This is a genomic window from Pseudomonas baetica, assembly GCF_002813455.1.
GTDB lineage: Bacteria > Pseudomonadota > Gammaproteobacteria > Pseudomonadales > Pseudomonadaceae > Aquipseudomonas > Aquipseudomonas baetica.
The window spans coordinates 6,646,682-6,703,596 of sequence record NZ_PHHE01000001.1; the positions used below are offsets into that span (position 1 = coordinate 6,646,682).

Below are 56,915 nucleotides of genomic sequence, written 5' to 3' on the forward strand. Positions count from 1 at the left end.
GGTGTTGGCGGGTCAAGGGATTGCCATTTTCATCTTCGGGCTGCACGCCGGCGATCAGCAGGTCGTCATAAGCCTTTTCGATGTCCGGTGTTGTGTAGCAGTGACGGTAAATCATGCCTTCGCCGACGGTATCGAGCAGCGTCTTCAAGTTGCCTTCAAGCGGTTGCACCAGCATGAAACGCTCTTGCCCGATCATCGCGACCGCATAGCGCACATGCAGGCCGCCGCGTTGCCATATCTGGGTTTTGGAGATGTTGGCGTTGAGGATCTGTGCGTAGTAGACACATGCGTCCTCGAGATGGTTGACCAGCACATCGACGTGACTGAACTTCAGATCCATTGAATGCCTCCCGCCGATGCGGTGTCCGGATTAATCAGCGGTTGCCGGGCTCTCGGTCGATGCTGCCGCCTCTGCCTCCAGTTTGGCCCGCTCGGCCTTACTGATGTACTTCGGCTTTTTCGGCGCCAGTTTTGCGTTGGCCTTTTTGGCTTTTTCCTTGAACAACTGCTGCAGTTTTTTCTGGCGGTTCATGTTTTTTACTCAATGTGTTCGTGCTGGAGGGGGCTGGGTTTCAGGCCAATAGCTTAGGTATTGATAGCGGGTTTCTCGGCGCCTTGGCCGCAGTAATACGAATTGTGCGCATGGTAGGCGTGAATCGGGGCGATGGCCAGAATTCAACGTGTGACGGGGCGTCCACTCTCGGAACGTTGCCGGTTGGGCAGGCCAGCGCCTTTCCCCACCATTGTGAAGCCGCCCCAGGTTCGATGTAGAACCCCGGCAAACCGAGGACGATCATCGCCTTCGGCTTTGACGCTTCATGCCAGACGCATACCCATCTCGACGGCCCGTTCCTCGAAACCAAACTCTGCGTACATGCGCGCCGCGCGTTCATTGAACGGCCAGACCGTCAGCCGCAAGTCCTGTGCATCATGTTCAATCGCCCAGTCTCTGACGCGCTGAATCAGCGCGCGACCAATGCCTTTGCCGGAAAACCGTTCCGCCACACACACCGATCCGATGCGAACGACTTTTTGCGGCTGCATCAGTGGTGGCTTGCTCGACGACAGGGTAGCGGTGATGAACGCGGCAGCCTTTTCGTTGACGTGCGCAATGAAGGCGACCTGATCCGGCTTGTCGAAAACCCCTGACCAGTGCGGCAGGTCGCGGGAAAAGTCTTCGGTGGCGGCGGCGTAGATGTCGGGGCGAGCAGCGTGGTGCACCACGTTGAGCAATTGGCCCAGCTCGCACAGGGTCAGTGCATCGGCGGCGGTGGCGACTCGATAAGTGATGGTTTCTTCCATGATGATGTTTTCCTTGAATGTGTTGAGGGGCCGCGAGACGGCGCGAGGCAATCTGGAACCGTCAGGTTCAGCTGACTGGCCGCTCACCCAAACGCTCGACCAGCCTTACAAGATAACCGTCTGGATCCTGGACGATGAATTCGCGTTGACCCACTTCTACCTTGTCCGCCCGATACCAGGTGTCCTGGCATGTTCGGTAAAGTGAAAACCCTGCTTCGCCAAGCCTGCGAATGACGGGGGCGACGGCCTCAACGTCAATCTGCAGGTTGATACCTCTGCCAAAAGGTTTGTCCAGCGCAGCGGTCAGCCATTGATTGGCGTGCGGATCAATCTGTTCCAGCATGACTTGAGCTCCATTGAGGTTCAGGTAGGCAAAGCCCTCTTCGCGACGTTGGTAAGCAATGTTGAATCCCAGGCAAGACACCCAGAAGGCCAGGCTCTCATCCAGTTGGCTAACCATTAATTCGGGTACCAGTTTGTTGCGTTCGAACATGAAGTGTCTTCCGTTACGGGGGGAGTCCGTTATCTGAGTCTTTCAGTTGAATGTCACGGCGCACGCCAGATCCGCAGTCGAGACATTAAGTCCGCGCCAATGACCACGATGCGCTTGTCTGCTGTATGTCCCATAGCAACCTCCTTGTTGTCGAGCGGGTGACGGTACTACAGGTGGGCGCGGGTTTGCTCGCGGATGCGGTGGGTCAGTTAATGCAGAGGCCGGACGTGCGGGCCTCTTCGCGAGCAAGCTCGCTGCCACAGGGGTATTGCGCTGGTTGCGAAATCAGCGCAAAAAAACGCCCGGCATTTGGCCGGGCGTTGGATGCAGTCAGACATTTATGCCGCCATGTCCTTCTTGTAGCTGGCCTTCATGGCTTCCCTTTCAGCGCCCAGCTCATCGAGCTTTGCTTTGCCCAAGAGCTTTTTCGCCTGAGGAAACACTTCCGTTTCTTCCTCTTCGATGTGATGTTCCAGCAGTTCCTTGACCACTTTCACCCGACCGGCAAATTCAGGTGTGCCGGGGTCGGTCATTTTCAGATCCGGCAGTACCAGTGAGTCGACGGTGCGGTGTTATTCCTTTAGCGGCCGGGATGCGACGCGGTGTTCTGGCTAATGTGTTTGGGGCCGGCAATTGCCCAGGCGATCAGCCCGAACAACGGCACAAACACAATCAGCACAATCCACACCCCCTTATTGTTCGATTTCCCCTCGCTCTTACGCACCCGATTGATGGCCCACAGTTCGATCAGTAGAAGAACTGCCGCCAGTACGATCCACACGGTTTCGATATGCATTGGCTACCTCCTGATGGTCTTTCAGTTAGGTGGCGTGCGCCGTCGCGGGTTCATTTATTTTTCTCCAGCGCGTTGAGCGGCTGTGCCAGATCCAGCGCGATAAGGCCGCGCACCCGCCGACACGAGCCCATGCTCGTTTTGCCGCAGTGGTGTGTCGAAAACATCACGCGCGTGGGGCGGCACCTCGAGAGAGGCGAACTGGCTGCTCAGCCAGCTGTAGAGTTGAGACACCGCAGGGGAGATCTGCTTGCGGTGCGGACAGACCATGCTCAGCGGCGAGGCATTGCCCGGATAGTCCGCGAGCAACACTAACAGACGCCCGGCGGCCACGTCGGCGCTGACATCCAGCCACGATTTGCAGGCGATACCTTCGCCCTCCAGCGCCCAGCGCCGAACCACATCGGCATCGTCGCTGAACAACGGGCCGCAGACGTGGATCGTTTGTCCGCCGAGGGTCCACTTATCGAACACCCGACCATTTTGCAGATAAAGCAAGCAGGGATGGTTGAGCAGTTGCTCCGGGGTTTGCGGTTGCCCGCAGCGCTCGACATATTCTGGCGAGGCAACCAGAACACGCCGGTTCCAGGGGGCCAGCGGCAGCGCGACATAGTTGGCGTCTTCGTTCAAACCGTAACGGATGGCGACATCCACCGGATCGCGAAACAGGTCGGCGACCTGATCGGACAGCGCAAAACGCAAGGTGAGCTCAGGGTGTTGGCGGCGGAATTGCGACAGCCACGGCAACAGCACATTGCGCCCCAGATCGGACGGTGCGGTGACTTGCAGCACGCCCTTGAGCGTAGCATTTTCACCGCGCAGGTTTTCCTTGCCCAGTTTCAACGCCTCCAGCACCGCGTGGGCGGTCGGCAGGTACTGCTCACCCTCGGCGGTCAGGCGCAGGCTGCGCGTGGTGCGCGCGAACAGACGCACGTCCAGCTCACGTTCCAGGCGCTTGATCGCGGCAGCGACCTGGCCCGGCAATAAATCGGCTTCCAGCGCAGCGGCGGTAAAACTGCCCAGCGCGGCACTGCGAATAAACATGCCCAGATCATCGACGCGAATCAATCTTCACTCCTAGGGTGAAAGTGTTGGCGGATTCTGCGGGTTTTTCTTTGCTCTCGTGAGCTCGAAAATGTTTGCAAGTGTGTGCGTCAGTTCTTCAAACAGCGAGCTTCAATGAAAACTTTCACCTTCACCCCCCACAGACTATCGAATGATGACGTTGACGCTACCCGACCCAAGCCCGGCCCAAGGCAACTGTTGATTGAAGTTCACGCGACTGCAGTCAGCCCTGGCGCGAGCGACATGCCGGTGGCGGCGCTGCTCCAAGAGCCGAATATTCTCGGCTGGGGAGCGGCCGGTGTGGTTCGTGAAGTCGGCCCGGAGGCGACGCTGTTTCAGCCGGGCGATGACGTGTTTTATTGCTATCACGGCAGCATCGGCGACACCGGCGGCCCCAGCCCGATGCACTCGGTGGATGAACGAGCGGTCGGGCACAAGCCGCGAACCTTGAGTGCAGCGCGTGCGGCGGCATTGTCTTTACCTTCTGTCACCGCCTGGGAATTGCTCTTTGAGCGTCTGGGTGTTGCGCAGGATTCGGGGGCGGGCGAGTGCCTGTTGATCACCGGGGCGGACACTGATGTGGGGTCGATGCTGGTGCAACTGGCCCGGCAGTTGACCCGGCTGACGGTGATCGCGTGCGCCAGCACTCACGCGGTGGATTCGGTTCGGCAGTGGGGCGCGCACCATGCGCTTGATCACGCCGCGATAGCTGATCAGTTGCAGGCCCTCACCATCGCCGAGGTCAGCTACGTCGCCAGTCTGATTGATACCCAACAGCACTTTGCGCAGTTGATCGACGTGCTGCGCGCGCAAGGGCGTCTGGCCGTGAACGACGAACCACAACATCTCGACGGGATGCACCTCAAGCGCAAGTCCTTGTCGCTGCATTGGCAAATGCCATTTACCCGTTCGTTGTTCGAATCCGCCGACCTGATCAATCAGTATCAGTTGCTCAACCGTGTCTCTACGCTCGTGGATCAAGGCGTTTTGCAAACCTGTGTGAGCACGTCGGCGGACGCTGGCGCGGCGGACAGTATGCAACGCGCCGCTGCACTGCTTGAACGTCTCAAGGCCAAAGGCAAACCTTAGTGGAAGGCTGATTTTCATTTTTTTGATGAAAGTGTTGGCGCGTTTTGCGGGTTTTTCTTTGGTTAAGGGCAGTCGAAGATGGCTGCAAGTGAACGCATCAACCCTCACACAGCGAGTTTCCATGAAAGCCATCACCTTTACCCAACACGCCTTGCCTATTGAAGATCCACAAGCGTTGTTCGACACCGACATCCCGCGTCCGACGCCCGGCCCGCGCGATCTGCTGGTCGAAGTTCACGCGGTTTCAGTCAACCCGGTGGATACCAAGGCACGCGCCGGCACTTTCACTAAAGAACCGAAAATCCTCGGTTGGGATGCGGCAGGTATCGTCCGCGAAGTCGGCTCTGAAGTAACACTGTTTCAACCCGGCGATGAAGTGTTCTATGCCGGCTCGATTGCCCGCACCGGCAGCTACAGCGAATTGCATCTGGTCGATGAGCGAATTGTCGGGCACAAGCCGCGCTCATTGAGTGCTGCTCATGCGGCTGCGTTGCCGCTGACATCGATCACCGCCTGGGAATTGCTGTTTGACCGGCTCGGTGTCGTTGAAGGCACGGGGGAGGGCAAGTGCCTGTTGATTACCGGTGCGGCGGGTGGCGTCGGTTCGATGCTGGTGCAACTGGCGCGGCAATTGACCCGGCTCACGGTCATTGGCACCGCGTCGCGCCAGGAAACCGCTGACTGGGTCAAGCAACTGGGGGCGCATCACGTCATCGATCACAGCCAGCCGCTGCTTGCTCAGTTGCAGGCGATCGGCATTGCCGAGGTCGACTATGTCGCCAGCCTGACCCACACCGAGCAGCACTTTTTACAACTGATCGAGGTGCTGAAACCGCAGGGGCGTCTGGGCGTGATCGACGATCCCGACAGCCTCGATGTGATGCCGCTCAAGCGCAAGTCGTTGTCGCTGCATTGGGAGCTGATGTTTACCCGTTCGCTGTACGAAACCGCCGACATGATCGAACAGCATCACTTGCTCAACCGGGTCTCCGACCTGATTGATCTGGGCGTTTTGCAAACCACCGTTGGCGAGCACTTCGGCGCGATCAACGCTGCCAACATGCGGCGCGCCCATGCGCTGGTCGAGAGCGGCAAGGCCCGGGGCAAGATCGTTCTCGAAGGTTTCTGAACACCGCCATCTGTACAGTCAGACGGGCCACCAGAAGGGCGCGTCAGGAGCACGTTATGCGTATGAAAAAACTTTCCGCCACGATTGCCATGGTCACGGCTGCCGCATTGGCCATGCCGTTTGCGCATGCCGTCAATGCCGTCGCATTGCCGGCCAATGCACCCGCCGATCGGCCTTTCGGCAAGCTTGAACAAGTGCATGCGTTCTACGACGCGATGCCAACCGGGGTGACGGTCAGCGAGACCGGGCGAATCTTCGTCAACTACCCGCGCTGGGGCGACGATGTACCCTTCGCCGTGGGCGAGATCCGCGACGGCAAGGTGGTCGCCTATCCAAATGCGGCAATCAACCGGGAAAACCCCAATGACCCCAGCGATGGGCTGATCAGCGTGCAAAGCGTGGTGGCCGATGGTCAGGGCCGTGTCTGGCTGCTCGACACGGCAGCCCCGGGTTTCGCCGATCCGAAACCGCGCGGCGCCAAGCTGGTGGCGGTGGACCTTGCCAGCAACACGGTCGTCAAGCGTCTGGTGTTCCCGGAGAACGTCATGTTGCCCAGCACCTACGTCAACGACATGCGTTTTGATTTTCGCACCGGCGAGCAAGGCACTGTTTATCTCACCGACTCATCGTTGCGCGGTCCGGGGGCGATCATCGTCGTGGACATCGCCAGCGGTCGCGCCATGCGCCGCTTGAGCGGAGTACCGTCAACATCGGTTGATCCGTCCTTCGTACCTGTTGTGGAAGGCCTTCCAGTGATGGTCAAGGGCGCCGACGGCAAACAAAAACCGCTCGGTGTGGCGTCCGACGGCATCGCCTTGTCGGCGGACGGCAAGACACTGTATTTCACGCCGTTGTCCAGCCGCCACCTGTACTCGGTACCGACCGCATTGCTGCGTGATTCCAGCGTCAGCGAGCAACAACTGGCCGCTGCCGTGCAGAATCTGGGCGAGAAAGGCGCATCGGACGGCATGGAGGCGGACGCCAGCGGCGCACTTTATGCTGGCGACTACGAGCACAACTCGATCCGTAAACGCCTGCCGGACGGCCAATGGCAAACCATCGTGCACGATCCACGCCTGCTCTGGCCCGACACGTTGTCCATCGGTCCTGACGGCTATCTGTATTTCACCGCCAACCAGTTGCACCGCCAGGCGGCGTTTCGCGGTGGCCAGGATCAGCGGCAAAAACCCTACAGCCTGATGCGTCTGAAAATCGACGCGGCGCCTGCACCTACCCGGTAATACCTGTTCGAATTTTCTGGAGAATTGATGATGAATGCATCCACTGAAGTGTTGGTTTCGATTGCCGTCCTCAAGGCCAAAGCGGGCAAGGAGCAAGCCTTGAAGGAGGGCTTGCTGGCGCTGGTCGAGCCGACCCGGGCCGAGCCGGGCAATCTCGACTATGTGTTGTTCGAACTGCGTGACGAACGCGGCACGTTCTATATGCGCGAGGCGTTCAAGAATCAGGCGGCACTGGATGCGCATTTCGCCATGCCGTACTTCCAGCGCTTCGCAGCCACGGCGGATGACCTGCTTGCCGAGCCGTTGCAATTGATCTTCCTTGAGCAAGTCTCGAACTGACAGCGCTACAACACTCAGTCGTCCTTCCAACCTTTCAGGGTGTTCTGCAATGAAAGATTCCGCGCAACGGCCAGGCCAGACAACGTCGCTTCATGAAGACAGCGATGCCATTGAAACTCTTGAGTGGCTCGACGCCCTGGCCAGCGTTGCGCAGGTCGCTGGCAGGCGCCGCGTCAGGTACTTGCTGCAACGGCTGGCCGAGCAGGCCAATCGCTTGGGCGTGCAGGGCGGCGCGGGTGCGTACTCGCTCTATCAGAACACCATCGCGCTGGAGCAGCAGCCGGACTATCCCGGCGATCTGGTGATGGAGGAACGCCTCACCTCGATCATCCGCTGGAATGCCTTGGCGATGGTGGCCAAGGCCAACAAGGCTTATGGCGAGTTGGGCGGTCACATCGCCAGTTTTGCTTCGGCAGCCGAGATTTTCGAGGTCGGCTTCAATCATTTCTTTCGTGCTGACAGTGAGCAGGGACGCGGTGATCTGGTGTACTTCCAGGCGCATTCGGCGCCCGGCGTCTATGCGCGGGCCTTCCTCGAAGGCCGCTTGCAGCAGACGCAACTGGAGCGCTATCGGCAGGAGGTCGACGGTGGCGGCTTGTGCTCGTACCCGCACCCTTGGCTGATGCCGGACTTCTGGCAGTTTCCCACCGGCTCAATGGGCATCGGGCCGATCAATGCCATCTACCAGGCACGGTTTCTGCGCTATCTGCAACATCGCGGCATTGCCGCGACGGCGGGTCGGCATGTCTGGGGCGTATTTGGTGACGGCGAGATGGACGAGCCGGAGTCGATTGCCGCGCTGTCGCTCGCCTCGCGGGAAAGCCTCGATAACGTCACCTTCGTGATCAACTGCAACTTGCAGCGTCTCGATGGCCCGGTACGGGGCAACGGGCAAATCGTTCAGGAGCTGGAATCGCTGTTCAGCGGTGCCGGCTGGAACGTGATCAAAGTGCTGTGGGGCTCTGACTGGGATCGGTTGTTCGCCCGCGACGAAGGCCACGCGCTGCTGCGCCATTTCGCGGCCATGGTCGACGGCGAGTATCAGAACCTCGGCGCCAATGATGGCGCGTACAACCTCAGTCACTTCTTCAATCAAGACCCGCAATTGCAAGCGCTGGTTGCGGATATGACGCCGCAGCAGATCGACGCGCTGCGCCGGGGCGGCCATGATTTTCGCAAACTGCACGCAGCGTTCGAAGCGGCGAAGAATCACGAGGGCAGGCCGACCGTGATTCTGGCGAAAACCAAAAAGGGTTTCGGCATGGGCCAGATTGGCGAGTCGCGCAACACCTCACACCAGCAGAAAAAGCTTGATGTCGAGGCACTCAAGGCCTTTCGTGATCGCTTTGCCTTGCCGCTGGACGATCAGGCCGTGGAGGAAATGCGCTTCTATCGGCCTGCCGACGACAGCCCCGAGTTGCGTTACCTGCAGCAACAGCGACGTGCGCTGGGCGGTTATCTGCCCAAGCGCAACAGCGTGGCAGCGGTAATCCCGGTGCCGCCGCTCGACAGTTATGCGCGGTTTGCGCTGGCCCCGGACGAGCGGGAAAACTCCACCACAATGGCGGTTGTGCGCCTGTTCACCCACCTGATCAAGGACAAACAACTGGGGCCGCGCATCGTGCCGATCGTTGCCGATGAGGCGCGCACTTTCGGCATGGCCAACCTGTTCCGGCAGATCGGCATCTACTCGTCGGTGGGGCAACTGTACGAGCCGGAAGACGCCGGCGCGCTGCTTTATTACAAGGAATCCATCGACGGCCAGTTGCTGGAGGAGGGCATCACCGAAGCCGGCGCCATGTCCTCGTGGATCGCTGCGGCCACCTCGTACAGCGTCAATGGCGAGCCGATGCTGCCGTTCTACATCTACTACTCGATGTTCGGCTTCCAGCGCGTCGGTGATCTGATCTGGGCGGCGGCTGATCAGCGCGCCAGAGGTTTTCTCATCGGCGCCACGTCAGGCCGCACGACGCTGGCTGGCGAAGGCTTGCAACATCAGGACGGTTCCAGCCAATTGATGGCCGCCACCGTGCCCAACTGCCGCGCCTATGACCCGGCATTCGCCAGCGAAGCGGCGGTGATCATCGATCATGGCAGCCGGCGCATGCTGGAGCAGCAAGAGGACGAGTTCTATTACCTGACCGTGACCAACGAAAACTACGTGCAGGCGCCGCTGGAACCCGATCAATACGAACAGGTGATTCGCGGCATGCGCCTGTATGCCCGTCACGGCGACAAGGTCCCGGCCGTGCGCCTGCTAGGTTCCGGAGCGATTCTGCGCGAAGTGATCGCCGCCGCGCAGATGCTGGACGAAGAGTGGCAGGTCAGCAGCGAAGTCTGGAGCGTCACAAGCTTTTCCGAGTTGGCGCGAGAGGCGCGCGAGGTGCAGCGTCAACAGGTGTTCGGGGGGGACGTCCATCAGCAAAGCCATCTGACACGTTGCCTGCCCGGCGGCGCGCCAATTGTGGCGGCCAGCGATTACGTGCGCGCTTATGCGCAACTGATCGCACCTTACTTGCAGGCGCCTTACCTTGCCCTGGGCACCGATGGCTTCGGGCGCAGCGACACGCGTTCGGCGTTGCGCCGGTTCTTTGAGGTGGATCGCTATCACATCGTGCTGGCTGCGTTGGCGGCGGTAGATCCGCAGGCGCATGCTGTGGCGCGGTCGCGATACGGCATCGAGGCGAGCGTGCAGGCACCGTGGAATTGTTGATTGGCTTGCTCGCGCTCCGGCCAATATTCTTCACGCCGTCATGTGTGTCGGATATTGGCTGAGGACAGATCATCAGCGGCTATTGGCTGATGAGCGTTTCGGGGCTGCCCATGACCACGGAGTGGGTGCTTACCTCGCTGATCATCGTCCTTTGCGCAGGTTCGCTTTGGCTGCCGGTGTTGGTTTTGCACAAGCGTTTGTAGGTGATGGCGTCGAGCGCGGGGGAGGTAGGGACGGCGCTCGATGCGCAATACCGTGCGGTTTACCGGATGTGGTTCTGGCTGGGTGCATGCGGGCAAAGAGGCGATGGTCACGCTTGGAGTCAATGTGTACGTCTCATCCGTACGACAGAAAGCCGGGAATAAGCCCTAATGCCAGTCAGTTAAGCTGACTGGCATTTTTGTTTTTGATCGGATACTTCGGCGATTTGAGCCTGATTGCCCGAGGATAAATGCGCTCCTCGCGTCGATGTGGCAGGACATAATGCGGGGCTGAGGCATGCAACTCTGCGAGATATTTGGGGATGTTCCCCGAACGATCCGCAGAAACGCCGTTGATAAACCCCAAGATCGCCCAAGTGCACGCGGTGAAGCTCAGTTCGCATGGATGGATGCCTGGACAATGGCGGCTCATCTCCACCATCTGATAACGCAACAGGTTGTAGCCCAACAACACGCCCCACAGTTCCTGCTCAATCATTTCGGGCGTCTTGCTGCGCAGCGTATAGCTGCTGTTCAGCAGGGTCTGCTTCATTTCTCTAAACCCTAACTCGATCTCCCATCGCTGGCTGTAGAGATCGACGATTTCGTCGGACGGGAAGCGTAATGAGTCGGCCATCGACGTCAGTATCTGACAAACCTTGCCCTTGACGGTTTTGCTCAGAAGCCGCGCAGTCAGGCGCTCCGGCAATCCAGGCCATTGCTTGCGGGCCTGCGGCGAAGTACTCAACGAGACCACAGCATCGTGGCGCCCCAAACGCTGAAGCACTTCGTACTGCGAGCCTTTTTTCAGCGGCATCAACCAATGTCGCTCGATGCCTGCTTGCTGCCATTGATGCAGCAACCCCAAGGAATAAAAGCCGCGATCGAACAGCGTCAGCGAGTGATCGGGGGTGGTTTCGATCAGTTGCTCCGCCAGTTTCATCTCGTTGCTGCGATAGCCGTCAAACGCGCTGCCAATCAGTAAGTGACTGGTCAATTCCATTTGGCAAACCATGCGCACCTGAGGAAAACCAGTATCGCCATGCTGGTTGCTGGCGGAGTCGTAACGCGCACGGTTTTCCGGTGTATCGGGCGTACGCCAGACGACGCCGTCGACACCCAGCAAGCGCAACCCGGCCCAGGTCGGATGACTGGCCGCTTCATGCCAGCTTTTCTGAGTCAGATCGAAGACTTGTCGTACGGCCTCGCTGCCCAGCCGCTGACGGGCTTGGACTACGGCGCTGGGCGCGACCAGCGGACGTTGCCCAGGCAGCATGATGTTCATGCGACTGACCACATCCCACGCCGACATGCGTCGAAAAAACGCCATGGAGATGACGCACCAAAGCATCATTTCCAAAGGTAAGCGTCGCCTGCGCAAAGTGGCTACACCGGCCTGCTCCAATGCCTGTTCGACCAGAGATGGATCAAGCAACGAGTCCAACCCTTCGAGGGAGTTGGGAGTCGAGACGAAGTTGTGGGTGAGTTCCAGTGCCCGAGCCAGACGCATAAAAAAATCCGATGCCTATTCAGGCATCGGATTTTGATTTCTTGCGGCCAAAGGTCAAGCAAAAGGGCTTAACTGATCGGCATTAGGAATAAGCCCGGCTTTTTTGCGTCAGGAAAATTTCAGGAAACGCTGTTCATGGTCAGGATTGGGCAGCAGGCAGGTATCGTACTTGCCAAACAACCGATAGCGATTCAGCGCGATGCGGTCATAACCCCAGTCCCGTAATACGCGGGGGAAGAGTCGCAGCAGTCGCAAAGGCTGCCAACGGCCGGACAACTGGCCGATGACTTCGAAAAAGGCGTCCGAACGCTCCCAGTAGTGCCGGTCACGAATCACCGCCATGGTGTCGAACTGATCCAGCGGTAACCCCGCCCACGCGAGCAGCGCCTGGCCCTCGGGTGACTGCACCGCCGCCAGTCGCACGCGCCGCTGGTGGTCATGCCGAATCAGAAACCGCGCCCAGCCATTGCACAGCTTGCACACACCGTCGAACAGCACCACCGTCTCGCCTGGCTTGAGCAATGGCGCGGGGGTAGGGCGGGTTTGCGCAGATGGCATGGAGAAAGTCCGTTGGGGTGAGGTGAACGGGATCATAACCGCAGAGGGCACAGGCGTGCTCTGAACAACTCCAAACCTGTAGGCGCTGCGCCACGCTGAGATTTTTTGATCTGGTTTTTTTAGAGATCAAGATCAAAAGATCGCAGCGTGCCGCAGCTGTTACAACGATAGCGTATGGCCAATGATATCTATCGAAGGCAACGCGGTTCGAACACGCCAGGGCTAAAGGCCCTGGCAGTGTGCTGATGCTACTTTTTCTTTTTTGCTGGCTTATCTGACTTTTCCGCTTTCTCTGCTTTCTTGACCTTCTCTGGCTTGCTGTCAGCTTTCTTTGCAGATTTCTTTGGTTCGGCCTCTTTTTTCTTGTCTTTCTTTTCGGAAGACTTCGAAAGAGCCGAGGCCGCAGCGGATTTCTTTTCAGGTGATGACTTTTTGTCTTTCAATTCCTTGCTGGCTTTCGAAGCGTCACCTTTGCCTTTCTTCTCGTCTTTAGCCATGTTGACCACCTCTCGGAGCGTGCCGGTATTGGCACATTGCCTGTGCAATTTGTCCACAAGCTGATCATTAGGCGAGTGCGTCCAGAAGCGGTTCAAATTCTTTTGGCACGTCGAGACGGGCTGCTGCTGATGCATCTCTCTGAGGTAGTATCACAATGCCATCGCTTGCTGATAATCTCCGCTCCCTTGACCATCCCTGCTCATGGAGAGCCCATGTTGGTGCGCCATCCTCTCTCGCTCATCCTCTTCTCAGCCGCACTGCTTGCCGGTTGTGCGACCCCGCCTGTCGCCGTCAAACCAGCCGAGCCCATCCACCTGGAGCCGCTGGGGCAGAGCCTGCCGCAGACCCGTGCGCGCATGGCGTTGATTGACCAGATCATCGACAACGACCCGGTCGTGGTCTCGTCGCTAAAGCCGGTACTTTCCAAGACCGATAACGACGGGCGGGTTGCTGCGCTGCGCAAGAAGGACGGTGGGGCCTTGCCTGACGGTTACTGGGCGCTCTACAAACAGAATCTGGAAGCGCTTCAGTACGATCTCAATCACCAACATGACGCGGCACGCGCCGAGTACATCGCGACGTACCGCGACGAACTGAACCGGGTCGATGACGGCACGTTGCAAGCCATGGCCACGTCGCCCAAAGCGCTGGAGGAGGGGAGTCGGCGCCAATGGAATGCCCGCCTGAGCGACAGAACCCTGCGCTACATGCTCACCAGCGAGCAATCGGCGAGCGCTGCCACTGACGCCCATCTCAATCGCATGGCGTTGATGGATCGTCAGTACAACGTGTGCGCGGTAAAACCTGAATGCTGGGATGCACCGGTTAAAAAGTGATGTGACCGGATCGGCTCACAGCGTCGCAAGCTGGCGGTTATTCGGGCCGCTTGCGAGGTGTGACCTCAGGCACGTTTCGGCAGTTTCCAGTTCGGGCGGATGAAGTGGCAGGTGTAGCCATTCGGAATGCGCTCGAGGTAATCCTGATGCTCCGGCTCCGCTTCCCAGAACGGCCCGGCCGGTTCGATTTCGGTGACCACTCGGCCCGGCCACAGTTTTGATGCGTCGACGTCGGCGGCGGTGTCTTCGGCGATGTCGCGTTGCTGTTCGCTGAGGTAATAGATCGCCGAGCGATAGCTGGGGCCGAGGTCGTTGCCCTGACGGTTGGGTGTGCTGGGGTCGTGTATCTGGAAAAAGAATTCGAGGATCTGCCGATAGCTGATCACCGCCGGATCGAAGACGATTTCGATCGCTTCGGCGTGGTTGCCATGGTTGCGGTAAGTGGCGTTCGGCACATCGCCGCCGGTGTAGCCGACGCGAGTTTGCAGCACACCGGGGTAGCGTCGCAGCAAGTCCTGCATGCCCCAGAAGCAGCCGCCGGCGAGAATGGCAGTTTCGGTTTGTGCGCTCATGGTCAGTCCTTCCTCATGGCCTTGGGTATAGCCATGGTAATGAGGGCGTGTTGAGCAATTCCAAGGCTGGGCCGCGCAAATATATCTGCGCGGCTTTCTAGCCTGAGGCAGTGGCAAACCTGAAAACCCCAGGCTTGCTCGTCCGCTTCGGATTACGTAATCAGATGACTTTCAACGCGTTGAGAATAACCAGCGACTGTTCGGCAAACGCCTGCGCCTGTTCCGTCAACGCGGCAAGGTTTTCTTCTGCGGTCAACAGCGGTCCGTTATCACCGACGAGAACCTCACCTTGCTGGCTGATGATGCCCCAGGCCAGTTGTGCCCATTCGGCCGGGTGCTTGTTGCCCTGTTTGATCGATATCAGGAACAGTTGCTGGAAGCGGCTGACCGGTACGCCTCCCCCGGTGACCGGGCTGGCCAGCACCTGAATCTGGTTGTTGAATAGCGCACGTTTGCACAGTTGCAGATTGAGTGTGCTGCAGCGCTCGTGCACCAGTTTTTCCGCCGCTTCGCTTTGGCACGGCGCTGCACAGCCCATGCCCACCAACACGGTGATGGCCTGCAACAAGTCGTCATAAGCCATCGCAGGGATCGAGGCGGACAGCTGACGCAAGGTTTTTGCTTCGCAGCCATTGCTGGCCAACGCATCCAGTACCGGGCCGTACACTTCATCCTGCAACGTAGCTTCGCCTGCCGGACCTTTGACGGTGCCCGGAATGCTTTCTACCCCTTGCATCAGGACAAAGCGGGTTTTCATCAGACTTTCGCGGTGTTCTGACGCGCAAAGTCGGTTGGCGCCGCGCACATACAAGTCGCGGCGGAAATGTTGATTGACGAAGTAGTCACGCGCCTGCTCACGCATGATCGGGTGTTCGATGCTTTCCAGGAAATCCATGCCTTGCGCGCTCAGGTTGAGCGGGTCAACTGCGTCCAGCGGCACGGCGGTTGTAGCGTAGTCGAGCTTGGCGGCGGCGAAGGCGTCAACCACGTCGGTGAAATACATGCAGTCCCAGTTACGGTTGAAGTATTCATGAGCGACGTATTGGCGATTCTGGCCTTTGATGCTCTGCAACCTGGCATCCAGATTCGGTGCGGCGGCAGCGTAATTGGGATTGGCCGCCAGCAACGCTTCGGAGAATTGCAGCGCTGAATCGATGCGTTTTTCAGGGCTGGCGCTGGTCTGGGTGGCGAAGCGGTCGTGCAGGCTGAACAGATTGCGCAAGGGTGCCGAAGGCGACCAACCCGGGAAGCAGTTGTAGCTGACATACAACAGGCCGCCGGGTTTGAGATGACGACGGGCGAATTCGACGATCAGTTTCTGGTTGTCGCGGCTGACCCACGTCCAGATACCATGCAGGCTGATGCTATCGAACTGCGGCAGATCATTACGCGCCAGCAGTTGCTCGAAACTGTCGTCGTACAGCTGTGCCGAGCTGTTCCAGGAAGTCGCCAATGCATTGGCGTTAGCCGCCTGGCCTGGATGAAAGTCCGTGCCGACGTAGGCGCCCGGGTTGGCTGCGGCGTGGATGTTGATCGAGACACCTTGGCCAAAGCCCAGTTCGCAGTGATAGCCGTTGCTGCTCTCCAGCGTGGCAAAACCACGCAACAACAAACAATAGCGCTGGAAAACCGGGTTGATCTCCCGGCTATACCCGAAGGTGTAGCCCTCATCGGTGAAGTACCCTTCGTTCCAGTTGGCGCTCATGCATGCATCCTTCAATGTGTAGAAAAGTGGCTCTTATAAGGGGTAGTCCTTACGCGCGACAAGAAGAAAAACTTGTAAGGATATTTGTCGCGGACTGCTCCTCACTCAAGAAGCAGTGGACGCCGGTATGGCGGTCAGCTTCAACAGAATCAGGGGTGAAGTCAGACGTGTGTCTGAAATTTCACTAAGGTTCAGGGAGTGCCTCTATAGCGGCCAAAGCGAAGAAAGGTTTAGTGAAGGGCGGGCAGGGCTCTGGGGTGCTGGTCAGCCAAAGGCCTCGGCAGCCGGGCGATGGCCAAATGTTCAGCGCTATCATTGACTGAATCAATAACAACCATTAACTCAATTAGATTCTAATATCGAAACAGCGGCGTAAGATCAGCTCCAGACCAACCCACTGCACACGGAGCACGTCATCATGAAACGCCAAACCATCCTCGGTATCGCATTCTCACTTTTCGCACTGAACGCAGTTGCCGCAGCGACTCAAACTGATCCCCTGTTCAGCGATGCAGTGGCTGCTGCGACACAAACCGACCCACTCTTCAGCGATGCTGTTGCCGCCGACGGTTCGGATCGTCTTAAAGGTAATCTGGTCGCCGAAGGTGGTGCCGACCGTCTGCTCGAACGCCGTACCGCTTGAATGCAGCGTTTGACCGCAGTTATCGGTGAAAGCCCGGCCTCATCGGCCGGGTTTTTTTTGCCACGAATAGGGAAACAACCTCTTGATTACCCTGATCAAGGACTTGAACGAGTGACGGGCGCTTGCCCATCGACCCGCGCCGAAATCCATTCGCGACTGTAAGCCAGCACGCTTTGAGCAATGGCCGTCGGAAAATGGATAAAACCGTGCGGGGAGGAGGGCAGCAGATACACCTCGACAGGCGCCGATTGCACCCAGCGCTTGGCGATGTCGAGGGTGTCATCGCGCAGCGGATCGAGCTCCCCGGCAAACATCAGCGCCGGCGGGAAATCACTGAAGTCGCCATACAGCGGTGACAACGGTGGCTGCCGGCGCTGTTGGTCATTCAAGTCCGGCGTGAGCATGCGCAACGCGGTGACCATGCCGGGGCCGTCCAGCACCAGGGTTTGCGGCGGTGCAGCGCGCACGCTCGGCGTTCCGGCCAAATCGTAGACGCCGTAATACAACAGCGCGCCGCTGACCCGTTGCAGCAGATCGGGCGAAGGTTTGAGTGCCAGCAACGTTGCCGCCGCCAGATGTGCCCCGGCGGATTCGCCGATGACGATCACCGGCAGATCGGCAAACGCTTCGTCGGCCAATACCCAGCGAGCGGCCGCAACGCAGTCCTCCATCACCCCCTCAATGGGTGTCGATACCGCCAGCCGATAATCCACCGAGACCACCGTCACGTCGCAAGTATTGACGATGGCGATGTTGAAGTTGTCATTCATCTGCGCATTGCCGATCACCCAGCCGCCGCCATGGAAATCCAGCACGACGCCTTTGGCTCGACCTTTGGGCCGGATGATTCGAACGGCCACGCCGCTATCAATCACCCTTCGTTCAGCCGCGAGGCCAGCATTGAGCAACTTGCTCGCGCCACCGATTTGACTGATACGAAGCAGCGCCTGAATCATCCGTGGCAGCACGCGATTGCGGATTTTGAAGCGCGGTAACCAGGCGAGTTTCCTGTTGAAAGCGCGCACTTGCGCCAACTCACGCTCGCCCTCTGGCCACGGCGCTTTGCCGGTGAATTGGGTCATCAGCGGTTCTTGACAAAAATCGAAAAGTTCAACGCGGCGGCCACACACAGCCACGCCAGATAGGGAAACAGAATCAGGCCGGTGATCAGATCAAGCTGCACCGCCAGCACGACCATCGCCGCGACCACCAGCCACAGCAGTGTGAGGATGATCATGGCGGCGAGAATTTGATGCGCGCCGAAGAACACCGGCGTCCACAGCGTATTCAGCGCAATTTGCGCGGCCCACAACGCCAACACGGTCTGACTGCCGGGGATCAGGCTCAAGCGGTAACCGGCCCAGGCCAGCAGCAGATAAATCACTGTCCAGGCCACCGGGAATGCCCAGTTGGGTGGGGTGAAGCCCGGTTTGGCCAACGACGCATACCATTCGCCCGGTTTGAACATGACGCCCGTGGTTGCGGCAGCCGCGCAGGCCAGAAGAAAAATGAAGAAGGTCATCGCCAGTCCTTAGCTGTGCTCAGCTTTTGGGAAGTGTAAGAAGAGGACGCCCGGTGACGCTAAAAGTTTGGAATGAACTGATATTTCTCTGCTCATCATGCAGTTGAACTAAAAAAGTGACTGGCGCGTCAGGATATTCAGTGGCTTCTCACTTCATAAGCGGATGACACCATGCACACCTACCACATCGAGTACCGATTCAACGGCGAGCCGCGCAGTCATGCATTCGAGCTCAAACAGCCGCAACTGGCCGAACACGAGGCGGCGATGCATCTTCTGGAACTGCATCTGGGTGATGCCGAAGTAAGCGTATGGGGAATACGCCTTGCGTAGATCAGCCAGGCATCCATTGATGCGGCAGTAGATGCTCGATCTCACTGGCTTTCTGCGTCGGCAATCGCGTCAGTACATCCTTGAGATACGCGTACGGATCATGCCCGTTCATGCGTGCCGACTGGATCAAACTCATGATCGCTGCCGCTCGTTTGCCACTGCGCAGAGACCCTGCGAACAACCAATTGGAGCGCCCAAGCGCCCATGGCCTGATCGTGTTCTCCACCGGGTTGTTGTCGATGGGCACGGCACCATCATCCAGGTAGCGCGTCAGCGCTACCCAGCGTTTCAAGCTGTAATCCAGAGCCTTGGTCGTGGCCGAGCCCTCGGGCACGAGGTCGCGCTGAGCCAGCATCCACTCATGTAATTTCTGTGCAATGGGCACCGCTATTTCTTGGCGTAATCGCCATCGTTCTTCATCACTTATGTCTTTGGCCTGCCGTTCAACTTCGTACAGCCCGCCGATTGAGTGCAGCGCTTGCTCGGCCAACTGGCTTTTGTTCGTCACATGCAGGTCGAAGAACTTACGGCGGGCATGCGCCATGCAGCCGATTTCGGTGATGCCCAGCTCGAAGCTGGCCTTGTAACCCGCGAAGTCATCACAGACCAGCTTGCCGTTCCACGTGCCAAGGAAGTTCCGTGCATGTTCGCCAGCACGGCTGGGGCTGAAGTCGTAGACAACGGCCTTCAGTGCCGAGAACGGCGTGGTGCAATAAGCCCAGACATAAGCTCGGTGCGTTTTCTTCTCGCCGGGCGCCAGCATCTGCACCGGCGTTTCATCGGCATGCACGACTCGCTGAGCCAGCACCGCTTCGCGCAGTGCATCCACCAGCGGTTGTAGCTGTACGCCAGTTTGGCCCACCCACTGAGCCAGCGTTGAACGCGGGATCGCCAGGCCTGCACGGCCAAAGATCTTTTCTTGCCGGTACAGCGGCAGATGATCAGCGAATTTGGCCACCATCACATGCGCCAGCAGGCCTGCGGTCGGGATGCCCTTGTCGATCACCTGGGCCGGCACCGGTGCTTGGATCAGTGTTTCGCACTGGCGGCAGGCCCACTTTCCACGTACATGCTGCTCAACGGTAAACACGCCCGGCGTGTAATCCAGCTTCTCGCTGACGTCTTCGCCGATGCGCTGAAGCTGACACCCGCAGACACACTGGGTGTTCTCTGGCTCGTGACGAATGACGGTACGTGGGAACTGCGGCGGCAGCGGCGCGCGCTTGGGTTTTTGGCGGGTTTCGTCCGACGTTGGGGCGGGACGAAGCGCGTTCAGTTCTGCCTCGATAGCCTCAAGGTCAGTGGTGAGCAGGTCATCGAGCAAGTTGCCTTGCGCCAGGCTGATCTGTTCGCTGCGCTTGGCGAACTTGTGCCGCTTGAGGATGGCAATCTCGTGAGAGAGCTGCTCGATGATCGTCTCGTCACGATGGATTTTTCGGCCCATGGTGTCGACCTTCGACAGCAACTGCGCAGCGAGTGCGCGCAGTTGTTCGGGTGTCATTTGGTCGAGATTGGGAGAGGAAGTCATGCCGTGGATTTTACCAAAGCGATCCACCTGCCACAGCTGAAAAGCAAGGCTAAATCATTGTGATTGCGCCGTTAGCGCCAACTCGCTGCCATGGCAAACCGAGCACCAGCGCTTGAAGTTGTTCAGCGTCGAGCCCGACTTCCAAACCGCGATGAGTGCCAGGCCAGTGAAACTTGCCTTGGTTCAAACGCCGTGCGGCAAGCCAGATGCCCACGCCATCGTGCACCAGCACCTTCATCCGGTTGGCCCGGCGGTTGGCGAACAGATAAGCGCAGTGCGGCTTCGCCGCACCGAACACGGCGACCACGCGGGCCAACGCAGTTTCGGTGCCGGCGCGCATGTCCATGGGCTCAGTGGCGAGCCAGATGGCGTCGATGCGTATCATTGCGAGAGGCTGCGGATAAAACGTGCGCAGCCGTCCGGGTCGGTGATGGGCCATTTGACCGTGATGGCTTTGTCGCCCAGCGGCAGTGCGATCACCACCGCTTCATCAGCGTGCCGTTTAGGCATTGGTTGCAGCGGTACAAACGCGGGAAGTGGCGCGACAGGTTTATCACGGTAAATCGGCAGCCACTTGCGAATCACGTTGGCATTGATGCCGTGGCTGATGGCGACGCTGGAAACTGAGGCACCGGGTTTCAGGCATTCCTGCACAACCTGGGCCTTGAAGGGTTTGGGATAGGAGCTTCGTTGGCGCATGGAAATCCTGGCGATAAGGGTGATCGCGTCCGCTTAAAAATAGGCGGACACCATCGCCCTTAATTCCGGATTTCTGAAGGTGTGTTCGCTGGCCGCTTACATGCCGAAAACGGCCTGGTCATGCCTACGGCGGATTCCACACCGCAGGAGATTTTGGAGCAGGCTGCGCGGCTAGGGATTACGCGGATCGAAGTGGTGGTCCAAAACACCTGACATCAGGTGTAGGTCAGGGGTTGTGATGCACCTAATGGGAGACTTGCCAGAGTGCCAAGTGCACGGCGTCTCCTGGCGTCCGCGAAGCCGACAGCCCGTGAAGGCATGTCGTCTGCGGACGTCCGCCTGCTCAATGGAGCAATGCGCTCATGTTGCGCTATAACCTACCCAGCTCGCGAAGCGTTTCTGCATGAACTCTTCGCAACCACACTCCAGTTGTTCCTGACGGCTAACTGACTTGGGAGTAAACACTCGCTCGATTAGCCCGCCGATCATCCCCGTCGCCGGTTTAAGTAATGTGGACAGATCAATGTTCGAGATTGATGCATGACCATTTCCGGAGCGGGTGTTGCCGGCACTGTCGCTATAGAAATTTGCGGCCCCGTCCGGGTTGACAGAGTTTTCTGAAACCTCGCCCGTCGGGAAAATCAGTGCTTTGGAACCCGCGATGGAGTAGAAACACTCGCAGACTTTTTCCTTGTTCGAAAACACTTTGGCGTAAGTCCCGGCTGCTGGGTTTTCATCGAAACCTCCAAGGAAAAGCACTAATTGGTCGCTATCAAGCGTGGCCTTGTTGGCCTCATAAAAGCTGACGTCCCAGAGTCGGCTGGTATAACCGGCGAATGCCTGAATGCGTGCCTCGATGATATTCGCGGCGCTGACGTAATCGTTGGAATAGACCACGGTTATCCGTTTTGACGGTACACCGAACCCCATATTTTTCTCTCCCTGAAGGCCTCAAATTGCTTTTGGCATGGAATGTCTTAACGCGCTTGGGCTAATTGCCATTATCGTTGGTTTCGTTAAGATGTGGCACTTTGCCACAAACGAGACGGAATTCGCTTAATGTTCAATGGTGATCTGAAAAAAAACGCGCTGGATCAACTGGAAAAGGCCCGCAGTCGGCAGGTGCTGGTCGCAGCCGACGTGGAGACTGCCTGTACCGAACTGCATGCTGTGCGGCATCACGTCAGTACCGAACTGATGAAAAACGTTGAGACATTTATCAGTCACCTCGCGCACTCACCCAAGGAATTCGCAAAGTCCTACAGCACATTTAAAGCCGAAGCCCAATCATTCTGTGGCCTGGTAAAAAAGCTGAATATCGAAGCCGCGAACGTTGAATTTACCGCCGGTTCTTCGGCTGCCGCCGGAGTGGCTGCGGGTGTCGGTACTGCGGCGTTCGCACCGACTGCGGCAATGGCTGTCGCGACCACGTTTGGCACTGCCTCAACAGGTGCCGCGATTTCCGGACTGACAGGGGCCGCGGCAACCAATGCCGCGCTGGCCTGGCTGGGCGGAGGTGCCTTGGCTGCGGGTGGTGGCGGCATGTCTGCGGGGTCCGCGCTGTTGGCCTTGGCCGGGCCTGTCGGCTGGGGCATCGGGGGCGTTGCCATTGTCGGTGGTGGTCTGTATGCACGGAGCAAGAACCGGAAAATTGCCGAAGAGGCCAACGAGCATCGCGCACAGATCGAGGGTTCAACCCGCACATTGAACGTTGCCAAGACATGGGTCGGACGGATGATCGCCAGCACCGTGCAGCATGCCAATGGCATGGAGGAGTTCCTCGGCGTTCTGATGCGTACAGCTCCGGGTAACTATTCGCTGTTCAACGCAGGGCAGAAGGATATGCTCGCGGCGCTCATCAATCACATGAATGCGCTATCGCAACTGCTGAACAAGGCGCCCGAATGATGACGGGTGATCAGACCGGGACTGTTCGCGACCAGATCAGTGCGCAATTAGTGGAGGGGATCAACAGTATCCGCGTCCACACCACGACACTGTTGCTCAATGGACAGGACGCCGCGTTCCACAAAGCCGTTGAGCAGATCGACATTGTCCGCACGTTTCTGGAGAGTCCCGAGAAAATCCTCGGCAACCCTTTGACCAAACATGGAGAGATTGCCGAGCAGGTTGAAGTGGGGATCCGCAATGCCCGCTCGCTGATCGAGCAGGGGGACTTTGTTGCAACGTTTGATGGCGTGGGCCGAACGGCAAAGGAAGACTTTTTGCTGGAGGGTATTGCGGTCCAGTCCAAGTTCATCAACGGCGCCAACAGTGGGCTCAGGGAAGTGCTGGAGCACATGGAACAGTACAAGGATTTCGGTCGAGACGGTTCGTACTACCAGATTCCCAAAGACCAGTTCGAAACCATTACCAAGGTCATGAATGGCGATCCCGGTCCTCTGGGCAAAGACTCCGTCAGAGCCATTATGGCGAAGGTCAAAGAAATCGAAGCGGAGTCCGGCAAACCGTTTCAAGAGGTCGTCAGACCGAGCGTGCAGAATTATGCAGACCCGCAACAGGGCAAGGTGTTCGACACGCTCAATAAGGAAGAGGACGCGTTGACCGAACGCAATGAGCAGCGCAAGGAACAGATCCGCAGCGAAAACGGGCCTTCACTGGCTGGCGCGGCCCAGGCCGCTGCGATAGCTGGCGCCGTGGGCGGTGCGGTCGGCCTGACGACGTCGTTGTACGCCAAGTACAAGGACGGCAAGAACGTATTCAATGGTGATTTCGACGCCAGCGACTGGGCGGATGTGGGTATCGACACGGGTACTGCGGCAATTGGCGGCGCCATCGCCGGTGGCTCGATCTATCTCATGACCAATTATGCGGGCATGGCCGCGCCTTTTGCGGGGGCTGTGGTCAGCGCCGCGAAGGGGATGAATGCACTGATCGCTGATTACAACGCCAACAGGATCGACCTGGACGAACTGGTCAGCCTTGGCACGGTCATTTGTGCCGAGTCCGCCATTGTCGGCATCGCCACGGCTGCCGGCCAAACGCTGATCCCTATCCCGATCGTTGGGGCTGTGGTGGGATCAGTGGCCGGCAAAATGGTTGCCGAATTCCTCAAGGGGCAGTCGGCTCATGTACAGGCAGCCATGGATGCGCGGATGAACGAGTACTTGGCGACGGTCGACCGTCAATGTCAGGCAGTCGTGCAGGACATCCTTGACGCATTCGACCGACTGGGCGAGTTGATGACCGCCGCGTTCGATATCGAGCGTAATACCGAGCTGCTGCAAAGCAGCGTGGTATTGGCGCTGTCCTTGGGGGTGGCGCCTGACGTTCTGATTACTCGTCATGAAGAACTTGATGCGTTCATGATGAGCTGACTGACTAGCGCAAACCGGACAGAGGCGGGCGTGCGGGAAATGCGCGCCAGCCTCGGAAGGTGATTCAATGAACGCGGTCGCGAGCGGGGCGGATCTTCATTACGTCCTGCAGCTATCGAGCAAAATCCTTATCAGAACTTGAAGATCATCTGTTGGCATCGCGAACAGACCGCTTCCATTGGGATCTCCAAAGCGCGCAAGGATGGACCGATCACGCACCCCACGGCCCAATCGCGCAGGCATTTTCACTCGAACGCAATCTGTCATATTCCGTATCACTTCATTACACATAGTCACCAGCCCAACGCTTATTCAATGAGGCTGCACTGTGTTCCAACGTCTTCTGTGTTCGCTGTCCGTCTTGAGCCTGTCCATCGCCGCTGCCCACGCCGCCGAGTCCGTCCCGCTGGATACGCCACGCCTGCAAAGCATCGATAACTTGCGCGACATCGCGGGCATCACCACTGCGTACTCCACGGCCCACGACGGCACGATGCGCAGCGGCGTGTTCTACCGCTCCAACGCGCTGACCCCGTCGGCAGCGGATCTGGCGACCCTCAACAGCCTCGGCATCAGAGCGATTTACGACTTACGCACGCCTAGCGAAATCGCCGCCACGCCGGATACGATGCTCACCGGCGCGACCTACGAAAACATCGACATCATCGGCAGCACCACTTCCGGCGCAAACATCACTACGGTCTCGTTCAAAAGCGCCGCCGACGCCATTGCCATGATGGAGCAGACCAACCGCGCTTTCGTCAGCGATGCCGGCATGCGCGGTCAATTCGGCAAGCTGTTCAACGAACTGGCCAGCGTTGATGCCGCCCAGTTATTCCACTGCACCGCTGGCAAGGACCGCACCGGCTGGACCGCCGCCGTGTTGCAAAGCATCGCCGGCCTCGATAACGCGACCATCATGGCCAACTACCTGGCCACCAACGACTACACCGCCGCCCGCGTCGCCGCCACGTTGAAAGCCATGCCGGCCAGTATGGCGAGCATCTATGCGCCACTGCTCGGCGTGCAAGCCAGCTACTTGCAGGCCGGCCTCGATGAGGTCACCGCTCAATACGGCAGCATGGACAACTACCTCAAACAAGGTCTCGGCCTGTCGCAGGAAACCCTTTACGTCTTGCGCGGCAAACTGGTCGAGTACAACAGTTTACCGGGGCAAGCCGGTTTGATCGGTAACGCCGCCGCTGGCGCCGAATTGCTGCGACAGCTACAGAACAGCAACCTGTCCGGGACCTACAGCGCCTACAACTACTACCTGCAATCGGCCATCGACGCCGGCACCCTCGGCGGCGTCGAATCCACCGTCGGCGGCCAGGTTCACGCCGACGCCGCCAGCTACCTGCTGCGCCAAAATGCAATGATCGAACAAGCCGCCGCACCGTTCGCCAGCGGTACCGACCTCAAGCTCGGCCAATACCGTTTGTGGACCACCGCGCTCGCCGGCTACCTGGGCACTGACGGCTCAGCCCACGCCGACAGCAGCAACGAACACAGCCAGGGCCTGATGGTCGGCCTCACCCAGCGCTTCACCGAACAACTCAGCGCCCGTGGTGGTTTCGGCTACAGCAAAGGCTCAGTGGGCGGGGCAGGTGGCGAGGCGGATACCGACTTCACCTTCTTCAACATCGGCGCCCGCTACGGCTTCACCAGCCTGGAACGCGGCCTGTTCGTCGACGCCAGCGCCAGCGCCGGTTATGTCGACTACGACAGCAAACGCGACCTCGGCGGTGGCCTCGGTACGGCGAAGGGCGACACCCACGGCAACCTCACCGGCGCGACGTTGGCGCTGGGTTATCGAATGCCGGTCAGCGGCGTGATTCTAGAACCGAGCCTTGGTGTGCGCGTCAGCCATCTCGATCTCAAAGGCTTCCAGGAAAAGGGCAGCGAACTGTCGCTGGACGTTGACGACAGCAAGCAAACCCGCCGCAGCGCCGTGGCCAATCTCGACGTGTCCTTCGCCCCGATCGCCATGGGTAACTGGCAACTTTTGCCGGGTGCGCGGGTGGGTTATGAGCATGTGCTCGGCGATCATCGGGTCGAAAGCAAAGGTCACTTGCTTGGCTTGGATATCGAACAACGCGCCGCTTTCGACAACCGCGATCAGTTCAGCGGCGGCGTCAACCTCATGGCCAACCTAGGCCCCGTCAGCCTCGGCGCTGAAGTGGGCGCTAGCGGAGGCGGGGACAGCCACGGTTTCGCCGGCAGTCTCAAGGCCAGCTATCAGTTCTGAAACGCGCCGCTTTCACAGGCATTCAAGCACTTGTCCAATCGGCGCTGGCGCATTTGAATGCTTGTGCAAGAACCCCTGGAATTGCGCGACGGGCATCGGTCTGGCAAACAGCCAACCTTGCCCGAAGTGCACGCCACGGCTGCGCAGATACTCAAGCTGGGCCTGGGACTCGATGCCCTCGGCCACCAGTTTCAAGCGCAGACTCTTGGCCATTTCGATAATGTGCGCCGTCACCGAGGAGGCCGTCGGATCGACGTCGATGCTGTCGACAAACGACTTGTCGATCTTCAGCACATCCAGTGGCAACTGTTGCAGATGTTGCAGGCTGGAAAACCCTGTGCCGAAATCGTCGATGGCCGCCATAAAACCCAACTCGCGCGCCCGATTAACCGTCTGCCGCGCCGCATCAATCTGCAGAAAACCCCGCTCGGTCGCCTCCAGCCAGATCTGGCTCGGCCACACATCGGCCTTGCTTATCGCCGCTTGCAGCCGGGGCAGAAAACGCCCGCTGCTGACGTCTGCCGCCGCCAGGTTAATCGCCACATGCAGATCGCGCTGCTGCACTAGCAACGGCCCCAGATCCTCCAGCACCTGATCGATGAGCTGATCGGTGATCGGCTGAATCAAACCACTTTGTTCCGCCAACGGAATAAACCTGTCCGGTGGCACCAGGCTGCCGTCCGGATGCTGCCAGCGCACCAGAGCCTCTGCGCCGACGCAGGCGCCATCGTGCAAATCAATGATCGGTTGATAGTGCACGATGAACTCGCGATTGCGCACCGCCAGCTCAAGCTCGGCCAATGGTGACAGGCGTTGCCGTGTCCGCCTGACGAGCATCAACACCAGCATGCCCGCGATCAGCCCGCCAATCGGCAATAACAGCATCTCCCTGCGCAGCAGTCCTTGCAGCAACTCGTGACGCGACACGGCGGCAATCGCCACCCAGTCACCGCTGTGCACCAGCGTATAGAGATAGCCATCCTCCAGCGCCGTGGCCGGGCCCAAATGCACACGACTCATGAAGCGCTCTGCCCCCGGCCGCGACACCCCGACCAGTTGCCCGGCCGCCGTGCCGACCATCAGATGTACATCATCCTCGACCATCACTTGCAAAAACTGTTCAGGGTCGACCAGCACGTTGAACGCTGCGTATTGCAGCGCCATCATCGGCTTGGTCGGCCCAATCCGCGCCTGCACACCGAGCGACACGCGCACGCCATCAGCGGTGGTGAAATCTTCCTTCCACGGCGTCACCCGATGGCCCACTGCCCCCCACGAACCGCAGGCATAAACCTCTTCCTCGACGTAGCCGATCGACTTCACCGAGAACGTGTTGATGGTCAGCAGACGCATCTCGTCGATGCTCTGCGGGGTGCAAGGGGCGAGTTCGGACGCGGCGATGCTCTTCAGCACGCCGGCCGCTTCATGGAATGTATTGTTGGCGCGATTCGAGGCCACGACGGCCAGCGATTCCAGACGTTGCTGCGCTGCCGCCAGATTCAACACCCAGGCGACGTAGCCCATCAAAAGTATGGGAAGCAAGACACACGGAAGGCCCAGGAGAATGCTCCCCCAGACAATGCGTTTTTTGTTCATTTGACGCCACCTTGGCCCACGGCCCGTGACGTGCGGCTGCACGGCTGTTTTTCAGCGAATACAGATTACCCCCGCCGCCCATCAATAAAGTTGTCGCAGATCAACACTCAACACCGCGAGCGCAACTGCGCAGGACGCACTCCAAAGGCACTCTGAAAATACTGACAGAACCGCCCGACATTACTAAAGCCAAACCGCAACGCCACCTCCGTCACCGTCACCGAATGCCGCTGCGCCAAGGCCTCATACGCCCGCTCCAAGCGCACCTGACGCTGATACGCCACAACCGACGTCCCGACAAACCGCCGAAACCCCTCCTGCAACGCCCGCTGACTGACATTACTCAACCGCGCCAGCTCCACACCACTCACCAGCTGCTCCGGATGCGCCTGAATAAACTCCACCGCCAACTTCACATGCCGCGGCGCAACCCTCGGCGCCGGCCCCCGCAACACCTCAGTGAAATTGTGCGGCCAGGCCTCCAGCACCGCATCAACCAACATCTCCCGCAAACGCGACGGCATAAGCGTGCCGCTGTTGATCAACACATCAAACTCCGTCCCCGTCGCCAGATCGATCAACGCCTTGATCCCCTGAAACGCCGCCGAGTTCAGATCCACCACGGGCTCAAACACAATCTTCTGCACAATCGGCCTACCCAACAGCGCCGACAACCGCTCGGTGAGCTGCCCCCGACCAATCGACATCCCGTGCTGCGCGTGGTTGTCGAGAAAGTGCATCGAGCGGATGTCAGCCTTGTCGATGGCCAAACCGATGTGCGACATGCCGACGGATTCGCAGGTGTGGCTGAAGACGATCTTGCCGGCAGTGGGAATGACGAAAGTGATTTCGTCCAGCGGATCGGGGAAGGTCACGCTGAAATCACCGTGGTAATGCATGCGACGAAAACTGACGCCTTCGTGCCGACCGTAGACGCCGCCGATGATGATGTTGGGCGGTGGGGGCGGGGTGTCGGAATAGCGGTTGCCGAAGAGTTTGGAGAAGAGCGCGCCGAAGTCTTCGCAGTGGAGGTTTTCGGAGCGGAGGATGATTTTTTGGCGGGGTGGGGTTGGGAACACTTTCGGTGGTTCCTTGGGTTTTGGGGGCTTTGGGGATGGGGCATGCGTTTGGGCGGTGTGAGGGTAGCCGTTGTGTAGTGGTCTAATGAAACCGGACACCCATTTAGGCGAGAATGCTCGCCAGATAGAGGTGTCTGATGACCAAACAACGTCGTTCTTTTTCCGCTGAATTCAAACGCGAGGCCGCAGGCCTCGTGCTCGATCAAGGCTATAGCCATATCGAAGCCAGCCGCTCGCTTGGTGTGGTTGAGTCCGCGTTGCGCCGCTGGGTTAATCAGCTTCAGCAGGAGCGCACTGGCGTTACTCCGCAGAGTAAAGCGCTGACGCCAGAGCAACAGAAAATCCAGGAATTGGAAGCTCGAATCGCTCGACTTGAGCGGGAGAAATCCATTTTAAAAAAGGCTACCGCGCTCTTGATGTCGGAAGAGCACGAGCGCACGCGCTGATTGATCAACTGGGGGGTGTCAGAAATTTTGTGTTCGGGCATAACATGAGTAAGAGGTGCATGTATGCCAACCAAAAAGAAACCCCTGCGTGACCTACCAAAAATCCCCAAGGAGCTGCTCGAAGAGTTCGGTGAGGGGCTGATTACCGCAGAGGCTATTGAAGACGCTTCTGCGGCCTTCAAGAAGGCCTTGATTGAGCGAGCATTGAGTGCCGAGCTCGGTCACCACCTGGGGTATCCGCCGGGCGCGCAGCGCCCAGAGGATGAAACCAACCAGCGCAATGGCAAAACGGGCAAGACGATTTTGACGGGGGATGGCCCGCTGCGGCTGGAGATTCCCCGTGATCGGGATGGCAGTTTTGCCCCCATTCTGATCCCCAAGCATGAGCGGCGTTACACCGGTTTTGATGACAAGATCATCGCCATGTATGCCCGAGGCATGACCGTTCGAGAAATCCGCGCTTTCCTCTCTGAGCAATACGGGACGGACGTTTCCCATGACTTCATCAGCTCAGTCACGCACGAGGTGATGGAGGAAATTGGTGCGTGGCAACAGCGACCGCTTGAGCCGATGTACCCAGTCATTTTCTTCGATGCGCTGCGGGTCAAGATCCGAGAAGAAGGCCTTGTCCGCAACAAGGCGATTTACTTGGCGCTGGGTGTTTTACCCGATGGAACGCGCGATATTCTTGGTATCTGGATCGAAAACACCGAGGGTGCGAAGTTCTGGATGAAGGTCTTCAACGACCTCAAGACCCGCGGCGTAGAGGACGTGCTGATCGCCGTGACTGACGGTCTCAAAGGCATGCCAGAGGCGCTAAGCGCAGTATTTCCGGCAACAACGCTGCAAACATGCATCGTCCACTTGATCCGCAACAGCCTCGATTACGCGGCGTGGGACAAGCGCCGTGAGCTGGCCAAGGCGCTAAAACCGATCTATCAAGCCATCAACGCAGAAGCGGCTGAGGAAGCACTGGATGCCTTTGAAAATGGCCCTTGGGGTAAGCAATACCCAACGGTGGTGGCGGCCTGGAGACGAGCCTGGGATCGAGTGATTCCATTTTTTGTCTTCCCGCCTGCCATTCGAAAAGTGATCTATACGACCAACGCTATCGAAAGCATCAACGCTCAGCTACGCAAGATCATCAAGACCCGGGGCCACTTCCCGACGGATGACGCAGCGACCAAGCTGATCTGGCTTGGGCTGCGTAACATCACGGCAAACTGGGGCTCGGCGGCTCATGACTGGAAGAGTGCGATGAACCAATTTGCGATTCTGTACGGAGATCGATTTATCAGGCCGACCTGGTAAAACCCGGCCTGCCTGACGGCAGGCCATTACCGGCCCGCACACAAAAAATCTGACACTCTCATCAACTGAGCCCCCAAGAGCCGGTTGATTGGCTTTGCGCAGTCTTTGACGTCACTCGTTCGTGTTACTACGCCCATCGTCTCAGGCGCCGAACTCCAGACGTTGAGCGGCTTCGGTTGCGCAGCCGGGTTAACGAACTGTTTACGCAAAGTCGAAGCGCCGCCGGTAGCCGCAGCATCGTGTCGATGATGCAGGAAGACGGCGAGCAAATTGGGCGGTTCAAGGTGCGAGGCCTGATGCGGGAACTGGAGTTGGTCAGTAAACAACCTGGATCACATGCCTACAAACAAGCGACGGTTGAGCGGCCTGACATTCCGAACATATTGAATCGAGAGTTTGATGTGCCGGCGCCGAATCAGGTCTGGTGTGGCGACATCACCTACATCTGGGCTCAAGGGAAATGGCATTACCTGGCTGTCGTTATGGATCTTTACGCGCGCCGAGTGGTGGGCTGGGCGCTGTCGAACAAGCCGGATGCGGATCTGGTCATCAAGGCGTTGGACATGGCTTACGAACAGCGTGGCAGGCCTCAAGGGCTTCTGTTTCACTCGGATCAGGGCTCGCAATATGGCAGTCGCCAGTTTCGCCAACGGCTCTGGCGTTACCGCATGCGCCAAAGCATGAGCCGTCGTGGAAACTGCTGGGATAACGCGCCGATGGAGCGTGTGTTTCGCAGCTTGAAAACTGAATGGATACCGACCGTGGGCTACATGACAGCTCAAGAAGCGCACCGCGACATCAGTCATTACCTGATGCATCGGTACAACTGGATTAGACCGCACCAATTCAACAACGGACTGGCCCCAGCTCAGGCCGAGAAAAAACTTAACGTCGTGTCCGGGATTAGTTGACCACTACAGTTCCAGCGACTGGAAGCGATCCTGGAAAGTGAAATCGAAACTCTTGGCAGCCCAAAGGCTACCTTACTCGGGTTCGCCACGGCGGTGTTGGCCTACAACGTCCTGGCCGTCCTCAAACGAAGCGTCGAGCAAGCTCACCGGGATACCCAGCCTGACGGCTGGGAAGCCTCGACCTATCACTTGGCGGTTCAGGTCAGGAGTGGTTATGAGGGAATGCAGATTGCGCTGCCTTCGGAATATCTTCCCGTCATTCCTCTGGAAAAACTGGCCCAGCGCTTACTAGAGCTGGCCAGCAACATCCAACCCAAACAAGTTGCGAAAAGCCCCCGTGGCCCCAAGGTGCCTAAGCCCAAGACATGGGTCCAAGGCACGGCGGTGCATGCGCATGTTTCAACGGACAGAGTAATCAAGGCTGCCAAAACTAAAAGACCTTGAAAGGGATGGCTGTAAGAGCGAAACCGCCAGCGGCCCCAGCCGCAGCAACGGATATGCCCCCAATCCAAACATTGACCCATAAGCAAGCCATGCGTAGCCTTGCGCTTTCGAGGTTCTTCGGCCCATGCCGAAGCTAAGAAGGGAACGCGGTCAATGCCGCGGCTGCCCCCGCAACTGTGAACGGTGAAGTTCGTTGCCAAGCCACTGCCAGCTCAATCCACAGAGCCCGCGGGAAGGCGCAACGAACGCCAGGCCCAGCGCCTGAACACCGTCAGCCAGGAGACCTGCCTCGTCACAGATTCTCACTACAACCGGGCGGGGTGATCCGGTGGCGAACTCTCCAGGCACGCACGCGCGGTGCCGGTTCTCGTCCCGTATGCCCGCCACTTTGCCAAAGGGCATACCGATGAAAACACTGGCCAAACTCCCCGTCACCATCGTCACCGGCTTCCTCGGCTCGGGCAAAACCACGCTGCTACGGCACATGCTCGATAACGCTCAGGGCCGCCGCATCGCAGTGATCGTCAACGAGTTCGGCGAGTTGGGCATTGACGGTGAAATCCTCAAACAGTGCACCATCGGCTGCACCGAAGAAGAAGCCTCCGGTCGCGTTTATGAACTGGCCAACGGCTGCCTGTGCTGCACCGTTCAAGAAGAATTCTTCCCGGTGATGCGCGAGCTGGTGGCACGTCGTGGTGACCTCGACCACATCCTCATCGAAACCTCCGGTCTGGCCCTGCCGAAACCATTGGTGCAAGCCTTTCAGTGGCCGGAAATCCGCAGTGCCTGCACTGTTGATGCGGTGATCACCGTGGTCGACAGCCCGGCCGTGGCCGCCGGCACTTTCGCCGCGTTCCCGGATCAGGTCGACGCCCAGCGCAAACTCGACCCGAACCTGGACCACGAATCGCCACTGCACGAACTGTTCGCTGACCAACTGGCCAGCGCCGATCTGGTCATCCTCAACAAGGCCGACCAGACCAGCCCGGAAGACCTCGCGCGCGTGCGCCTTGAAGTCGCCGAAGAGCTGCCGCCCGCAGTAAAAATCATCGAAGCCAGCAACGGCCGCCTGCCGCTGGACGTGCTGATCGGCCTCGGCGCCGGTTCCGAAGAACACATCGATAGCCGCCACAGCCATCACGATCACCACCACGACGGTGATGACGATCACGACGACCACGATCACGACGCCTTTGATTCGATCTCCATCGAACTGCCGCAAGCTGACGAAAGCCTGCTGCTCGATGCGCTGACGCAACTGGTGGTCCAGCACGGCATCCTGCGTGTGAAGGGCTTCGCGGCGATCCCGAACAAGCCGATGCGCTTGCTGATTCAAGGTGTGGGTACGCGTTTCGACAAGCACTTCGACCGTCAGTGGGGTGCCGATGAGGCACGCGTCACGCGTCTGGTGTTGATCGGTCAGGAGCTCGACGCGGCGCAACTCGAGGCGCAACTGCGCGCCGCGCTCAGCGTTTAAGCCATGCACCTGCTCAGGACCCAGCCCGGCGGTTTCGTCTCGGATGACAACATTGCCGACCTTGGCCAAACCCCCGCCGAGCTGGTGATCCTGTGCAGCGGTGATTCCAGTCTGGCGCTGCTCGCCGAAGCCGCGCAGCAGTTGCCCGAGGATTATCCGAGCCTGCGTCTGGCCAATCCGATGCAGGTGCAGAATCACGCCTCGGTCGATTTGTACGTCGACGAAGTGTTGCGCCACGCCAAGGTGATCCTGATCTCGCTCCATGGTGGCATTGCTTATTGGCGTTATGGCGTCGAGCGTCTGATCGAGCTGACTGAGCGCGGTGTGCAGGTGATTCTGGTGCCGGGTGACGATCGCCCTGATCCGGAACTCAGCGATCTGAGCACCGTCGCAGCCGAGGATCGCGATCGACTCTGGCAGTTCTTGCGCCAAGGCGGCATGGGCAACGCGCTGGACTTCTTTCGTTGTCTGGCCAACCGTTGGCTGGCCCGCGATTACGTTTGGGGTGAGCCGCAAACGCTGCCGCGCACGGCGATTTACCATCCGCACAAAACTTCTGCCGCACTGAGTGACTGGCAAGCCGAATGGCTGCCCGAGCAACCGGTGGCGGCGGTGCTGTTTTACCGTTCGCACTTGCAAGCGGCGAACACCGCGTTCATCGATATTTTTTGCCAGCGCCTGCAGGCTGCTGGATTGAATCCGTTGCCGATCGCGGTGGCCAGTCTGAAAGAGCCCGGCTGTCTGTCGGTGGTCGAGGACTGGCTGGATGAAGTCGAAGCGGGGGTGATTCTCAACACCACCGGTTTCGCCCAGTCCAGCCCTGAAGCGCCGCATCTGCGGCCGTTTCGTCGCAATATCCCGGTGATCCAGGCGATCTGTGCCCAGGACAACGAGCCCGGCTGGCGCGACAGCGAGCAGGGCCTTGGGCCAAGGGATCTGGCGATGCACATTGCCCTGCCGGAACTCGACGGGCGCATCATCAGCCGGCCGATCAGCTTCAAGGATCTGGCCTGGCGTAGCGAGCGCAGTCAGTCCGATGTGGTCTGCTACCGCGCGCAACCGGAGCGCATGGATTTTGTCGCCGAACTGGCGCGGCGCTGGATCGATCTGGCGCGGGTGCCGAACGCCGAGAAACGCATCGCGTTGATCCTTGCCAATTACCCGACCCGCGACGGACGCATCGGCAACGGCGTCGGCCTCGATACGCCGGCGGCGGCGCTGAATATCCTGCGTGCGTTGCAGGCCGAGGGCTATCCGGTCACGGCAGAGTTGCCCAAAACCGGCACCGAGCTGATCCAGCAATTGCTCGGCGGCGTCAGCAACGATCTCGACACGATTGATCTGCGCCCGTGCCAGCAAAGTCTGGCGATGGACGATTATCTGGCGATGTTCAATGCACTGCCTGACGCCAACCGTGCGGCGGTGGTCGAGCGTTGGGGCCCGCCGCAAAACGATCCGATGTGCCGCGACGGGCGCATGATGATCGCCGGTCTGCGTTTGGGCCTGACCTTTGTCGGTATTCAACCGGCGCGGGGTTATCAGGTCGATCCGAGCGCGGTCTATCACGATCCGGATCTGGTGCCGCCCCACGGTTATCTCGCGTTCTATTTCTGGCTGCGCAACACCTATGGCGCCCACGGCGTGATCCACGTCGGCAAGCACGGCAACCTCGAATGGCTGCCGGGCAAAGGTGTCGGACTGTCCGAGAACTGCTGGCCGGATGCGTTGCTCGGGCCGCTGCCGAACATTTATCCGTTTATTGTCAACGACCCGGGCGAGGGCGCCCAGGCCAAACGACGCACACAAGCGGTGATCATCGACCACTTGATGCCGCCGCTGACCCGCGCCGAAACCTATGGCCCGCTGCGTAATCTGGAGCTGTTGGCCGACGAATACTACGAAGCGCAGCTGCTCGATCCGCGCCGTGCCCGCGAGTTGCAACGCGACATTCTGCAACTGGTGCGCGATACGCAAATCGATCGTGAACTGCAGCTCGACGCAGCACTGGACAGCGACGCCGATGCGGCGATCTGGCTGCCGCGGCTCGACACCTACTTGTGTGATCTGAAGGAATCGCAAATCCGCGATGGCCTGCACATCTTTGGCGAGTCGCCGACCGGGCGTTTGCGCATTGATACGTTGCTGGCGTTGCTGCACATTCCGCGTGGTGACGGCAAGGGCGCGCAGTCGAGTTTGCTGCGCGCATTGGCCAAGGCGTTCGAGTTGGGTTTTGATCCACTCGATTGCGCACTGGCTGATCCGTGGCTTGGCCCGCGTCCGGTTGAGCTGGTATCGGTCAGCGACGAAATCTGGCGCACTGCCGGCGATACCCGCGAACGCCTTGAACTATTCGCTACTGCGTTGATCTGCGAATCCCTGCAAATTCCCTGTGGGAGCGAGCCTGCTCGCGAAGGCGTCGTGTCAGTCGCTAAAGATTTAACTGAACCACCGCTTTCGCGAGCAAGTCCGCTCCCGCAGGGGCCGGGCTGGATGGAAGTGAGTGCAATCACCGACCACCTGCGCGAAGTGGTCGCCCCACGCCTCGACGCCTGCGGTCCCGCTGAAATGCGCGGCCTGCTCGACGCCTTGAGCGGCCGTTTCGTCCCGGCAGGCCCGAGTGGCGCACCCAGCCGCGGTCGCCTCGACGTATTGCCCACCGGGCGCAACTTCTATTCGGTCGACGTGCGTAACCTGCCGACCACCACCGCATGGCGCATCGGCTTCCAGTCGGCCACGCTGATTCTTGAGCGGCACTTGCAGGATCACGGCGATCACTTGCGCCAGCTGGGCTTGTCGGTGTGGGGCACCGCGACCATGCGCACTGGCGGCGACGACATCGCCCAAGCCATGGCGCTGATGGGCGTGCGTCCGGTGTGGGCCACCGGCAGTCAGCGTGTCGATGATTTCGAGATTCTGCCGCTGAGCCTGCTGGATCGCCCGCGTGTCGATGTGACGTTGCGGGTATCCGGATTCTTCCGCGATGCCTTCGCCAACTTGATCCGGCTGTTCGACGCGGCCGTGCAAGCGGTTGCCGCGCTGGACGAGCCGGATGATCTCAACCCCTTGGCCGCCAAAGTGCGCGCAGAACGCGAGGCGCTGCTGCAGTCGGGTCTGGATGAAGAGGCCGCGCGGCGTCAGGCCGGGTGGCGAATCTTCGGCGCCAAACCCGGTGCCTATGGCGCCGGCGTGCAGGGTGCGATTGACGGCCGTTTGTGGCAGAGCCGCGAGGATCTGGCCGAGGTTTACCTGAACTGGGGCGCCTATGCTTATGGCGGCTCCGACGAAGGCACGGCGGCTCGCGAACAATTCGTCCAGCGCCTGAGTCAGGTGCAAGCCGTGTTGCAGAATCAGGATAATCGCGAGCACGACTTGCTCGATTCCAACGATTACTACCAGTTCCAGGGCGGCATGCTCGCGGCCGTGGAAACCCTGCGCGGCGAAGCAGCGGCCAGTTACCACGGCGATCACAGTCAGCCGGATCTGCCGAAGATTCGCACCTTGAAAGAGGAGCTGAACCGGGTGATCCGCTCGCGGGCGGCGAATCCGAAATGGATCGACGGGGTCAAGCGTCACGGCTATAAAGGCGCGTTTGAAATGGCGGCGACGGTTGATAACCTGTTTGCCTTCGACGCCACGACGCAGTTGATCGACGATCATCAATACGCGTTGCTGGCCGATGCGTATCTGCTTGATCCGGCGACGCGTGATTTTGTTCGTGAGCATAATCCGCATGCGCTGCGGGACATGACCGAGCGGATGCTCGAAGCCCAGCAACGCGGGATGTGGCAGGAGCCGGGGGCCTATAAAGAGGCTCTCGAAAATCTGCTGCTGGACATAGAAGAAGATACCTGACGCAGCTCATTTCAAATGAGGGAGCGGGCTTGCTCGCGAAAGCGTCGTATCAGACACCCAATGCGTTGAATGACACACCGCCTTCGCGAGCAAGCCCGCTCCCACCGTTTGAAAGCATTTCACCGACCATGACCGAGTAATGACGATGACCGACACCCCACATTTCCCGCTCTCCGCCGTGGTCGGCGCCGACGATCTGAAACTCGCCCTGTGCCTCACCGCCATCGATCCGAAAATCGGCGGCGTACTCATCGAAGGCCCACGCGGTATGGCCAAATCTACCTTGGCCCGTGGCCTTGCGGATCTGCTCGCCAGCGGCCAGTTCGTCACGCTTCCGCTGGGCGCCACCGAAGAACGCCTGGTCGGCACCCTCGACCTCGATGCCGCCCTGAGCGATGGTCGCGCGCAGTTTTCCCCCGGCGTTTTGGCTAAGGCTGATGGCGGCGTGCTCTACGTCGATGAAGTCAACTTGCTGCCTGATCATCTGGTCGATCTGCTGCTCGACGTCGCTGCCAGCGGCACCAACCTGATCGAGCGCGACGGCATTTCCCATCGGCATTCGGCGAAGTTCGTGCTGATTGGCACGATGAACCCGGAAGAGGGCGAGTTGCGCCCGCAACTGCTCGACCGCTTCGGCTTGAACGTCGCCCTCAGCGGTCAAACGGCACCGACCGAGCGCGGGCAGATCATCCGCCGCCGTCTCGATTTCGACAGCGATCCACAAGCGTTCTGCATGCAGTGGGAAACCGCGCAGCAAACCCTGCGCGAACGCTGCGAAAACGCCCGCCGCGCCTTGGCCGGCATTCCTCTGGATGATGCGGCGCTGGCGCAAATCACCGAGCGTTGCTTTGCTGCTGGCGTCGATGGGTTGCGTGCCGACCTCGTCTGGTTGCGCGCGGCCCGGGCCCATGCCGCCTGGCGCGGCGCCACCGCCATCGCTGAAGAGGACATCGACGCGGTGGCGGAATTTGCCTTGCGCCATCGTCGTCGCGAACAAACCCCGTCGAGCCCTCAGCAACAACCGGCGCCATCCCCGGCAAACGCGCAGGCCAGCCCCAATGAAGGGCAGGGCCAGTGGGGCGACATGCCGGCCCCGGCACTCGCCACCGGCAGCCGCCGTGAAGTGCCGAGCTGGCCAAAAAAGCCTTAGGCATTCGCCCCCGGTCCGACGCGGGGGCGAATGCCAGACCCCGCGCCGGGCAACTCGATAACGGACGCCTGGGTAAACGTCATGCCGCTCGCAGTGGTTCGGTGAACTGGCCGGGCACGCTGCTCAATGGTCGTCCGCAACGCCGTGAAGATCTGCTGTTTCAACTGCGCACCCGCTCGCCCCATGAGTTGTGGCTGGTGATCGTCGATGCCTCGGCCTCGACGCGCCGGCATAACGCACTGAGCGATGCCAAGGGCTTGCTCGCGCAACTGTTCGATGACGCTTATCGCCAGCGCGCGCGTTTGGCGTTGTTGACCGCCAGTGGAGCGGCGCCGAAGTGGCAGGTGCAAGGGCTGAAGGCCTCAAGCGGTTTGCGCGCCTGGCTGGAGGGGTTGGGCGCCGGCGGCGGCACGCCGTTGCTGGCGGCGCTGGCGCAGGCGCAGCAATGGCTGGCAGTGCGGCGCAAGCGCTTTCCTGCCGAGCAGCAGCGTTTGCTGGTGGTGACGGATGGGCGTTTGAAAATGTGGGCAGGGTTACCGGTGCTGGAATGTCCGGGGCTGCTGATCGATATCGAGCGTGGGCCGATACGCTTGGGCCGGGCAAAGGATCTGGCGGGGGCGCTAGACGCGGAGTATCGGCACATCGACGACCTTTGATTCTGGTGTCGTCTGACCGGGCCTCATCGCGGGCAAGCCCGCTCTCACAGGTTTTTCTGCTGAACCCAGGCATTGTGCCCGCCTCGGGAACGGTGGGAGCCGGGCTTGCCCGCGATGGCAGCCACTCGGACTCGGATCTGTTGACCACAATTCGCATCGCTGCTCTATGCTGCACTCCAGCCCCAATCACAAGGAGTGAGCGATGCGAATTCTGGTCAAGAATGCTCAGGACGATTTCCGCGTCAAAGCCTACGCCGGTACTAACGGTGTGCTGTTGGCGATGGACCTCGCCGAGCCGCGTCGCCGCGGCCTGCTTGGGTTTGCGATCGAAAAGCAGCAGGGCGCCAAACCGTGGTTGTTCCTGTTCAACAGCCTGACCTTCCCCGGCAAAGCCCACACATTCCCCCAGTTCCACGCCACCCCCAGCGATAAGGCCCCGCTGCAAAAATTCCGCTGGGCCGATTACGCGGTCAATCCGGGGATGATGATTCATTACCGGGTCCACCTGGCTTATGGCACGCCGGATGCGCCGCAACTGGGCGAATCGCTGGAGTTGACCATCACTTCAGACGACGGCCAACCCGCCAATCAACGTCTGATTTTCAACCGCGCCGTGGCCGCCAGTCAGGCGTTCCAGCGCAAATTTCCCGACCTCGATGCGCAGATCAGCGCCAACAGGAACCTGCCCATCGAAGCCTGGCCCGATGCCGCACGGCAATGGTTGGAGAACGGCTTGCTCGGGCGTCTGCTGGGGTTTATCGAGCGCGCGGTCGATGGTCAGTGGGCGCTGGACATCGCCATTTATGAGTATCAGTTGCAAGCCATTGTCGACGTGGTGAACGCGGCATTTGAGCGGGGTGTGCAGGTGCGGGTGCTGTATCACGCCCGCGACGATGACGAAGACACCACGATCAACGAAGCGAGCCTAGCGAAGCTGCCAGCGGCGAGCAAGCGTGGACGGGTGACACACAACATCTTCCACAACAAATTCATTGTTCTTAGCCGGATCGGCAATACGGGCGAGCGCCAGCCGCAAGCCGTTTTGTGCGGCAGCACCAATTTCACCGCCAATGGCGTTTATCGTCAGGCCAACGTGGTGCATGTGCTGGACGACGCGAGGGTTAGTGCAAGTTATCTGCAAACCTTTGAGCAGATCTGGGCGCAGCCTGATGCTGTGGGTGTCACTCGCGAGTGGATCACTGAACACAACCCGATGGACGCCGCGCAATCGCTGTTCGCCGGCTTTTCACCGCGCACGGGTGGCGCTGATTTGCGTGAGTTTGTCGAGATCATCACTGCGGCGAAAAAGGACGTGTTGTTCGTCACCGCGTTCGCCTTGCCTGACGCAATCCTCAACGCGCTGCTCGGCCAGCCACACGACGACATTCTGCGTTACGGTCTGCAAAACACTGCCAGCCGCATCACCGGGTTTCACGCCGATCGCAGCGCCGAATTCGCCGCCACCGCGTTACTCAACACCGGTCTGGAAGGCTGGCTGCGCGAAAACATGAAGGGCCAGAAGGGCAATCTGTTGGTGCACACTAAAGCGGTGGTCACTGATTTCACCACGGACAATCCGACCATCATCAGCGGCAGCCACAACCTCAGCGCCTCGGCCAGCAATGGCAATGACGAGAACTACCTGATCATTCGTGGCGATACGGATCTGGCCGATCGTTATGGTCTGGAGTTGCTGCGGTTTTATGAGCATTACCGCTTTCGTTACTTCGCGAAGAAACTGGCGTTGAAGCAGGTGAGTCCGTTGGCGGTGGATGACCATTGGACCAATGATTATTACGTCGAAGGGGGGTTGCGCGAGCTGTCCCGAATGCGCTTTGCCGGACGGTAGCCGTTTTCTCTCTGGCCCCTTCGCGAGCAGGCTCGCTCCCACAGGTGATCGCGTTCCCATGTGGGAGCGGGCTTGCTCGCGAAGAGGTCATCAGTAACCACCCACCTTTACCGCTTACAGATTTTGAAATGATTTCGCACTGTAGGAAAAGTCACTCCAGGCTGTACGCTTCAAGGCCATTTTTCATTCAGGATTTACATGAACACCCTCTCGGAGCCTCCCGGTTATCCATTCCCCTCGCGCCACGGCGCGGTCTTGACGCACTCGCAGCATCCGGTTTTCCGACCCCCGTCTATTGTTGATAACGCGGCCCCAGAGCCTTCGCGTTGCGCTTTGCCGTGTCCGGCAGCCTGAATTTACTGAAGAGAGATCGAGACGTTTTATGGAATGGTTAGCGGATCCCACGGCCTGGTTAGGCTTGTTGACTTTGATCGTGCTGGAACTGGTGCTGGGTATCGACAACCTGGTGTTCATCGCAATCCTGGCGGACAAACTGCCCCCGCATCAGCGTGACCGCGCACGAATCATCGGCCTGTCGTTGGCGTTGATCATGCGTTTGGGCCTGTTGGCGAGTATTTCCTGGCTGGTCACCCTCACGCAGCCGTTGTTCGAGGTGTTCGACAAGAGCTTCTCCGGCCGTGACCTGATCATGCTGTTTGGCGGTGTGTTCCTGTTGTTCAAGGCCACCATGGAGTTGCATGAACGACTCGAAGGCCATGTCGGCGAGCGTACGAGCAACACGGCCTACGCACTGTTCTGGCCGATCGTTGCGCAGATCGTTGTGCTGGATGCCGTGTTCTCCCTCGACGCGGTGATTACTGCCGTGGGCATGGTCGATGAGCTGGCGGTGATGATGATCGCAGTGATCATCTCCATTGGCCTGATGATCGTTGCGAGCAAGCCGCTGACGCGCTTCGTCAACGCGCACCCGACGGTAATCATGCTGTGCCTGGGTTTCTTGATGATGATCGGTTTTGCCCTGACCGCTGAAGGCCTGGGCTTCCACATCCCGAAAGGCTACTTGTACGCGGCTATCGGTTTTTCGATCCTGATCGAGGTGTTCAACCAGATCGCTCGCGCTCGACGCAAACGCTCGATGCAGGGCCTGCGTCCGATACGCGAGCGCACCGCTCACGCGGTCATGCGTCTGCTGGGAGGTCGCACGCTGGCGGCGGAAGAAGTCGGCGAGGAGATTTCCGATTTGCTGGATAACGGTGATGCGCCGAGCGCCGAGCTGTTCGACCGTCGCGAGCGAGTGATGATCAGCGGTGTGCTGCAACTGGCCGAGCGGCCGATCCGCCAATTGATGACCGTGCGGGCCGACGTCGACAGTATTGACCTGGCAGACGATGCCGAGGCGATTCGTACCAAGTTGATGCACTCGTCCTACTCGCGCCTGCCGCTCATCCGTGATGGCGCCGTGGATGAACCGCTGGGCTTCGTGCACAAGAAGGAACTGCTCAAGGAGTACCTGGCCGGCACCGAGCCTAACCTGGAGCATCTGGCGCGCAAGACCATCAACCTGCTCGACAGCTATTCGATCCTTAACGCGCTGGAACAGATGCGCGCGGCGTCGACCCACATTGCCTTTGTGGTCAACGAGTTCGGCGACTTTGTCGGCGTGCTGACGATGACCGACATTCTCGAGTCGATTGCCGGCGAACTGCCCGATGCCAGCGAGATCGAAGGCCCGGACGTGGTCGAGGAGCAGGGCGGCTTCATGGTCAGTGGCGCATTGAACCTGACGCGTGTTCGCCAGCGCACCGGTTTCGCTGCCGAGCCGACCGAGGATTATCAGACTGTGGCCGGTTTGGTCATGAGCTTGCTGGACCGGCTGCCGATGATGGGTGATCGCCTGGAATATGAAGGCTGGCAGATGACCGTCAAGGCTGTGGAGGAGCGGCGAGTGACGCGGGTGTTGCTGGTGCGCGATTCTGCGTAAGACAGCATTCTTGCGCTGACGGTGCTGGCCTCTTCGCGGGCAAGCCCGCTCCCACAGTGTCCGTCGGACACGAGACGTTGACCCCTGTGGGAGCGGGCTTGCCCGCGAAAGCGATGTCTGAGACGCCGCGACGATGACGGGAAATGCACGGCCTCAAATCACCCGGCGATGCGCACGCGTGATTGTGCAGAGCCCGCTCAACGTGCGGCGCAACCAAGGCAGGTCATGTCGTGGCTTGTGCTGCAACAACGGCGCCTTGGTACTGCCAATATGCCAGGCGAAATCCGCCGCCAATGTTTCCTCCGTGCCAATCCCCTTGAGTTTTTTCACCAGCCTGCCGTTCTGGTAGAACAGCACCGTTGGCGTGCCCGTGACCAGCGGATGGCGCGGCGATTGGCTGGTATTGAGCATGTAGATATTGGCGCGATGCCGGTACTGCTCGGCGATCTGTCTGAAGATCGGCCCGGCCCATTCGCAGGCAGGGCAGTGTTCGTTGGCGAAATACAGGATTACCGGCCGCCAGGTTTTCAAGGCTTTGCGGTACGTAGCGGGCAGCGCTGAGTAAGGGGCTGGAGAACCCATTGAACACTCCTGTTCTCGATAATCGCAATGCATTCACGGGGCAGAAAAGCAAGTCACCATTGGATGACGACTCGCTTGTCTGACCTCTGTGGAGGGTTAGAGCAACTTCGACAGCACCACATCGCCAAAATAAGTTCCTGGGACACCATGCTCACCATCATTGGCTTCCAGCGTCACGTTGAATTTGAGTGTCGAGATCTGTACGTCAAATTTCTTCGACAGCACTATCCACTCCTGACCGCCATGAAGGTAAAGATGAACGGGCTCGCCTGTGGGAAGCGGTTGAACAGTGATACGTGCAGCATGGCCAGGTAGTGTTTTCACATTTGCGGAGAACATGAACTGCCCACCGCCGCCGCTGCCGGTAAGGACTTCCTGGCTGATGGAGTCTGGGGCAGCGACAATGCAGTGACCGGTTTCATAGCGCACACTCTCTGGATTGGTCGCCGTCCAATGCGCGCCTTGTTGAGAGAAGTCGCCGTTCTTAATGAGATTGTCCATGACGAAAATCCTTATCGTGAGTACTTTCAAGCCTCGATTGGCCAAGCCAGTAGGCTCGTAAATCCGTTTCCCGACAACTGTCAACTTTGACAGGTCCAGGCGAAAACCCGACGAATGGTCAGGGCTTGCCAAGTGACTTTTAACCCCTGCTTTGGCGCCTGGCGGTGTATTCGATAAGGCGTCGGGATGCACACAAATGTGACGTTACTTCCCACAGAGTTGCATTTGGGTAGCGCAACCCAGGCAGACGTTTTGCCTCCTTTAGCGTGCGCCTTCAACCAAGCCTCTGAATCACTTCGATTTTTTATGTATGCATGTTTTTCATCCATTCCTGTGGCACACTTTCTGCCGTCTATTCCGTAGTAACAAACCGAGTTCCGGTATAGCGGAATAAACGCCATCCTGGAGTGCTTGCCATGCATCGCCGACCTTCCTTGTTCAAAGCGTGTGTTTTTGTTCTCGCGGCTTCTTCTGCTGTCATGGGTATGGCCCAGGCAGCCGACAGCAAGCTCGATGCAGTTTTGGCCCGTGGGAAATTGATTGTGGGCACTGGCAGCACCAATGCACCGTGGCATTTCCAGGGCGCGGACGGCAAGTTGCAGGGCTTTGATATCGACATCGCCAGGATGGTGGCCAAAGGGCTGTTCAACGACCCGAGCAAAGTCGAGTTTGTGGTGCAGTCGTCCGATGCGCGGATTCCCAATCTGCTGACCGACAAGGTCGACATGAGCTGCCAGTTCATCACCGTCACTGCCAGCCGCGCCCAGCAGGTGGCGTTTACCCTGCCGTACTACCGCGAAGGCGTTGGCCTGCTGCTGCCGACCAACAGCAAGTACAAGGAAATCGAAGACCTCCAGGCCGGTGGCGACAGCGTCACCGTGGCGGTGTTGCAAAACGTCTATGCCGAAGAATTGGTGCACCAGGCCTTGCCTAAAGCCAAGGTCGATCAGTACGACAGTGTCGACCTCATGTATCAGGCCGTGAACTCCGGCCGCGCCGATGCCGCCGCCACCGACCAGTCTTCGGTCAAATACCTGATGGTGCAGAACCCGGGCCGCTACCGCAGCCCGGCCTATGCCTGGAGCCCGCAGACCTACGCCTGCGCGGTTAAACGCGGCGATCAAGACTGGCTGAACTTCGTCAACACAGCCCTGCACGAAGCCATGACCGGCGTTGAGTTCCCGACTTACGCCGCCTCGTTTAAACAATGGTTTGGCGTGGATCTGCCATCGCCCGCCATCGGTTTCCCTGTCGAATTCAAATGATCCCGTGAGAGCGGGGCGCCGATAACGCGCCCCGCTCAAGGTGCTGCTGACCATGAACTATCAGTTGAACTTTGCTGCCGTGTGGCGCGATTTCGACACCTTGCTGGCGGGGCTCGGTCTGGGCCTTCAACTGGCGCTGGTGTCGATCGCCATCGGCTGCGTGATCGGCCTGCTGATGGCGTTTGCCTTGCTGTCGAAGCATCGCGCCTTGCGGGTGCTGGCTTCGGTGTACGTCACGGTGGTCCGTAACACGCCGATTCTGGTGTTGATTCTGTTGATCTACTTTGCCTTGCCAAGCCTGGGCATCCGCCTGGACAAGATCCCCTCGTTCATCATCACGCTGTCGTTGTATGCCGGCGCCTATCTGACCGAAGTGTTCCGCGGCGGTTTGCTGAGCATCCCCAAAGGGCAGCGCGAAGCCGGGCTGGCGATCGGCCTCGGCGAATGGCAGGTCAAGGCCTACGTCACCGTGCCGGTGATGCTGCGCAACGTGTTGCCGGCGCTGTCGAACAACTTCATTTCGCTGTTCAAGGACACCTCGCTGGCCGCCGCGATTGCGGTGCCGGAGCTGACCTATTACGCGCGCAAGATCAACGTCGAGAGCTACCGGGTGATCGAAACCTGGCTGGTGACCACGGCGCTGTATGTCGCGGCCTGTTACCTCATTGCCATGCTGCTGCGTTACTTCGAGCAGCGTCTGGCGATCCGCCGATAGGAGGCAGCAATGTACCAATCTCCCAGTTGGTTGCATGAGTTGTGGGTCGCGCGCGAGCCGCTCTGGCAAGGTTTTCTGACCAGTGTGCAAGTGTCGGCGCTGGCAATCTTGTTCGGCACGTTGCTCGGTGTCGTCACCGGTCTGGTGCTGACTTACGGCCGCTTCTGGATGCGCGCGCCGTTTCGCTTTTACGTCGACATCATTCGCGGCACCCCGGTGTTTGTGCTGGTTTTGGCTTGCTTCTACATGGCCCCGGCACTGGGCTGGCAGATCAGCGCGTTTCAGGCCGGTGCCTTGGGTCTGACGCTGTTTTGCGGCTCACACGTTGCCGAGATTGTGCGCGGCGCGTTGCAAGCGTTGCCTCGTGGGCAGATGGAAGCCAGCAAGGCCATCGGCCTGACGTTTTATCAATCGCTCGGTTACGTGCTGTTGCCTCAAGCGTTGCGGCAGATCCTGCCGACCTGGGTCAATTCGTCTACCGAAATCGTCAAGGCCTCGACCTTGCTCTCGGTGATCGGCGTGGCCGAATTGCTCCTCAGCACCCAACAGATCATCGCCCGGACCTTCATGACACTGGAGTTCTATCTGTTCGCCGGTTTTCTGTTCTTCGTCATCAACTACGGCATCGAATTACTCGGCCGGCACATTGAAAAGCGGGTGGCCTTGCCATGACTGAAGCTCAAGTTTCCAACGCTGCAAACAGCCAGCCGCTGCTGGATATTCGCGGTCTGCACAAGCAATACGGCGCGGTCGAAGTGCTCAAGGGTGTCGACCTCAGCATGCAACGCGGCAACGTCGTGACGCTGATCGGTTCCAGCGGCTCGGGTAAAACCACGTTGCTGCGCTGCGTGAACATGCTCGAAGAGTTTCAGGGCGGGCAGATCCTGCTTGAGGGCGAGTCGATCGGCTATGACGAGGTCGACGGCAAACGCGTGCGCCATGGCGAAAAAGTCATCGCACGGCATCGCGCCATGACCGGCATGGCGTTCCAGCAATTCAACCTGTTTCCGCACCTGAGCGCGTTGCAGAACGTCACCCTGGGTCTGCTCAAGGTGAAGAAGATGCACAAGGACGAAGCCGTGGTGCCGGCCGAGAAATGGCTGGAGCGGGTCGGCCTGCTGGAGCGGCGCAATCACTTTCCCGGCCAGTTGTCCGGCGGCCAGCAACAGCGCGTGGCGATTGCCCGGGCGATTGCGATGAACCCGAGCCTGATGCTGTTTGACGAGGTCACTTCAGCGCTTGACCCGGAACTGGTCGGCGAAGTGCTCAATGTGATCAAGGGCCTCGCCGAAGACGGCATGACCATGTTGCTGGTGACCCACGAAATGCGTTTCGCCTTCGAGGTCTCAGACAAAATCGTTTTCATGAATCAGGGGCGGATCGAAGAGCAGGGGCCTCCCAAGGCGCTGTTCGAGCGCCCGCAATCGCCGCGTCTGGCTGAGTTTTTGAAAAGCACGCGGTTCTGAATTTTCACTTTTGTAATCAGGAGAAACACCCATGAGCATTACGCGTTACGGTACCGGCAGCACCGCCGCTGGCGGTCAGCCTCGTCCATTCGCCCGCGCCGTGGAAGCGGATGGCTGGCTACACGTATCCGGCCAGGTGCCGGCGGTGGATGGCGAGATCATTGTTGGCGGCATTGTCGAGCAGACCCACCAGACCATGAAGAACCTGATCGCGATTCTTGAAGAGGCCGGTTATGGCCTGGAAGATGTCGTGCGCGCCGGCGTGTGGCTGGATGATCCGCGTGACTTCAGCAGTTTCAACAAGGTCTTCGGCGAGTACTTCAAGCCGGAACACGCGCCGGCCCGGGCGTGTGTACAGGCGAGCATGATGGTGGATTGCAAGGTCGAGATTGATTGCATCGCCTACAAGAAGAAACCCTGAAATCTGTGCTGACTTCTTCGCGAGCAGGCTCGCTCCCACATTTGAAATGCATTCCCCTGTGGGAGCGAGCCTGCTCGCGAAAGCGGTCTACCAAGCGACACAATACTCTCGGTAAACTCCCGGCGACTTTGAATGGGAACCACTGACATGACCGAAGACACCATCAAACGCCGGGCACGCGGTCTGGACCGGGCGTTCGATATCCTCGACTTCCTCAAGGAGATCGGCCAGCCGCTGCGCCCGAACGACATCGCCAACGGCATCGGCAGCCCGAAATCGACGGTCTACGAACTGGTCGCCTCATTGCTGGAACGGCGGATTCTGGAGCCGGTGGGCAAGGACGGTCACGTCTATCTCGGCCGCCAGTTGTACTTCCTCGGCCAGGCGCATCTGCGTCATTTCGACCTTAGCCGCGAGGCCGATCACGCCTTGCAGGAGATCGTCAGCCAGACCCATGAAACGGCGCAGATGTGCCTGCTCAACGGGCGCAAATACACCGTGGCGCTGATGAAGGAGGGCGAGCGGCATTTCCGTATTTCGTCCGACATCGGCGAGAACGCACCGATCCCGTGGACCGCATCCGGGCGCCTGCTACTGGCGCATCTGAGCGATCAGCAGATCATCGACCTGATCGACGAAGACGACTACATCCTGCCCGACGGCGAACGCCTGCCGCTGGAACGCTTTCTGGCGGAAATCCGTCAGGCCGGCCTCGACGGATTCTTCTCCTTCGACAGCGTCGCCGACACCTTCACCCATTGCTTCGCCGCGCCGGTCAAAGACCCTCACGGCGTAGCCATCTGCACTCTGTGCATCGTCGCCCCACGGGCCGATGCGAAGAACAATTACAACGACTATCGCCGGGTGCTGATCGAGAGCGCCAACAGCCTCGCCCGGCGCATCAACGAATAACCGCGACTGCCTGCAGCCGCGAATGAATGCGAGGAGTTTGACCATGACGACTGCCATCAATACTGCTGTGGAAAAGGGCGATGCCGCCATCGGCGCGCACCTGGTACGAGACGTCAGCCTGCCGGCGCTGGTGCTGCACCGCGAGGCGCTGGAGCACAACATTCGCTGGATGCAGAAGTTCGTCAGCGACAGCGGCGCCGAACTGGCGCCCCACGGCAAGACCAGCATGACCCCGGCGCTGTTCAAGCGTCAGCTCGACGCCGGCGCGTGGGGCATCACCCTTGCCAGCGCGACCCAGACCCGTGCGGCTTATGCCCACGGCGTGCGTCGGGTGCTGATGGCCAATCAATTGGTCGGCACGCCGAACATGGCGCTGATTGCCGATCTGCTGGCGGATCCGTCATTTGATTTCTATTGCATGGTCGATCACCCGGACAACGTTGCCGACCTCGGCGCCTACTTTGCTTCGCGCGGCGTGAAACTCAACGTGATGATTGAGTACGGTGTGGTCGGCGGTCGTTGCGGGTGTCGCAGCGAGCAGGAAGTCATCGAACTGGCCAAGGCGATCAACGCGCAGCCAGCGCTGGCGCTGACCGGTATCGAAGGTTACGAAGGCGTGATTCACGGTGATCACGCGGTCAGCGGCATTCGCGAATTTGCCGCGTCACTGGTGCGTCTGGCGGTGCAATTGCAGGACAGCGGCGCGTTTGCCATTCCCAAGCCGATCATCACCGCGTCGGGGTCGGCGTGGTATGACTTGATCGCTGAGTCGTTCGAAGTGCAGAACGCGGGCGGGCGTTTCCTCAGCGTGTTGCGTCCGGGCAGTTACGTGGCGCACGACCATGGCATCTACAAAGAGGCGCAGTGCTGCGTGCTCGATCGTCGTAGCGATTTGCATGAAGGGCTGCGCCCGGCGCTGGAAGTCTGGGCGCATGTACAGTCGCTGCCGGAGCCGGGGTTTGCGGTGATCGCGCTGGGCAAACGTGATGTGGCATACGATGCCGGGTTGCCGGCGCCGTTGTTGCGTTACAAGGCTGGCGTGGTGCCGGCGGTGGGCGATGACGTCGGCGCGTGCAAGGTCACGGCGGTGATGGACCAGCACGCGTTCATGACGGTGGCGCCGGGCGTTGAATTGCGCGTCGGGGACATTATTTCCTTTGGTACGTCGCACCCGTGCCTGACTTTTGATAAATGGCGTGTGGGCTTGCTGGTGGATGAGCAGTTGTCGGTGATTGAAACCATGGAGACTTGTTTCTAAGGCTCTAGACCGAGGCGCCGCCATTCGCGAGCAGGCTCGCTCCCACAGGGATCGAACTCTAACTGTGGGAGCGAGCCTGCTCGCGAAAGCGCTTGTCCAGACACCATTGATCAACCAGAGACACCACAAAATGACCACCCTCAGCCCCTTGGGCCCCAACACCCCACGCATTGCCCTGATCGGCGAATGCATGATCGAACTGCAGCAGCGCGCCGATGGCAGCCTGCAGCAAAGCTTCGGCGGTGACACCCTCAACACCGCTGTCTACCTCTCCCGCGCTTTGGGCGACAAGGCTCAGGTCGATTACGTCACCGCGCTGGGCGATGACAGCTTCAGCGATGCCATGTGCCAGATCTGGACCAGCGAAGGCATTGGCCTCGATCTCGTACAACGCCTGCCGGGCCGTTTGCCGGGCCTGTATTGCATCCAGACCGACGCCAACGGCGAGCGGCGCTTTCTCTACTGGCGCAACGAAGCGGCGGTGCGTGATTGCTTCACCACCCCGGCCGCCGAACCGATTCTGGCGGCGTTGCCGGATTACGACGTGCTGTATTTCAGCGGCATCACCCTGGCCGTACTCGGTGCGCAGGGCCGCGAAAGGTTGATCCAGACCTTGCTCGAAGCGCGCCAGCGCGATGCTCGAATCGTCTTCGACAACAACTACCGGCCCCGTCTGTGGGCGTCACCCGAAGACGCACGAGCGGCCTATCGCAGCGTGTTGCCGCACATTGATCTGGCATTGCTGACGCTGGATGACGAGCAGGCGCTGTTCGGTTTTGCTGACTCCGAGACCGTGTTTGAGGCTTATGCGCAGATCGGCACGCCGGAAGTGGTGCTCAAGCGTGGCGCTGAAGCCTGTTTGATTCGTTGTGATGGCGAGTCATTCGAGGTGCCGGCGCAGAAGGTTGAAACGGTGGTGGACACCACGGCGGCAGGAGATTCGTTCAGTGCGGCGTATCTGGCCAGTCGACTATCGGGTGGCAGTCCGGCGGAGGCTGCCGAGGCCGGCCACCGATTGGCAAGCCAAGTGATTCAAGTGCCGGGTGCGTTGATTGCGAAGTAAACGCTCAATGGCCGCTTGCTGCGCAATCGGTTCGCGGGCAAGCCCGCTCCCACATTGGAGTACGTTCTCCTGTGGGAGCGAGCCTGCTCGCGAAGGGGGCCGAAAGCCATCCCCTAATCCCGGTAAAACACCTGCACCAGGTGATAACCGAATTTGCTCTTGATCGGCCCATGCACGGTGCGCAAAGGCTTCTTGAAAATCACCGCATCAATCGCGCCGACCATTTGCCCCGGCCGCACTTCACCCAGATCACCGCCGCGCTTGCCGGACGGGCAGGTGGAAAATTTCTTCGCCAGCACATCAAACGCTTCGCCCTTGGCAATGCGTTGTTTGAGCTGTTCGGCTTCTTCGGCGGTTTTCACCAGAATATGGCGGGCTTGGGCTTTCATCTTGCAGTACCTGATAACGGGGTGACGGCGGGGCGCGCGATTATGCCTCAAGTCACGCGGTTTGGTTGATCATCATGCGAATCTTGCTGGCCAGCAGTTCAATCGAAAACGGTTTGGCGACCATGTCCATGCCGTCCTCGAGAAAACCCTGTCGCTCGGCGGCTTTTTGCGCGTAACCGGTCATGAACAACACCTTCAGGCCCGGGCGATGCTGGCGGGCGATTTCCGCCAATTGCCGGCCGTTCATGCCCGGCAGGCCGACGTCGGTCACCAGCAGGTCCACGCGTAACGCCGATTCCAGCAGCGGCAGGGCGGTCTTGGCATCTTCGGCTTCGTGAGCCTGGTAACCCAGCTCCTTGAGCAGGTCGAGCACCAGCATGCGCACGGCCGGATCGTCCTCGACCACCACCACCGTTTCGCCGGTTTCGGCGGCTGCCGATTGCAGCGCCGGCGCGCTGGCCGGACGCTCGGGCTCCAGGCCGAACATTCGTGGCAAGAACAGCCGCACAGATGTGCCTTGGCCCGGCAGGCTGTCGAGGCTGATGTGGCCGCCTGACTGCTGGGCAAAACCATAAATCATCGACAGACCGAGGCCGGTGCCCTGACCGATCGGTTTAGTGGTGAAGAACGGATCAAATGCCTTGGCTTTGACCGACGGCGTCATGCCAGTCCCGTTATCGCTCACCGCGAGCATCAGGTAGTCGCCGGCCTTGACCGGTTCCAGCGTGGTGATGTCGCTGCCGTCGAGGTAGACGTTGGCCGTTTCGATCAGCAGTTCACCGCCCTCTGGCATGGCGTCGCGGGCGTTGATCACCAGGTTGAGCAGGGCGTTTTCCAGTTGACTGACGTCGGTGCTGACCGGCCACAGGTCATCGGCCAGCCGCAGTTTGAGGTCGATCGGGTCGCCTTTGGTGCGGCGGATCAGATCTTCCAGTGAGTGAATCAGCTCGTTGACGTTCAGTTGCTTGCGATCCAGCGACTGCCGCCGCGAGAACGCCAGCAACCGGTGGGTCAATGCGGCGGCGCGGTTGGCCGAGGCCACGGCGGCCTCAGTGAAGCGGCCAATCTCATTGGCGCGACCGTTGGCGATGTAACGCTGCATCAGGTCGAGGCTGCCAATGATCCCGGTGAGCATGTTGTTGAAATCATGGGCGATACCGCCGGTGAGTTGACCGACCGCTTCCATTTTCTGCGCATGACGCAGGGCGTCCTCGGCGCGTTCGCGTTCGAACATCTCGTTCTGCAGACGCTGGTTGGCCTGGGCCAGTTGCTCGGTGCGGGCAGTGACCCGCTCCTCCAGGGTTTCGTTAAGGTTGCGCAGCGCTTCTTCGGTTTTCTTGCGTTCGCTTTCGTCGATCACAAAGATGTAAAAGCCGTTGACCGCACCGTCGGCACCGTAGCGTGGCAGGTAATTCATCAGGGCATGGCGGCTGCTGCCATCGCGGTGCGGGGTGTACAGGCTGAATGAGCAGGAGCGCCCGGCCAGCGCCTCGGCAATGTACGGTGCGCGCAGAAAATAGGCTTCTTCACCGATCACTTCGCGAATCGTCCGGCCGTAGAGCTCCTGTGGCGTCAAACCATACCAGTCGAGGTAGGCCGCGTTGTTCAGGCGAAACCGCTCCTCGCAGTCGACGTAGCTGATCAGGATCGGCATGGCGTTGATGATCAACTGCAATTCGGTCTGGCTCTGACGCAGCGCCTGCTCGGTGTTTTTGCGTTCGGTCAGGTCCAGTGCGGCGCCGAGGAAACGCACCGGTCGGCCATGGTGATCCTTGTAGCAGCGCCCGCGCGCGAATACCCAGCGCAACTCGCCATTGGCTTGCAGCAAGCGATATTCCTCGGCGTATTCGGAGCCATGGGTGATGCAATGCTTGATGCTGCGCGCGATCATGGCGCGGTCTTCGGGGTGCACGCCTTGCAGGTAATCGCTGATCGGCAACTGCCCGGCCTGCGCCGGATCGATGCCGTGCAGCTGGGCGAAGTGCGCGTCAGCGATGAAGCGGTCTTCGCCGATGTCCCAGTCCCAGGTGCCGACGGCGTCGGTGGCGGCCAGCGCCAGTTGCAGGCGCTCTTCGGTTTCCCGTTGCACGCGCAGGCTTTCATCGGAGCGTTGTTGCAGTTCCAGAGCGATGCGCCGGCGTTCATTGGTTTCGATGGCGGTCACGAGAATACCGGCGACCTCGGCGGTTTCATCGCGAATCGGGCTGTAGGTCAGGTCGAGCCAGAAGTCGGCCTCCTTGCCATCGCGTTGCAGAGTGAAACGTCGCTCGCTGTAAGTGCGCACCTGGCCTTGCAGGACGGCGCGGTAAATCGGGTCAGTGAAGTCGTGCAGTTCCGGCCATGTCTGGTGCGCTGGCTGGCCGAACGCATAGGGATGCTTGCTGCCGGCGAGCAGGGCAAAGCCGTTGTTATAAATCTGCGTGAGTTGCGGCCCCCACAGCAACAGCATCGGCATCGGCGAGTGCAGCACGATGTCGACCGCCGTGCGCAGGCTTTGCGGCCAGGTGCTGGAGGCGCCCAGCGGGCTGTTGCTCCAGTCTGTGCGGGCAATCAGCGCCTGAGCGTCGTCGTTGGCGGGTGTAGCATTCATCACGTGAGTCCTGAGCGTCAGTCGGTAAGGCAGCGTCTACTATTGTTGCAAAGCGGTAGACGCAGTATGGCCCGTCGCGTCACGCGTCTGGCCATCTTCTGATCATTGAATGCTTCGCAGGTCATTTTTGCCATGGAAATCGATGCACTGTTGCAACAACTGGCCAGCCGGCATGGCTCCGATCTGTACCTGTCGACCGGCGCGCCGCCCAGTGCGCGTTTCCAGGGCGTGCTGAGCGCGCTGGGTGAGCAGCCTTTGAAACCCGGTGAAGTCGCCGCCATCGCCAACACCCTGATGGACGCCGAGCAGCGCAAGGAGTTCGACCGCGATCTGGAAATGAACCTGGCGATTTCACGACCGGGCGTCGGCCGCTTCCGGGTTAACCTGTTCAAACAGCGTAACGATGTGTCGATCGTGATCCGCAATGTCAAACTCGAAATTCCCCGCTTCGAAGACCTCAAACTGCCGCCGGTGCTGCTCGAAACGGTGATGATCAAGCAAGGCCTGATCCTGTTCGTCGGCGCCACCGACTCCGGCAAATCGACATCGCTGGCAGCGCTGATCGACTATCGAAACCGGCACAGTGCCGGGCACATCATCACCATCGAAGACCCGATCGAGTACATCCACCGGCACCAGTTGTCGATCATCAATCAGCGCGAAGTCGGCGTCGACACGCGCAGTTTTCATGCGGCGCTGAAGAACACCTTGCGCCAGGCCCCGGACGTCGTGCTGATCGGCGAGATCCGAGATCGCGAGACCATGGAACACGCGTTGGCGTTTGCCGAAACCGGACATTTGGTGCTCTCGACCTTGCACGCCAACAACGCCAATCAGGCGCTGGAGCGCATCATCAATATGTTCGCCGAAGAACGTCGTGCGCAGTTGCTGCATGCCTTGGGCAACAATCTGAAAGCATTTGTCTCGCAGCGCTTGGTGCGCACTGTTGACGGGCAACGCAGGGCCGCGGTTGAGGTGATGCTGGGTACGCCGACGATTGCTGATCTGGTGCGCCGTGGTGAGTTCGAGGAGCTTAAGCCAATGATGGAAAAATCCACGGAGTTGGGCATGCAAACATTTGATGAGGCGTTGTTTGCATTGGTCTGCGAAGGTGTGATCAATGAAGAAGAGGCTCTGAAGAATGCCGATTCAATCAATAACCTGAAATTGCGCTTTAAGTTAGCAGGCGGCGCGAAAAGTGTCCGTGAAGTACCGTCAGGCAACTGGGGTTTGATGGACTAATCGAATGCATTAGTTGTTTAATTGGCGGTGTTTGCAACAAGGTTAAATGTTTTTCAGGTGGCGTATTTTCAGTGCGGCCATTACAACTTCATCGAGCTGAATTGTTCAGCGTTTAACTTGATGAGGTGAATGTATGGGTGCAGTTAAAAGAAATAAAGTCTTCCAGTGGTCAACGATGGCCCTCGCCGAGTGGCAGAAAAAATCCGAGGCCGATTCCGCTGAGCGGCGCTTGGTTCTCGCCAGGCTGGAGGAGGCGTTAGATAATTATTCCGAAGATCAAGTCATCAGTTGGTTTGAACACCAAGTGGTGTTGCAGGAGGGGTCTTCGCTTTACGAAATGTATAACCCTGGCAGGCTCCTGCTGCTGCAGTTGCTCAGTACCAGCCCGGTATCCAGCGCCATCTCACAGTTGCGGGCGAGCTACGATGTTATCTGTGTAAAACCTGATGGAAAATTGCATTCGCTGTCGGACTCGGATTGGGTGAATGTGCTTTCGGACGATTACTTTCAATTCAATGAGTCAACGCATACCGAGGTGAAACTGATTTCGGAGATAGCCCGGGTAGCCGGTGGTTATATATGGCCTGATCTCGATATAACGCTTGATCAATGGTTTGCGTTTCATGGGATCACCGCTCCCATGAACACAGCAAAGCTGAGGCAGTTTATCGAGTTGTTCAAGTTCGATCCTCAGGTCAACGAGCCGGGCAACTACTGGGAGCACTTCGAAGCGGATGATCAGACGTCAGTCACGTTGGCCGATGAACAGTTTTCGGCCGTTCGCAACGCGACGACCAAACTCATTGGTGGCAAAAGTCTGCTGACAGTCCTGCATAACTTCACCTCGGGTTCTGCGATATCCCATGTACATGCAGCGCAGCGGATCACCGATTTTGTCAACTCAGAGAAGGCCCGGGCCCTCGCCATGAGTTATCTGAATGAACTGGGCTGGTTTGGCGCAGGTAAAGGTGAGGCGGTCTCGGATAACATCCTTCGGCAATTGCTGGTGACGGCGATCCTTCTTGATTTACATCCGTCGATTGAGCGCTTATCGCGGCGCAAGAACGTGTTCGGTCTTGAGTTGTATGCGCCGGGTAGCGTCGATTGTCATGCATCGGTTGTACGTGAGGAAGTGACGGCGTTTCTGCGGGCCAAGCTAAAAGTGGATGCCGATCTCGCGCCCCTGGCAACCCACTTGGTACTGGCGCGCGTTGCGCCGGAGTTCTTGGTCAAAGAAGTCCCGGCGTCGATCAACGTGGGGTCGATTGCCTGGATCAATTTTTGCCGCGCCGTCGCGTTGGTGGAGGCGACAAAAGCCGGTGCATCGCGCGTCCTGACCTACTCGCAGATCATGGATTATGCTGATCTGGAACCCATCAGTGATGCGCAGAAACATTTGCGCGATCTGGCGATGATTGACCCGATCATCGACTGGGCGCTGATT

Annotated in this window: 50 protein-coding genes, 6 pseudogenes and 1 riboswitch (2 of these 57 running past the window's edge); of the genes and pseudogenes, 32 read left to right on the plus strand and 24 right to left on the minus strand. The window is 59.4% G+C overall.

What is annotated here, in order from left to right; genetic code table 11:
* The 7 genes and pseudogenes from ATI02_RS30840 to ATI02_RS30870 all read right to left on the minus strand — a co-directional run.
* Positions 1-340, minus strand: the 5' portion of a protein-coding gene (locus ATI02_RS30840; RefSeq protein WP_100848280.1) for a VOC family protein. The gene continues 116 nt to the left of window position 1, outside the view; the window shows 340 of its 456 coding nt (coding positions 1-340); the start codon lies at positions 338-340; its stop codon lies off the left edge, out of view.
* 30 nt (positions 341-370) lie between these two features.
* Positions 371-532, minus strand: a complete 162-nt coding sequence (locus ATI02_RS30845) for a DUF2986 domain-containing protein (RefSeq protein WP_100848281.1) — start codon at positions 530-532, stop codon at positions 371-373.
* A 284-nt stretch (positions 533-816) separates the two neighbouring features.
* Positions 817-1,302 carry a GNAT family N-acetyltransferase gene (locus ATI02_RS30850; protein ID WP_100848282.1) on the minus strand — a complete coding sequence of 162 codons (486 nt, stop codon included), beginning with the start codon at positions 1,300-1,302 and terminating at the stop codon, positions 817-819.
* Positions 1,303-1,369: 67 nt separating this feature from the next.
* Positions 1,370-1,795 carry a bleomycin resistance protein gene (locus tag ATI02_RS30855; protein ID WP_100848283.1) on the minus strand — a complete coding sequence of 142 codons (426 nt, stop codon included), beginning with the start codon at positions 1,793-1,795 and terminating at the stop codon, positions 1,370-1,372.
* Between the two features lie 338 nt (positions 1,796-2,133).
* A pseudogene (locus ATI02_RS30860) lies at positions 2,134-2,367 on the minus strand (hemerythrin domain-containing protein); the annotation flags it as partial.
* Between the two features lie 8 nt (positions 2,368-2,375).
* Entirely contained in the window at positions 2,376-2,591 is a 216-nt protein-coding gene (locus ATI02_RS30865) for a PLD nuclease N-terminal domain-containing protein (protein ID WP_095191223.1), read from the minus strand.
* Between the two features lie 183 nt (positions 2,592-2,774).
* A pseudogene (locus tag ATI02_RS30870) lies at positions 2,775-3,656 on the minus strand (LysR family transcriptional regulator); the annotation flags it as partial.
* Between the two features lie 111 nt (positions 3,657-3,767).
* Between ATI02_RS30870 and ATI02_RS30875 the strand changes: the two are divergent.
* The 6 genes and pseudogenes from ATI02_RS30875 to ATI02_RS30900 all read left to right on the plus strand — a co-directional run.
* On the plus strand, positions 3,768-4,742 hold the full coding sequence (locus tag ATI02_RS30875) for a zinc-binding alcohol dehydrogenase family protein (RefSeq protein WP_100848285.1): 975 nt from the start codon (positions 3,768-3,770) through the stop codon (positions 4,740-4,742).
* A 121-nt stretch (positions 4,743-4,863) separates the two neighbouring features.
* A complete protein-coding gene (locus tag ATI02_RS30880; protein ID WP_095191220.1) occupies positions 4,864-5,871 on the plus strand; it encodes a zinc-binding alcohol dehydrogenase family protein in 1,008 nt (335 codons plus the stop codon).
* Positions 5,872-5,960: 89 nt separating this feature from the next.
* Positions 5,961-7,112, plus strand: coding sequence for an L-dopachrome tautomerase-related protein (locus ATI02_RS30885; protein WP_420875236.1), 1,152 nt, complete (start codon positions 5,961-5,963; stop codon positions 7,110-7,112).
* 30 nt (positions 7,113-7,142) lie between these two features.
* Entirely contained in the window at positions 7,143-7,451 is a 309-nt protein-coding gene (locus ATI02_RS30890) for a putative quinol monooxygenase (RefSeq protein ID WP_100848540.1), read from the plus strand.
* 49 nt (positions 7,452-7,500) lie between these two features.
* Positions 7,501-10,164 carry an alpha-ketoglutarate dehydrogenase gene (gene mdeB / locus ATI02_RS30895; protein WP_100848287.1) on the plus strand — a complete coding sequence of 888 codons (2,664 nt, stop codon included), beginning with the start codon at positions 7,501-7,503 and terminating at the stop codon, positions 10,162-10,164.
* Between the two features lie 65 nt (positions 10,165-10,229).
* Positions 10,230-10,460, plus strand: a pseudogene (locus tag ATI02_RS30900) (DUF2269 family protein); the annotation flags it as partial.
* Between the two features lie 82 nt (positions 10,461-10,542).
* Here ATI02_RS30900 and ATI02_RS30905 read toward each other — a convergent pair.
* From ATI02_RS30905 to ATI02_RS30915, 3 genes are all read right to left on the minus strand, one after another.
* On the minus strand, positions 10,543-11,874 hold the full coding sequence (locus tag ATI02_RS30905; RefSeq protein WP_100845361.1) for an IS4 family transposase: 1,332 nt from the start codon (positions 11,872-11,874) through the stop codon (positions 10,543-10,545).
* 108 nt (positions 11,875-11,982) lie between these two features.
* Positions 11,983-12,432, minus strand: a complete 450-nt coding sequence (locus ATI02_RS30910) for a thiol-disulfide oxidoreductase DCC family protein (RefSeq protein WP_095191217.1) — start codon at positions 12,430-12,432, stop codon at positions 11,983-11,985.
* A gap of 248 nt (positions 12,433-12,680) precedes the next feature.
* Positions 12,681-12,938: a hypothetical protein gene (locus ATI02_RS30915; RefSeq protein ID WP_192886566.1), complete on the minus strand. Its 258-nt coding sequence runs from the start codon at positions 12,936-12,938 to the stop codon at positions 12,681-12,683.
* A 204-nt stretch (positions 12,939-13,142) separates the two neighbouring features.
* On the opposite strand from ATI02_RS30915, the gene ATI02_RS30920 reads away from it, so the two are divergent.
* A complete protein-coding gene (locus tag ATI02_RS30920) occupies positions 13,143-13,766 on the plus strand; it encodes a PQQ-binding-like beta-propeller repeat protein (RefSeq protein ID WP_100848288.1) in 624 nt (207 codons plus the stop codon).
* Between the two features lie 65 nt (positions 13,767-13,831).
* On the opposite strand, the gene msrA is transcribed toward ATI02_RS30920, so the two are convergent.
* A complete protein-coding gene (gene msrA / locus ATI02_RS30925; RefSeq protein WP_100848289.1) occupies positions 13,832-14,338 on the minus strand; it encodes a peptide-methionine (S)-S-oxide reductase MsrA in 507 nt (168 codons plus the stop codon).
* Between the two features lie 160 nt (positions 14,339-14,498).
* Positions 14,499-16,043: a methyltransferase regulatory domain-containing protein gene (locus tag ATI02_RS30930; protein WP_095191211.1), complete on the minus strand. Its 1,545-nt coding sequence runs from the start codon at positions 16,041-16,043 to the stop codon at positions 14,499-14,501.
* Positions 16,044-16,461: 418 nt separating this feature from the next.
* Between ATI02_RS30930 and ATI02_RS30935 the strand changes: the two genes are divergently transcribed.
* Entirely contained in the window at positions 16,462-16,686 is a 225-nt protein-coding gene (locus ATI02_RS30935; protein ID WP_095191210.1) for a hypothetical protein, read from the plus strand.
* Between the two features lie 95 nt (positions 16,687-16,781).
* Here the strand turns inward: ATI02_RS30935 and ATI02_RS30940 are convergent, their stop codons facing one another.
* Together ATI02_RS30940 and tspO are read right to left on the minus strand one after the other, a co-directional pair.
* Entirely contained in the window at positions 16,782-17,768 is a 987-nt protein-coding gene (locus ATI02_RS30940; RefSeq protein WP_100848290.1) for an alpha/beta hydrolase fold domain-containing protein, read from the minus strand.
* Positions 17,768-18,208, minus strand: a complete 441-nt coding sequence (gene tspO, locus ATI02_RS30945) for a tryptophan-rich sensory protein TspO (protein WP_100848291.1) — start codon at positions 18,206-18,208, stop codon at positions 17,768-17,770. The genes ATI02_RS30940 and tspO overlap by 1 nt, the downstream gene beginning before the upstream one ends.
* Positions 18,209-18,379: 171 nt before the next feature.
* Here tspO and ATI02_RS32215 point away from each other — a divergent pair, with 171 nt between their 5' ends.
* Positions 18,380-18,541, plus strand: a complete 162-nt coding sequence (locus tag ATI02_RS32215) for a hypothetical protein (protein ID WP_157815161.1) — start codon at positions 18,380-18,382, stop codon at positions 18,539-18,541.
* A 1-nt stretch (position 18,542) separates the two neighbouring features.
* Here ATI02_RS32215 and tnpC read toward each other — a convergent pair whose 3' ends face one another.
* From tnpC to ATI02_RS30965, 4 genes are all read right to left on the minus strand, one after another.
* On the minus strand, positions 18,543-20,069 hold the full coding sequence (gene tnpC / locus ATI02_RS30950; protein ID WP_095188477.1) for an IS66 family transposase: 1,527 nt from the start codon (positions 20,067-20,069) through the stop codon (positions 18,543-18,545).
* 49 nt (positions 20,070-20,118) lie between these two features.
* Positions 20,119-20,454, minus strand: coding sequence for an IS66 family insertion sequence element accessory protein TnpB (gene tnpB / locus ATI02_RS33000; RefSeq protein WP_157815118.1), 336 nt, complete (start codon positions 20,452-20,454; stop codon positions 20,119-20,121).
* The gene (tnpA, locus tag ATI02_RS30960) at positions 20,451-20,768 is read right to left on the minus strand and encodes an IS66-like element accessory protein TnpA (protein WP_095188479.1); all 318 of its coding nucleotides are present in this window, start codon (positions 20,766-20,768) and stop codon (positions 20,451-20,453) included. The genes tnpB and tnpA overlap by 4 nt, the downstream gene beginning before the upstream one ends.
* A 360-nt stretch (positions 20,769-21,128) precedes the next feature.
* Positions 21,129-21,698, minus strand: a complete 570-nt coding sequence (locus ATI02_RS30965; RefSeq protein WP_100848292.1) for a hypothetical protein — start codon at positions 21,696-21,698, stop codon at positions 21,129-21,131.
* 129 nt (positions 21,699-21,827) lie between these two features.
* Between ATI02_RS30965 and ATI02_RS30970 the strand changes: the two genes are divergently transcribed.
* From ATI02_RS30970 to ATI02_RS30980, 3 genes are all read left to right on the plus strand, one after another.
* The gene (locus ATI02_RS30970; RefSeq protein ID WP_100848293.1) at positions 21,828-22,676 is read left to right on the plus strand and encodes a hypothetical protein; all 849 of its coding nucleotides are present in this window, start codon (positions 21,828-21,830) and stop codon (positions 22,674-22,676) included.
* Positions 22,673-24,106, plus strand: coding sequence for a hypothetical protein (locus tag ATI02_RS30975; RefSeq protein ID WP_100848294.1), 1,434 nt, complete (start codon positions 22,673-22,675; stop codon positions 24,104-24,106). Before ATI02_RS30970 ends, ATI02_RS30975 begins: the two co-directional genes overlap by 4 nt.
* A gap of 328 nt (positions 24,107-24,434) precedes the next feature.
* Positions 24,435-26,354 (plus strand): tyrosine-protein phosphatase, encoded by a 1,920-nt coding sequence (locus ATI02_RS30980; protein ID WP_100848295.1) that lies wholly within the window; start codon positions 24,435-24,437, stop codon positions 26,352-26,354.
* A gap of 12 nt (positions 26,355-26,366) precedes the next feature.
* Here ATI02_RS30980 and ATI02_RS30985 read toward each other — a convergent pair whose 3' ends face one another.
* Entirely contained in the window at positions 26,367-27,950 is a 1,584-nt protein-coding gene (locus ATI02_RS30985) for an EAL domain-containing protein (RefSeq protein ID WP_100848296.1), read from the minus strand.
* A 107-nt stretch (positions 27,951-28,057) separates the two neighbouring features.
* The gene (locus ATI02_RS30990; protein ID WP_100848297.1) at positions 28,058-29,029 is read right to left on the minus strand and encodes an AraC family transcriptional regulator; all 972 of its coding nucleotides are present in this window, start codon (positions 29,027-29,029) and stop codon (positions 28,058-28,060) included.
* A 137-nt stretch (positions 29,030-29,166) separates the two neighbouring features.
* Here ATI02_RS30990 and ATI02_RS30995 point away from each other — a divergent pair.
* From ATI02_RS30995 to ATI02_RS31040, 10 genes and pseudogenes are all read left to right on the plus strand, one after another.
* A pseudogene (locus tag ATI02_RS30995) lies at positions 29,167-29,486 on the plus strand (transposase); the annotation flags it as partial.
* A gap of 52 nt (positions 29,487-29,538) precedes the next feature.
* Positions 29,539-30,786 carry an IS256 family transposase gene (locus tag ATI02_RS31000; RefSeq protein WP_095191982.1) on the plus strand — a complete coding sequence of 416 codons (1,248 nt, stop codon included), beginning with the start codon at positions 29,539-29,541 and terminating at the stop codon, positions 30,784-30,786.
* 62 nt (positions 30,787-30,848) lie between these two features.
* Positions 30,849-31,697: pseudogene (locus ATI02_RS31005) on the plus strand (IS3 family transposase); the annotation flags it as partial.
* 9 nt (positions 31,698-31,706) lie between these two features.
* Positions 31,707-32,141 (plus strand): annotated as a pseudogene (locus ATI02_RS31010) (IS4 family transposase); the annotation flags it as partial.
* A 93-nt stretch (positions 32,142-32,234) separates the two neighbouring features.
* A riboswitch (cobalamin riboswitch) is annotated at positions 32,235-32,447 on the plus strand.
* Between the two features lie 100 nt (positions 32,448-32,547).
* Entirely contained in the window at positions 32,548-33,618 is a 1,071-nt protein-coding gene (cobW, locus tag ATI02_RS31015) for a cobalamin biosynthesis protein CobW (protein WP_090283224.1), read from the plus strand.
* A gap of 3 nt (positions 33,619-33,621) precedes the next feature.
* Complete coding sequence (cobN, locus tag ATI02_RS31020; protein WP_100848298.1) at positions 33,622-37,470, plus strand: cobaltochelatase subunit CobN; 3,849 nt, start codon at positions 33,622-33,624, stop codon at positions 37,468-37,470.
* 145 nt (positions 37,471-37,615) lie between these two features.
* The gene (locus tag ATI02_RS31025) at positions 37,616-38,620 is read left to right on the plus strand and encodes a magnesium chelatase ATPase subunit I (protein ID WP_100848542.1); all 1,005 of its coding nucleotides are present in this window, start codon (positions 37,616-37,618) and stop codon (positions 38,618-38,620) included.
* Positions 38,602-39,276: a VWA domain-containing protein gene (locus tag ATI02_RS31030; protein WP_100848299.1), complete on the plus strand. Its 675-nt coding sequence runs from the start codon at positions 38,602-38,604 to the stop codon at positions 39,274-39,276. Before ATI02_RS31025 ends, ATI02_RS31030 begins: the two co-directional genes overlap by 19 nt.
* A 202-nt stretch (positions 39,277-39,478) precedes the next feature.
* The gene (locus tag ATI02_RS31035; RefSeq protein ID WP_100848300.1) at positions 39,479-41,125 is read left to right on the plus strand and encodes a phospholipase D-like domain-containing protein; all 1,647 of its coding nucleotides are present in this window, start codon (positions 39,479-39,481) and stop codon (positions 41,123-41,125) included.
* Between the two features lie 382 nt (positions 41,126-41,507).
* Positions 41,508-43,067 carry a TerC family protein gene (locus ATI02_RS31040; RefSeq protein ID WP_100848301.1) on the plus strand — a complete coding sequence of 520 codons (1,560 nt, stop codon included), beginning with the start codon at positions 41,508-41,510 and terminating at the stop codon, positions 43,065-43,067.
* Between the two features lie 153 nt (positions 43,068-43,220).
* Here ATI02_RS31040 and ATI02_RS31045 read toward each other — a convergent pair whose 3' ends face one another.
* Both ATI02_RS31045 and ATI02_RS31050 read right to left on the minus strand, forming a co-directional pair.
* Positions 43,221-43,649, minus strand: a complete 429-nt coding sequence (locus ATI02_RS31045) for a thioredoxin family protein (RefSeq protein ID WP_100848302.1) — start codon at positions 43,647-43,649, stop codon at positions 43,221-43,223.
* A gap of 96 nt (positions 43,650-43,745) precedes the next feature.
* The gene (locus ATI02_RS31050) at positions 43,746-44,150 is read right to left on the minus strand and encodes a hypothetical protein (protein WP_100848303.1); all 405 of its coding nucleotides are present in this window, start codon (positions 44,148-44,150) and stop codon (positions 43,746-43,748) included.
* Positions 44,151-44,566: 416 nt separating this feature from the next.
* Between ATI02_RS31050 and ATI02_RS31055 the strand changes: the two genes are divergently transcribed.
* From ATI02_RS31055 to ATI02_RS31090, 8 genes are all read left to right on the plus strand, one after another.
* Complete coding sequence (locus tag ATI02_RS31055; protein ID WP_095187300.1) at positions 44,567-45,415, plus strand: transporter substrate-binding protein; 849 nt, start codon at positions 44,567-44,569, stop codon at positions 45,413-45,415.
* Between the two features lie 52 nt (positions 45,416-45,467).
* Entirely contained in the window at positions 45,468-46,130 is a 663-nt protein-coding gene (locus ATI02_RS31060; protein ID WP_100848304.1) for an amino acid ABC transporter permease, read from the plus strand.
* A 9-nt stretch (positions 46,131-46,139) separates the two neighbouring features.
* Complete coding sequence (locus tag ATI02_RS31065; protein ID WP_095187298.1) at positions 46,140-46,802, plus strand: amino acid ABC transporter permease; 663 nt, start codon at positions 46,140-46,142, stop codon at positions 46,800-46,802.
* Positions 46,799-47,596 carry an amino acid ABC transporter ATP-binding protein gene (locus tag ATI02_RS31070; protein WP_100848305.1) on the plus strand — a complete coding sequence of 266 codons (798 nt, stop codon included), beginning with the start codon at positions 46,799-46,801 and terminating at the stop codon, positions 47,594-47,596. Before ATI02_RS31065 ends, ATI02_RS31070 begins: the two co-directional genes overlap by 4 nt.
* A 31-nt stretch (positions 47,597-47,627) precedes the next feature.
* Positions 47,628-48,017 (plus strand): RidA family protein, encoded by a 390-nt coding sequence (locus ATI02_RS31075; RefSeq protein ID WP_003225452.1) that lies wholly within the window; start codon positions 47,628-47,630, stop codon positions 48,015-48,017.
* A gap of 147 nt (positions 48,018-48,164) precedes the next feature.
* Positions 48,165-48,929, plus strand: a complete 765-nt coding sequence (locus ATI02_RS31080) for an IclR family transcriptional regulator (RefSeq protein ID WP_100848306.1) — start codon at positions 48,165-48,167, stop codon at positions 48,927-48,929.
* A 43-nt stretch (positions 48,930-48,972) separates the two neighbouring features.
* The gene (locus ATI02_RS31085) at positions 48,973-50,187 is read left to right on the plus strand and encodes an amino acid deaminase (RefSeq protein ID WP_100848307.1); all 1,215 of its coding nucleotides are present in this window, start codon (positions 48,973-48,975) and stop codon (positions 50,185-50,187) included.
* A gap of 130 nt (positions 50,188-50,317) precedes the next feature.
* The gene (locus ATI02_RS31090; protein WP_100848308.1) at positions 50,318-51,250 is read left to right on the plus strand and encodes a sugar kinase; all 933 of its coding nucleotides are present in this window, start codon (positions 50,318-50,320) and stop codon (positions 51,248-51,250) included.
* Between the two features lie 113 nt (positions 51,251-51,363).
* Here the strand turns inward: ATI02_RS31090 and ATI02_RS31095 are convergent, their stop codons facing one another.
* Together ATI02_RS31095 and ATI02_RS31100 are read right to left on the minus strand one after the other, a co-directional pair.
* Positions 51,364-51,639: a peptidylprolyl isomerase gene (locus ATI02_RS31095; RefSeq protein WP_007912322.1), complete on the minus strand. Its 276-nt coding sequence runs from the start codon at positions 51,637-51,639 to the stop codon at positions 51,364-51,366.
* A 52-nt stretch (positions 51,640-51,691) separates the two neighbouring features.
* A complete protein-coding gene (locus tag ATI02_RS31100) occupies positions 51,692-54,229 on the minus strand; it encodes a PAS domain-containing hybrid sensor histidine kinase/response regulator (RefSeq protein WP_100848309.1) in 2,538 nt (845 codons plus the stop codon).
* A 132-nt stretch (positions 54,230-54,361) separates the two neighbouring features.
* Between ATI02_RS31100 and ATI02_RS31105 the strand changes: the two genes are divergently transcribed.
* The gene (locus tag ATI02_RS31105) at positions 54,362-55,471 is read left to right on the plus strand and encodes a PilT/PilU family type 4a pilus ATPase (RefSeq protein WP_100848310.1); all 1,110 of its coding nucleotides are present in this window, start codon (positions 54,362-54,364) and stop codon (positions 55,469-55,471) included.
* A gap of 133 nt (positions 55,472-55,604) precedes the next feature.
* On the plus strand, positions 55,605-56,915 hold the beginning of the coding sequence (locus tag ATI02_RS31110) for a hypothetical protein (protein ID WP_146166106.1). 2,439 nt of this gene lie beyond the right edge of the window; the window shows 1,311 of its 3,750 coding nt (coding positions 1-1,311); its start codon is at positions 55,605-55,607; the stop codon falls past the right edge of the window.

What these genes read in the sequence shown, in the direction of transcription:
- ATI02_RS30845 (WP_100848281.1), bottom strand. Translation starts at nt 532, where the DNA reads ATGAACCGCCAGAAAAAACTGCAGCAGTTGTTCAAGGAAAAAGCCAAA.
- ATI02_RS30850 (WP_100848282.1), bottom strand. Translation starts at nt 1,302, where the DNA reads ATGGAAGAAACCATCACTTATCGAGTCGCCACCGCCGCCGATGCACTG.
- ATI02_RS30855 (WP_100848283.1), bottom strand. Translation starts at nt 1,795, where the DNA reads ATGTTCGAACGCAACAAACTGGTACCCGAATTAATGGTTAGCCAACTG.
- ATI02_RS30865 (WP_095191223.1), bottom strand. Translation starts at nt 2,591, where the DNA reads ATGCATATCGAAACCGTGTGGATCGTACTGGCGGCAGTTCTTCTACTG.
- ATI02_RS30875 (WP_100848285.1), top strand. Translation starts at nt 3,768, where the DNA reads ATGAAAACTTTCACCTTCACCCCCCACAGACTATCGAATGATGACGTT.
- ATI02_RS30880 (WP_095191220.1), top strand. Translation starts at nt 4,864, where the DNA reads ATGAAAGCCATCACCTTTACCCAACACGCCTTGCCTATTGAAGATCCA.
- ATI02_RS30885 (WP_420875236.1), top strand. Translation starts at nt 5,961, where the DNA reads ATGGTCACGGCTGCCGCATTGGCCATGCCGTTTGCGCATGCCGTCAAT.
- ATI02_RS30890 (WP_100848540.1), top strand. Translation starts at nt 7,143, where the DNA reads ATGAATGCATCCACTGAAGTGTTGGTTTCGATTGCCGTCCTCAAGGCC.
- mdeB (WP_100848287.1), top strand. Translation starts at nt 7,501, where the DNA reads ATGAAAGATTCCGCGCAACGGCCAGGCCAGACAACGTCGCTTCATGAA.
- ATI02_RS30905 (WP_100845361.1), bottom strand. Translation starts at nt 11,874, where the DNA reads ATGCGTCTGGCTCGGGCACTGGAACTCACCCACAACTTCGTCTCGACT.
- ATI02_RS30910 (WP_095191217.1), bottom strand. Translation starts at nt 12,432, where the DNA reads ATGCCATCTGCGCAAACCCGCCCTACCCCCGCGCCATTGCTCAAGCCA.
- ATI02_RS30920 (WP_100848288.1), top strand. Translation starts at nt 13,143, where the DNA reads ATGTTGGTGCGCCATCCTCTCTCGCTCATCCTCTTCTCAGCCGCACTG.
- msrA (WP_100848289.1), bottom strand. Translation starts at nt 14,338, where the DNA reads ATGAGCGCACAAACCGAAACTGCCATTCTCGCCGGCGGCTGCTTCTGG.
- ATI02_RS30930 (WP_095191211.1), bottom strand. Translation starts at nt 16,043, where the DNA reads ATGAGCGCCAACTGGAACGAAGGGTACTTCACCGATGAGGGCTACACC.
- ATI02_RS30935 (WP_095191210.1), top strand. Translation starts at nt 16,462, where the DNA reads ATGAAACGCCAAACCATCCTCGGTATCGCATTCTCACTTTTCGCACTG.
- ATI02_RS30940 (WP_100848290.1), bottom strand. Translation starts at nt 17,768, where the DNA reads ATGACCCAATTCACCGGCAAAGCGCCGTGGCCAGAGGGCGAGCGTGAG.
- tspO (WP_100848291.1), bottom strand. Translation starts at nt 18,208, where the DNA reads ATGACCTTCTTCATTTTTCTTCTGGCCTGCGCGGCTGCCGCAACCACG.
- ATI02_RS32215 (WP_157815161.1), top strand. Translation starts at nt 18,380, where the DNA reads ATGCACACCTACCACATCGAGTACCGATTCAACGGCGAGCCGCGCAGT.
- tnpC (WP_095188477.1), bottom strand. Translation starts at nt 20,069, where the DNA reads ATGACTTCCTCTCCCAATCTCGACCAAATGACACCCGAACAACTGCGC.
- tnpB (WP_157815118.1), bottom strand. Translation starts at nt 20,454, where the DNA reads ATGATACGCATCGACGCCATCTGGCTCGCCACTGAGCCCATGGACATG.
- tnpA (WP_095188479.1), bottom strand. Translation starts at nt 20,768, where the DNA reads ATGCGCCAACGAAGCTCCTATCCCAAACCCTTCAAGGCCCAGGTTGTG.
- ATI02_RS30965 (WP_100848292.1), bottom strand. Translation starts at nt 21,698, where the DNA reads ATGGGGTTCGGTGTACCGTCAAAACGGATAACCGTGGTCTATTCCAAC.
- ATI02_RS30970 (WP_100848293.1), top strand. Translation starts at nt 21,828, where the DNA reads ATGTTCAATGGTGATCTGAAAAAAAACGCGCTGGATCAACTGGAAAAG.
- ATI02_RS30975 (WP_100848294.1), top strand. Translation starts at nt 22,673, where the DNA reads ATGATGACGGGTGATCAGACCGGGACTGTTCGCGACCAGATCAGTGCG.
- ATI02_RS30985 (WP_100848296.1), bottom strand. Translation starts at nt 27,950, where the DNA reads ATGAACAAAAAACGCATTGTCTGGGGGAGCATTCTCCTGGGCCTTCCG.
- ATI02_RS31000 (WP_095191982.1), top strand. Translation starts at nt 29,539, where the DNA reads ATGCCAACCAAAAAGAAACCCCTGCGTGACCTACCAAAAATCCCCAAG.
- cobW (WP_090283224.1), top strand. Translation starts at nt 32,548, where the DNA reads ATGAAAACACTGGCCAAACTCCCCGTCACCATCGTCACCGGCTTCCTC.
- cobN (WP_100848298.1), top strand. Translation starts at nt 33,622, where the DNA reads ATGCACCTGCTCAGGACCCAGCCCGGCGGTTTCGTCTCGGATGACAAC.
- ATI02_RS31025 (WP_100848542.1), top strand. Translation starts at nt 37,616, where the DNA reads ATGACCGACACCCCACATTTCCCGCTCTCCGCCGTGGTCGGCGCCGAC.
- ATI02_RS31035 (WP_100848300.1), top strand. Translation starts at nt 39,479, where the DNA reads ATGCGAATTCTGGTCAAGAATGCTCAGGACGATTTCCGCGTCAAAGCC.
- ATI02_RS31040 (WP_100848301.1), top strand. Translation starts at nt 41,508, where the DNA reads ATGGAATGGTTAGCGGATCCCACGGCCTGGTTAGGCTTGTTGACTTTG.
- ATI02_RS31045 (WP_100848302.1), bottom strand. Translation starts at nt 43,649, where the DNA reads ATGGGTTCTCCAGCCCCTTACTCAGCGCTGCCCGCTACGTACCGCAAA.
- ATI02_RS31050 (WP_100848303.1), bottom strand. Translation starts at nt 44,150, where the DNA reads ATGGACAATCTCATTAAGAACGGCGACTTCTCTCAACAAGGCGCGCAT.
- ATI02_RS31055 (WP_095187300.1), top strand. Translation starts at nt 44,567, where the DNA reads ATGCATCGCCGACCTTCCTTGTTCAAAGCGTGTGTTTTTGTTCTCGCG.
- ATI02_RS31060 (WP_100848304.1), top strand. Translation starts at nt 45,468, where the DNA reads ATGAACTATCAGTTGAACTTTGCTGCCGTGTGGCGCGATTTCGACACC.
- ATI02_RS31065 (WP_095187298.1), top strand. Translation starts at nt 46,140, where the DNA reads ATGTACCAATCTCCCAGTTGGTTGCATGAGTTGTGGGTCGCGCGCGAG.
- ATI02_RS31070 (WP_100848305.1), top strand. Translation starts at nt 46,799, where the DNA reads ATGACTGAAGCTCAAGTTTCCAACGCTGCAAACAGCCAGCCGCTGCTG.
- ATI02_RS31075 (WP_003225452.1), top strand. Translation starts at nt 47,628, where the DNA reads ATGAGCATTACGCGTTACGGTACCGGCAGCACCGCCGCTGGCGGTCAG.
- ATI02_RS31080 (WP_100848306.1), top strand. Translation starts at nt 48,165, where the DNA reads ATGACCGAAGACACCATCAAACGCCGGGCACGCGGTCTGGACCGGGCG.
- ATI02_RS31085 (WP_100848307.1), top strand. Translation starts at nt 48,973, where the DNA reads ATGACGACTGCCATCAATACTGCTGTGGAAAAGGGCGATGCCGCCATC.
- ATI02_RS31090 (WP_100848308.1), top strand. Translation starts at nt 50,318, where the DNA reads ATGACCACCCTCAGCCCCTTGGGCCCCAACACCCCACGCATTGCCCTG.
- ATI02_RS31095 (WP_007912322.1), bottom strand. Translation starts at nt 51,639, where the DNA reads ATGAAAGCCCAAGCCCGCCATATTCTGGTGAAAACCGCCGAAGAAGCC.
- ATI02_RS31100 (WP_100848309.1), bottom strand. Translation starts at nt 54,229, where the DNA reads ATGAATGCTACACCCGCCAACGACGACGCTCAGGCGCTGATTGCCCGC.
- ATI02_RS31105 (WP_100848310.1), top strand. Translation starts at nt 54,362, where the DNA reads ATGGAAATCGATGCACTGTTGCAACAACTGGCCAGCCGGCATGGCTCC.